At 66.6% G+C, this 57671-nt stretch carries 53 protein-coding genes and 1 pseudogene (1 of these 54 running past the window's edge); 34 read left to right on the top strand and 20 right to left on the bottom strand.

The window, feature by feature from the left end:
• The first annotated feature begins 392 nt into the window (after positions 1 to 392).
• The 7 genes from D0C15_RS15625 (at position 393) to secA (ending at position 10848) form a co-directional block, all read left to right on the top strand.
• Complete coding sequence (locus tag D0C15_RS15625; protein WP_116045851.1) at positions 393 to 1031, top strand: dTMP kinase; 639 nt, start codon at positions 393 to 395, stop codon at positions 1029 to 1031.
• Positions 1032 to 1141: 110 nt separating this feature from the next.
• Complete coding sequence (gene mtrA, locus D0C15_RS15620; RefSeq protein WP_091678828.1) at positions 1142 to 1819, top strand: MtrAB system response regulator MtrA; 678 nt, start codon at positions 1142 to 1144, stop codon at positions 1817 to 1819.
• A gap of 199 nt (positions 1820 to 2018) precedes the next feature.
• Entirely contained in the window at positions 2019 to 3788 is a 1770-nt protein-coding gene (gene mtrB, locus D0C15_RS15615) for an MtrAB system histidine kinase MtrB (protein ID WP_116045808.1), read from the top strand.
• Positions 3785 to 5542: an LpqB family beta-propeller domain-containing protein gene (locus tag D0C15_RS15610; protein WP_245975830.1), complete on the top strand. Its 1758-nt coding sequence runs from the start codon at positions 3785 to 3787 to the stop codon at positions 5540 to 5542. The genes mtrB and D0C15_RS15610 overlap by 4 nt, the downstream gene beginning before the upstream one ends.
• A 75-nt stretch (positions 5543 to 5617) precedes the next feature.
• Complete coding sequence (locus tag D0C15_RS15605; protein WP_245975829.1) at positions 5618 to 6301, top strand: ComF family protein; 684 nt, start codon at positions 5618 to 5620, stop codon at positions 6299 to 6301.
• Between the two features lie 638 nt (positions 6302 to 6939).
• A complete protein-coding gene (hpf, locus tag D0C15_RS15600; RefSeq protein ID WP_116045807.1) occupies positions 6940 to 7671 on the top strand; it encodes a ribosome hibernation-promoting factor, HPF/YfiA family in 732 nt (243 codons plus the stop codon).
• Between the two features lie 306 nt (positions 7672 to 7977).
• Positions 7978 to 10848, top strand: a complete 2871-nt coding sequence (secA, locus tag D0C15_RS15595; protein ID WP_116045804.1) for a preprotein translocase subunit SecA — start codon at positions 7978 to 7980, stop codon at positions 10846 to 10848.
• Positions 10849 to 10904: 56 nt separating this feature from the next.
• On the opposite strand, the gene D0C15_RS15590 is transcribed toward secA, so the two are convergent.
• A complete protein-coding gene (locus tag D0C15_RS15590; protein WP_162830092.1) occupies positions 10905 to 11405 on the bottom strand; it encodes an Rv3235 family protein in 501 nt (166 codons plus the stop codon).
• Positions 11406 to 11576: 171 nt separating this feature from the next.
• On the opposite strand from D0C15_RS15590, the gene D0C15_RS15585 reads away from it, so the two are divergent.
• Positions 11577 to 11972, top strand: a complete 396-nt coding sequence (locus tag D0C15_RS15585) for an HAD-IA family hydrolase (RefSeq protein WP_245975827.1) — start codon at positions 11577 to 11579, stop codon at positions 11970 to 11972.
• Between the two features lie 7 nt (positions 11973 to 11979).
• Here the strand turns inward: D0C15_RS15585 and D0C15_RS15580 are convergent, their stop codons facing one another.
• On the bottom strand, positions 11980 to 12576 hold the full coding sequence (locus D0C15_RS15580) for a class I SAM-dependent methyltransferase (protein WP_116045845.1): 597 nt from the start codon (positions 12574 to 12576) through the stop codon (positions 11980 to 11982).
• Positions 12577 to 12782: 206 nt separating this feature from the next.
• On the opposite strand from D0C15_RS15580, the gene D0C15_RS15575 reads away from it, so the two are divergent.
• Positions 12783 to 13367, top strand: a complete 585-nt coding sequence (locus tag D0C15_RS15575) for a helix-turn-helix domain-containing protein (protein WP_116045798.1) — start codon at positions 12783 to 12785, stop codon at positions 13365 to 13367.
• Here D0C15_RS15575 and D0C15_RS15570 read toward each other — a convergent pair.
• From D0C15_RS15570 to D0C15_RS15560, 4 genes and pseudogenes are all read right to left on the bottom strand, one after another.
• Positions 13352 to 13552: a DUF397 domain-containing protein gene (locus D0C15_RS15570; RefSeq protein WP_116045796.1), complete on the bottom strand. Its 201-nt coding sequence runs from the start codon at positions 13550 to 13552 to the stop codon at positions 13352 to 13354. The two genes, D0C15_RS15575 and D0C15_RS15570, sit on opposite strands and share 16 nt — an antisense overlap.
• A 12-nt stretch (positions 13553 to 13564) precedes the next feature.
• A pseudogene (locus tag D0C15_RS35730) lies at positions 13565 to 13795 on the bottom strand (Scr1 family TA system antitoxin-like transcriptional regulator); the annotation flags it as partial.
• Positions 13753 to 13953, bottom strand: coding sequence for a DUF397 domain-containing protein (locus D0C15_RS15565; protein ID WP_116045795.1), 201 nt, complete (start codon positions 13951 to 13953; stop codon positions 13753 to 13755). The gene D0C15_RS15565 and the pseudogene D0C15_RS35730, both read right to left, overlap by 43 nt.
• Positions 13954 to 13970: 17 nt before the next feature.
• Positions 13971 to 14900 (bottom strand): helix-turn-helix domain-containing protein, encoded by a 930-nt coding sequence (locus D0C15_RS15560; RefSeq protein WP_116045792.1) that lies wholly within the window; start codon positions 14898 to 14900, stop codon positions 13971 to 13973.
• 74 nt (positions 14901 to 14974) lie between these two features.
• Here D0C15_RS15560 and D0C15_RS34135 point away from each other — a divergent pair, with 74 nt between their 5' ends.
• From D0C15_RS34135 to D0C15_RS15535, 5 genes are all read left to right on the top strand, one after another.
• Positions 14975 to 15766, top strand: coding sequence for a hypothetical protein (locus D0C15_RS34135; RefSeq protein ID WP_162830091.1), 792 nt, complete (start codon positions 14975 to 14977; stop codon positions 15764 to 15766).
• A 183-nt stretch (positions 15767 to 15949) separates the two neighbouring features.
• Entirely contained in the window at positions 15950 to 16387 is a 438-nt protein-coding gene (locus D0C15_RS15550; protein ID WP_116045787.1) for a hypothetical protein, read from the top strand.
• Positions 16384 to 17010: a DUF3558 domain-containing protein gene (locus D0C15_RS15545; RefSeq protein ID WP_116045785.1), complete on the top strand. Its 627-nt coding sequence runs from the start codon at positions 16384 to 16386 to the stop codon at positions 17008 to 17010. Before D0C15_RS15550 ends, D0C15_RS15545 begins: the two co-directional genes overlap by 4 nt.
• A gap of 1 nt (position 17011) precedes the next feature.
• Positions 17012 to 18364, top strand: a complete 1353-nt coding sequence (locus D0C15_RS15540; protein ID WP_116045783.1) for a hypothetical protein — start codon at positions 17012 to 17014, stop codon at positions 18362 to 18364.
• A complete protein-coding gene (locus D0C15_RS15535; RefSeq protein ID WP_116045781.1) occupies positions 18361 to 19113 on the top strand; it encodes an ESX secretion-associated protein EspG in 753 nt (250 codons plus the stop codon). The genes D0C15_RS15540 and D0C15_RS15535 overlap by 4 nt, the downstream gene beginning before the upstream one ends.
• Here D0C15_RS15535 and D0C15_RS15530 read toward each other — a convergent pair.
• Positions 19102 to 19914 carry a TrmH family RNA methyltransferase gene (locus D0C15_RS15530; RefSeq protein WP_245975825.1) on the bottom strand — a complete coding sequence of 271 codons (813 nt, stop codon included), beginning with the start codon at positions 19912 to 19914 and terminating at the stop codon, positions 19102 to 19104. The two genes, D0C15_RS15535 and D0C15_RS15530, sit on opposite strands and share 12 nt — an antisense overlap.
• A gap of 48 nt (positions 19915 to 19962) precedes the next feature.
• On the opposite strand from D0C15_RS15530, the gene D0C15_RS15525 reads away from it, so the two are divergent.
• The 3 genes from D0C15_RS15525 to pruA all read left to right on the top strand — a co-directional run bounded on the left by D0C15_RS15525 (position 19963) and on the right by pruA (position 23596).
• Complete coding sequence (locus tag D0C15_RS15525) at positions 19963 to 21369, top strand: WS/DGAT/MGAT family O-acyltransferase (protein WP_116045775.1); 1407 nt, start codon at positions 19963 to 19965, stop codon at positions 21367 to 21369.
• On the top strand, positions 21366 to 21887 hold the full coding sequence (locus D0C15_RS15520; RefSeq protein WP_116045772.1) for a DUF6912 family protein: 522 nt from the start codon (positions 21366 to 21368) through the stop codon (positions 21885 to 21887). The genes D0C15_RS15525 and D0C15_RS15520 overlap by 4 nt, the downstream gene beginning before the upstream one ends.
• An 80-nt stretch (positions 21888 to 21967) precedes the next feature.
• Positions 21968 to 23596, top strand: a complete 1629-nt coding sequence (pruA, locus tag D0C15_RS15515; protein ID WP_116045769.1) for an L-glutamate gamma-semialdehyde dehydrogenase — start codon at positions 21968 to 21970, stop codon at positions 23594 to 23596.
• Between the two features lie 68 nt (positions 23597 to 23664).
• Here the strand turns inward: pruA and D0C15_RS15510 are convergent, their stop codons facing one another.
• The 3 genes from D0C15_RS15510 to rsgA form a co-directional block, all read right to left on the bottom strand.
• Positions 23665 to 24498, bottom strand: a complete 834-nt coding sequence (locus D0C15_RS15510; RefSeq protein ID WP_116045768.1) for an SCO4651 family lipoprotein — start codon at positions 24496 to 24498, stop codon at positions 23665 to 23667.
• A gap of 155 nt (positions 24499 to 24653) precedes the next feature.
• Positions 24654 to 25517 (bottom strand): SCO4651 family lipoprotein, encoded by an 864-nt coding sequence (locus D0C15_RS15505; RefSeq protein WP_162830090.1) that lies wholly within the window; start codon positions 25515 to 25517, stop codon positions 24654 to 24656.
• A gap of 74 nt (positions 25518 to 25591) precedes the next feature.
• Positions 25592 to 26596, bottom strand: coding sequence for a ribosome small subunit-dependent GTPase A (rsgA, locus tag D0C15_RS15500; protein WP_116045763.1), 1005 nt, complete (start codon positions 26594 to 26596; stop codon positions 25592 to 25594).
• A 173-nt stretch (positions 26597 to 26769) separates the two neighbouring features.
• Here rsgA and D0C15_RS15495 point away from each other — a divergent pair, with 173 nt between their 5' ends.
• Entirely contained in the window at positions 26770 to 27558 is a 789-nt protein-coding gene (locus D0C15_RS15495) for an SOS response-associated peptidase (protein WP_116045761.1), read from the top strand.
• Positions 27555 to 28166: an alpha/beta hydrolase family protein gene (locus tag D0C15_RS15490; RefSeq protein ID WP_116045759.1), complete on the top strand. Its 612-nt coding sequence runs from the start codon at positions 27555 to 27557 to the stop codon at positions 28164 to 28166. The genes D0C15_RS15495 and D0C15_RS15490 overlap by 4 nt, the downstream gene beginning before the upstream one ends.
• Positions 28167 to 28245: 79 nt before the next feature.
• On the opposite strand, the gene ybaK is transcribed toward D0C15_RS15490, so the two are convergent.
• Positions 28246 to 28722 (bottom strand): Cys-tRNA(Pro) deacylase, encoded by a 477-nt coding sequence (gene ybaK / locus D0C15_RS15485; protein WP_116045757.1) that lies wholly within the window; start codon positions 28720 to 28722, stop codon positions 28246 to 28248.
• A 265-nt stretch (positions 28723 to 28987) separates the two neighbouring features.
• Between ybaK and D0C15_RS15480 the strand changes: the two genes are divergently transcribed.
• Together D0C15_RS15480 and rsrA are read left to right on the top strand one after the other, a co-directional pair.
• Complete coding sequence (locus D0C15_RS15480; RefSeq protein ID WP_116045842.1) at positions 28988 to 29620, top strand: sigma-70 family RNA polymerase sigma factor; 633 nt, start codon at positions 28988 to 28990, stop codon at positions 29618 to 29620.
• Positions 29617 to 29931: a mycothiol system anti-sigma-R factor gene (gene rsrA / locus D0C15_RS15475; protein ID WP_116045754.1), complete on the top strand. Its 315-nt coding sequence runs from the start codon at positions 29617 to 29619 to the stop codon at positions 29929 to 29931. The genes D0C15_RS15480 and rsrA overlap by 4 nt, the downstream gene beginning before the upstream one ends.
• 120 nt (positions 29932 to 30051) lie before the next feature.
• Here the strand turns inward: rsrA and D0C15_RS35725 are convergent, their stop codons facing one another.
• A complete protein-coding gene (locus tag D0C15_RS35725; protein ID WP_425455399.1) occupies positions 30052 to 30126 on the bottom strand; it encodes a 50S ribosomal protein bL37 in 75 nt (24 codons plus the stop codon).
• Positions 30127 to 30300: 174 nt separating this feature from the next.
• On the opposite strand from D0C15_RS35725, the gene D0C15_RS15470 reads away from it, so the two are divergent.
• Complete coding sequence (locus tag D0C15_RS15470) at positions 30301 to 31800, top strand: sensor histidine kinase (protein ID WP_116045752.1); 1500 nt, start codon at positions 30301 to 30303, stop codon at positions 31798 to 31800.
• Positions 31801 to 32238: 438 nt separating this feature from the next.
• Here the strand turns inward: D0C15_RS15470 and D0C15_RS15465 are convergent, their stop codons facing one another.
• Positions 32239 to 32493 (bottom strand): WhiB family transcriptional regulator, encoded by a 255-nt coding sequence (locus D0C15_RS15465; RefSeq protein ID WP_116045749.1) that lies wholly within the window; start codon positions 32491 to 32493, stop codon positions 32239 to 32241.
• Between the two features lie 276 nt (positions 32494 to 32769).
• On the bottom strand, positions 32770 to 33693 hold the full coding sequence (locus D0C15_RS15460) for a diacylglycerol/lipid kinase family protein (RefSeq protein WP_116045746.1): 924 nt from the start codon (positions 33691 to 33693) through the stop codon (positions 32770 to 32772).
• A 321-nt stretch (positions 33694 to 34014) separates the two neighbouring features.
• Between D0C15_RS15460 and D0C15_RS15455 the strand changes: the two genes are divergently transcribed.
• Positions 34015 to 34497 carry a hypothetical protein gene (locus D0C15_RS15455; protein WP_116045743.1) on the top strand — a complete coding sequence of 161 codons (483 nt, stop codon included), beginning with the start codon at positions 34015 to 34017 and terminating at the stop codon, positions 34495 to 34497.
• Positions 34498 to 34511: 14 nt separating this feature from the next.
• On the opposite strand, the gene D0C15_RS15450 is transcribed toward D0C15_RS15455, so the two are convergent.
• Entirely contained in the window at positions 34512 to 34994 is a 483-nt protein-coding gene (locus D0C15_RS15450; RefSeq protein ID WP_116045740.1) for a GNAT family N-acetyltransferase, read from the bottom strand.
• Positions 34995 to 35163: 169 nt separating this feature from the next.
• Positions 35164 to 35751: an acid phosphatase gene (locus tag D0C15_RS15445; protein WP_116045738.1), complete on the bottom strand. Its 588-nt coding sequence runs from the start codon at positions 35749 to 35751 to the stop codon at positions 35164 to 35166.
• A gap of 89 nt (positions 35752 to 35840) precedes the next feature.
• Between D0C15_RS15445 and D0C15_RS15440 the strand changes: the two genes are divergently transcribed.
• Both D0C15_RS15440 and D0C15_RS15435 read left to right on the top strand, forming a co-directional pair.
• Positions 35841 to 36311, top strand: coding sequence for a hotdog fold domain-containing protein (locus D0C15_RS15440; RefSeq protein ID WP_116045735.1), 471 nt, complete (start codon positions 35841 to 35843; stop codon positions 36309 to 36311).
• A 242-nt stretch (positions 36312 to 36553) separates the two neighbouring features.
• Positions 36554 to 38176: a GMC oxidoreductase gene (locus tag D0C15_RS15435; RefSeq protein ID WP_116045733.1), complete on the top strand. Its 1623-nt coding sequence runs from the start codon at positions 36554 to 36556 to the stop codon at positions 38174 to 38176.
• Between the two features lie 120 nt (positions 38177 to 38296).
• Here D0C15_RS15435 and D0C15_RS15430 read toward each other — a convergent pair whose 3' ends face one another.
• Positions 38297 to 38899: a dTDP-4-dehydrorhamnose 3,5-epimerase family protein gene (locus D0C15_RS15430; protein WP_116045730.1), complete on the bottom strand. Its 603-nt coding sequence runs from the start codon at positions 38897 to 38899 to the stop codon at positions 38297 to 38299.
• A 362-nt stretch (positions 38900 to 39261) separates the two neighbouring features.
• Here D0C15_RS15430 and D0C15_RS15425 point away from each other — a divergent pair, with 362 nt between their 5' ends.
• Positions 39262 to 40482, top strand: coding sequence for an NAD(P)-dependent malic enzyme (locus tag D0C15_RS15425; protein WP_116045839.1), 1221 nt, complete (start codon positions 39262 to 39264; stop codon positions 40480 to 40482).
• A 59-nt stretch (positions 40483 to 40541) separates the two neighbouring features.
• Here D0C15_RS15425 and D0C15_RS15420 read toward each other — a convergent pair whose 3' ends face one another.
• Positions 40542 to 42050: a bis-aminopropyl spermidine synthase family protein gene (locus tag D0C15_RS15420; protein WP_116045728.1), complete on the bottom strand. Its 1509-nt coding sequence runs from the start codon at positions 42048 to 42050 to the stop codon at positions 40542 to 40544.
• Positions 42051 to 42156: 106 nt separating this feature from the next.
• Here D0C15_RS15420 and D0C15_RS15415 point away from each other — a divergent pair, with 106 nt between their 5' ends.
• The 5 genes from D0C15_RS15415 (at position 42157) to D0C15_RS15395 (ending at position 47763) form a co-directional block, all read left to right on the top strand.
• Positions 42157 to 43257, top strand: coding sequence for an ABC transporter ATP-binding protein (locus tag D0C15_RS15415; protein WP_116045725.1), 1101 nt, complete (start codon positions 42157 to 42159; stop codon positions 43255 to 43257).
• Between the two features lie 25 nt (positions 43258 to 43282).
• Positions 43283 to 44005: an ABC transporter permease gene (locus tag D0C15_RS15410; protein WP_116045837.1), complete on the top strand. Its 723-nt coding sequence runs from the start codon at positions 43283 to 43285 to the stop codon at positions 44003 to 44005.
• Positions 44002 to 44706, top strand: coding sequence for an ABC transporter permease (locus tag D0C15_RS15405; protein ID WP_116045723.1), 705 nt, complete (start codon positions 44002 to 44004; stop codon positions 44704 to 44706). Before D0C15_RS15410 ends, D0C15_RS15405 begins: the two co-directional genes overlap by 4 nt.
• Positions 44707 to 44729: 23 nt before the next feature.
• Entirely contained in the window at positions 44730 to 45608 is an 879-nt protein-coding gene (locus tag D0C15_RS15400; RefSeq protein ID WP_116045721.1) for an ABC transporter substrate-binding protein, read from the top strand.
• A 643-nt stretch (positions 45609 to 46251) separates the two neighbouring features.
• Positions 46252 to 47763: a S8 family peptidase gene (locus D0C15_RS15395; RefSeq protein WP_116045834.1), complete on the top strand. Its 1512-nt coding sequence runs from the start codon at positions 46252 to 46254 to the stop codon at positions 47761 to 47763.
• Positions 47764 to 48162: 399 nt separating this feature from the next.
• Here the strand turns inward: D0C15_RS15395 and D0C15_RS15390 are convergent, their stop codons facing one another.
• On the bottom strand, positions 48163 to 48459 hold the full coding sequence (locus D0C15_RS15390) for a hypothetical protein (RefSeq protein WP_116045719.1): 297 nt from the start codon (positions 48457 to 48459) through the stop codon (positions 48163 to 48165).
• 350 nt (positions 48460 to 48809) lie between these two features.
• Positions 48810 to 52517 (bottom strand): multifunctional oxoglutarate decarboxylase/oxoglutarate dehydrogenase thiamine pyrophosphate-binding subunit/dihydrolipoyllysine-residue succinyltransferase subunit, encoded by a 3708-nt coding sequence (locus tag D0C15_RS15385; protein WP_116045716.1) that lies wholly within the window; start codon positions 52515 to 52517, stop codon positions 48810 to 48812.
• Positions 52518 to 52846: 329 nt separating this feature from the next.
• Between D0C15_RS15385 and D0C15_RS15380 the strand changes: the two genes are divergently transcribed.
• The 3 genes in view from D0C15_RS15380 to D0C15_RS34130 are tightly spaced (at most 42 nt apart) and all read left to right on the top strand, a layout consistent with a single transcriptional unit that may run on beyond the window.
• Complete coding sequence (locus tag D0C15_RS15380; protein ID WP_116045714.1) at positions 52847 to 53422, top strand: YbaB/EbfC family nucleoid-associated protein; 576 nt, start codon at positions 52847 to 52849, stop codon at positions 53420 to 53422.
• Positions 53423 to 53464: 42 nt separating this feature from the next.
• A complete protein-coding gene (locus tag D0C15_RS15375) occupies positions 53465 to 53788 on the top strand; it encodes a type VII secretion target (protein ID WP_116045712.1) in 324 nt (107 codons plus the stop codon).
• Positions 53788 to 57671, top strand: the 5' portion of a protein-coding gene (locus tag D0C15_RS34130; RefSeq protein WP_162830089.1) for a DUF6531 domain-containing protein. It continues 700 nt past the right edge of the window; 3884 of the gene's 4584 nt are visible here — the first part of the coding sequence; its start codon is at positions 53788 to 53790; the stop codon falls past the right edge of the window. The genes D0C15_RS15375 and D0C15_RS34130 overlap by 1 nt, the downstream gene beginning before the upstream one ends.

Raw genomic sequence — 57671 nt, 5'->3', positions numbered from 1 at the left:
TGCGTGCTGACCGCCTTGCCTCATCGGGCCGCGCTGCTCACCGTTGTGGCAGTCAACGGTTCGACGTCAGGAGGTGCGGCGATGCTGAGTTTTCGGACTACGCGGGTCGCGGCACTTCCCCCGGCGGCGCTGACGACGCACATCTGCACGACGACAGGCGATCACGTGCCACGGTGCTCGCGACGGCGGAAACGCTGTCCGGGTCACCGCCCTGCTGGCCCGGTCGCCGGTCGTGTTGCTGGGCGGTCTGGTGGTGATCGGTGCGGTGGCCCTCTTCCTGCGGTCGGCCATCGGGTTTGAACGGTCCTGACCCGCCCCCGAACCGATGGGCCCGGTGTGTGCTGACACCGCCGGGCCCATCGGTCGGCCACTCCGGCCGTAAAGTGTCGGCCGTGGGGCGACTTGTGGTGATCGAAGGGCTTGACGGCGCGGGAAAGAACACCCTGACCGGCAGGCTGACGGCCGCGCTGCGAGATGCGGGCGCGGAAGTGTCGACGATGGCGTTTCCCCGATACGGCGAGAGTGTCCACGCCGACCTGGTCCGGGAAGCGCTGCACCGCGAGCACGGCGATCTGGCCGACTCGGTGTACGGGATGGGTCTGCTGTACGCGCTGGACCGTCGTGGTGCGGGGCCGCAGATCAGTGCCCGCCTCGCCCAGTGCGACGTACTGCTGCTCGACCGCTACGTCGCCTCCAACGCGGCATATCAGGCCGCGCGGCTGCAACAGGACATCGACGGGCCGGTGGTCGAGTGGGTCAGGCAGCTGGAGATCGACCGGTTCGGCCTGCCCGTGCCCGATCTGCACATCCTGCTCAGGGTGCCGCCCACCGTCGCCGCGTCGCGGGCCGAGCACCGGGCCCGCTCGGAGGCGGACAGGGCCCGGGACGTATTCGAGTCCGACGACGGGCTGCAACAGCGCTGCGCGAAGGTGTATGACCAGTTGGCGGCGCGGAACTGGCTCAGTCCCTGGCATGTGGTCGACGGGGTCGAAGGGGTCGACACGGCGGCTCTCGCCGCGCGTCTGCGGTAGCTCGTGATGACCCCTCCGGCGCCCGTTCGGCCATGGTCCAATCGGGCTAGTCGGGGCCGTGATCGCTGGGTCCTGTACGCCGGAGCTGTCCCAAGTGCGAATATGTGCTCATGAAGGCACGTGTGCTGGTCGTCGACGACGACCCTGCTCTGGCGGAGATGCTCACCATCGTGCTGCGTGGGGAGGGCTTCGATACGGCAGTAGTCGCGGACGGTTCTCGAGCGCTGCCCGCGCTGCGCGAACTCAAACCTGACCTCGTACTCCTCGATCTGATGCTTCCCGGAATGAACGGCATCGACGTCTGCAAGGCGATTCGTGCGGAGTCCGGGGTCCCGATCGTCATGCTCACCGCGAAGAGCGACACCGTCGACATCGTCCTCGGGTTGGAGTCCGGTGCGGACGACTACGTGGTCAAGCCGTTCAAGCCGAAGGAACTCGTCGCCCGGGTACGGGCCCGGATGCGCCGGACCGAGGCCGAGCCCGCGGAGTCGCTGGCCATCGGCGACCTCACGATCGACGTCCCTGGCCACGAGGTGACCAGGGAGGGCAAGGGCATCCCGCTGACGCCCCTCGAGTTCGACCTGCTCGTGGCGCTCGCCCGTAAGCCGAGGCAGGTCTTCACCCGTGAGGTGCTCCTGGAGCAGGTCTGGGGTTATCGCCACGCCGCAGACACCCGCCTGGTCAACGTCCACGTGCAGCGGTTGCGGTCCAAGGTGGAGAAGGATCCGGAGCACCCGGAGGTGGTGTTGACGGTGCGCGGCGTGGGGTACAAGGCCGGCCCGCCGTGACCACCGCGACCGTTCGTCCCGAGCTGCAGGAGGCGGGCCCTGCACGCGCCGTGAGGAACGAGCGGTGCCGAGAGTTACAGCCCGCCGTGACCACCGCGACCGTTCGTCCTGAGTTGCGGGGGGCGGGCCCTGCACGCGCCGTGAGGAACGAGCGGTGCCGAGAGTCGCAGCCCGCCGTGAGCGCGCGTGGCGGGAGCGGATGAGCGAGGGCCAGACCGGGTTCGGCAGGCGGGCGGTCGAGCTCGCCAGGCGGCTGGTGTCGTTCGGGCGGCGGCGCACGGTCGCCTTCGGTGAGCTGTGGCGGCACTCGCTGCAGTTCCGCGTCACGGTTTCCACCCTCGCGCTGTCCTCGGCGGTCGTCTTCGTGCTGGGGATGGTCCTGCAGAACCAGATCACCGAGCGGCTACTGGAGACGAAACGGCGTGCCGCGATCGCGCAGACCCGTGCGGTGGTGGCCACCGCCGAGGCCGAACTCGGCGACGTCGATACCGACCCCGACGCGCTGCAGCAGCGGCTGACGGCGGCGTTGAAACGGATCACCAGCAGTTCGAGTGCGGCGACCCAGGATCCAGGCACGTCGGCCGCTGGCGCTTTCGAGCCCGTGCTGGCCAGTGGAAACAGCGAGCGCGCCACCGGCGATCCGATCGCTGCCGGGCCGTACGACAGCGTTCCGCTCCGGCTGCGGCGGTTCGTCGAGTCGGGCCAGCTCACCTGGCAGATCCACACGGTGGCCGATCCGGCGAAGGGCAACGAGCGGACCACCTATCTGATCGTCGGCGCGCCGGTGCTGAACACCGTCAGCCAGATCCAGCTCTATCTGCTGTTCCCGCTGAGTAGCGAGCAGAACACCGTCACCACCGTGCAGAACACCCTGCTCGTCGGCGGGCTGGTCCTGCTGTTGTTGCTGGCAGGTATCACCAACTTGGTCACCCGCCAGGTGGTTCGGCCCGTACGCAGTGCGGCCACCGCGGCCGAACGGTTCGCCGGGGGCGATCTGGACGAACGGCTGGTCGTGTTCGGCGAGGACGACCTCGCCCGGCTCGCCGTGTCGTACAACGAGATGGCGGCCAGTATCCAGCGTCAGATCCGGCAGCTCGAGGAGTTCGGACAGCTGCAGCGACGGTTCACTTCGGACGTCTCGCACGAACTCCGGACACCGCTGACGACCGTGCGGATGGCCGCCGATGTGCTGCACGCGTCCAGGGAGCAGTTTCCGGCCGGGCTCGCCCGTTCCACCGAGCTGCTGGTGGACGAGCTGGACAGATTCGAGGCACTGCTCGGCGACCTGCTGGAGATCAGCAGGCTCGACGCGGGTGTGGAGGAACTGGCCGCGGAGTTGATCGACCTGCGGACGATCGCGCGCAGAGCGATCGAGCAGGTGCGAGTCATCGCGGGCAACGTCGGCAGCGACATCGAACTGCGGGTCCCGGACAGCGAGGTCAACGCGGAGGTCGACGCGCGGCGGTTGGAGCGGGTGCTGCGCAACCTGCTGGCCAACGCCGTCGACCACAGTGAAGGAAAGCCCGTGCGGGTCCAGGTCGCGGGCAACGACACCGCCGTGGCGGTGACCGTGCGCGACTACGGTGTGGGACTACGCCCTGGCGAGGCCGATCTGGTGTTCAACCGGTTCTGGCGGGCCGATCCTTCGCGTAACCGGCGCACCGGCGGCACGGGCCTCGGGCTCGCGATCAGCCATGAGGACGCCCGTCTGCATGGTGGCACCCTGGAGGCGTGGGGCGAACCGGATCGGGGCGCCTGCTTCCGGCTGACGCTGCCCCGCGTTCAGGGCGAGCCGATCGGGCAGAACCCGCTCGCCCTGCCGCCGGAGGAACCGATGGTGATCGACGCCGAGCCGGAACAGCCTCGCCTGATCGAGCGGGGACCGGACGAGGACGAAGCGAGCGGCACTCGCGACTCCGGCGGCGACCGGGCACTGGGTGATGGGCAGCGGCACGAGGAGGTCAGGTGAACGGCGTCGGGGTGAGACGTGGCCGCTTGCTGCTGGCATTGCTGGCCTGCCTTGCTGTTGTCGGCGGATGCGCCAACGTCCCCGAGGAGTCCACTCCGGAAGTCGTCACCGGTGAGCGTCTCGGCCAGATCTCCCCGGACATCCCGGAACCGGCGAAGGATCTCGATGTCCTGACCGTGGTCCGGGACTTCGTTCGTGCCAGTGCGCGGCCGGCCGGTGATAACGCGGCCGCCCGCGTCTACCTGGATGAGCAGGCGCGCAAGACGTGGCGGCCCGCGCAGGGCATGTCGATCATCGAGAACACGTTCGGCACGGTCTACGCGACCGGTGATGCCAGACCTGTCGATCCCAACGAGCGCGTCGTCATCGTGCGCGGTTTCCAGGTGGGCAGGCTCGGCCAGGACAGCGCGTTCATCGCCGCCAAGACGCCGTACGAGCTGCCGATCCGGGTGCGGAGGCAGGTGGATGGCCAGTGGCGCATCGTGGATCCGCCCGCCAACCTGGTGGTCACCGAGGAGGACTTCGCGGCGAACTACTTCCGCGTACCGGTGTACTTCTTTGCCCAGGATCCCAGCGCGCTGGTGCCCGATCTGCGATACGTGCCGGCCAGGCCGCAGTCCGAGCTGGCGGGCCGGGTGGTGGACCTGTTGCTCGCCGGTCCTTCGGAGGGGCTCAGCGGTGCCGTCCGTAACCCGCTCGGTGACGACGCCGTGCTGGACAACAACGTGAATCCCACGGCCGACGGAGCCCTCCTCGTGCCACTGTCCGGCCTGGAGGACAGAAGTGAGAACGAGAAACAGCTCATCGTCGCGCAGGTGGTGCGCTCCCTGCAGAACGTCACGGTGAGCCGGATCCGGATCCTGTCCGACGGTGCGGCGCTGATCGATGGACACGTCGACTGGCGGCCCAGCGAACTGCCCTCCTACGAGGCACTGGTCGCCCCCAGCGCGGATCTGCCCGGGCTCATGGTGCTGGAGGGACGGCTTCGGTCGCTGGGCGACGGCAGGCCGGTACCCGGTCCAGCCGGTGCCGGTGCTTACGACATTCAGAGTGCCGCACAGTCGATAGGCGGTACGCAGCTGGCCGTCGTGGAGGAGACCGACGACGGGGCGCGGTTGCGGGTCGGTGAGTCGGGGGCAGCGCTTCCCGTGGTCGAGCAGACCGGAAATACGCTGAGCAGGCCCACGTGGCGCCCTTCGTCCGGGCCGAACGCGGCTTCCAGCGAGGTCTGGACGGCGGTCGACGGCGAGCAGATCGTGCGGGTACTGCGTACCCCGCAGGGCGGCTGGACCCCGCAACCGGTGGACGCCACCGACATCGCCGCGATCGGGCCGATCACTGATCTGCGGCTGTCCCGTGACGGTGTCCGCGTCGCCGCTGTCGCGGGCGGAAAACTGGTGGTCGCCTCGGTGGTCCGCAGTTCGGACTCGGTGACGCTGCGAGCCCCGAGGGTGCTGCAGGAGGGCACGCTCGGCAATATCGTCGACGTGGACTGGGCGACCCAGGACACCCTGGTGGTCGCCACCTCGCTGCAGTCCGCCCCGGTGGCCAGGCTGCCGGTGGACGGATTGCGGCTGGACAAGTTCAGCGGTTCGAACCTGACACCACCGGTCACCGCCGTGACGGCCGCACCGAGCAGGTCGACCGTGGTGGCCGACTCCATGGGCCTGTGGACGGCGGGCGACGTCGGCGAGGTGTGGCGGCCGCATCCGCAGTCGCCAGGCGGGGACGCGCTGCCGTTCTACCCCGGCTGAGCGGCAGCTTCGCGACGGTGGGGCACCGTCGCCTCGATCGCCGAGACTGTCGGTGCCCAGCGGCATGCTCGAAGGGTGACCACGGGAATCAGCCTCGGCCGGGCCGGGCGTGCGGTACTGGACCTGCTCCTGCCCGTTGACTGCGCGGGATGCGGAGTACGGGGAAGCCCCTGCTGCCCGGGGTGCGCCGCTGTCTGGTGGGGCCTGGAGCCGGTCGAACGCGGGGCGACCGTGGACGGGACGCCCATGTTCGCACTGACTCGCTATCGAGGGGTGGCGCGCCGGCTGTTGCTGGCGCAGAAGGAGCGCGGGAGGCGGGATCTCGGCGCGCCGCTGGGCGCCGCGCTCGCGCGTGGGCTGACGAACCTGCCCGCCGAATACCGTCAGGGCGAGTTGCGACTGGTTCCCGCGCCGTCGCGCGCCTCGGCGGCGCGGCAGCGGGGCGGTTCACACGTGCTCGCGCTGGCCCTGCACTGCGCCGCGGTATTGCGGACACAGGCCGTGCGGGCTCGTGCGGTACCCGCACTGCGGCTGGCGCCGGGAGCACGGGACGCCGTTGGCCTCGACGCCGAACAGCGGACCGTCAACCTGCGGGGCCGGGTGCGGACGCGACCGCGCAGGCTTCCCGAGCCCGGGACGCGGGTGATCCTGCTGGACGACGTGATCACCACGGGCGCCACGGCCGCCGCATGCGTCCGCGCGTTGGGGAACGCGGGGATCAAAGTGGCGGCCGTGTTGTCCCTGACGGTCGCGGGATAAACCTTCGTCACCCAGACGGGTGGTCCTGGGTTGGGAACCCGGGCGGCCATCGCGGGCGTTGAGGGGGTATGAGGTCGTCCGAGTCGGTGCCACGAATGGCAGACCACTCGACAGGGGTGGGCGGACCCGGTGCCGTCGCTGTCACGCTGCGGCGTCCTGCCGCCAGGGTGGTGCGCCGACTGCGTGAAACGGACCAGTATCGATTGGTCCGAACGGGCGGCTCCAGATCGGATCGTAGGTCCGAGTGGATGCAGACGGTGACGACCATTGACGGGTTGACATCCCCCGCCTCGGGGGCTGTTCTTCCGGCCAGTAGCGGGCTAACGTGCTCCGCTATCAGCAATCCCGGTCAGCAGGGAGGTGAAAAGCCCATGTCCCTGACGCCGGAGGAGCGTTGAGCACGCGTTCGGCGAACGCCGCGAGACGTCGTGACCACGTTCGCAGAATTCTCTCATCGCTATCCGGGCCCCTTCTCTGCCAGGTGTCCGAGAACCGCGGATCGAGCGGTCGTGGTGAACCCGAGTTCTCAGACAGGCACTGAGCAGCAGCCCAGGTCGCCGTACCGGCGTCCGTCCCCTTTTTCACCGGCGTCACAGAACAGCGAATTCTCGCAGTCATCCCAGCGAGGGAGGTCGTGTATGGACATCGTCGTCAAGGGTCGCAACGTGGAGGTGCCCGAGCACTATCGGGCGCACGTCAGCGAAAAGCTGGCCAGGCTTGAGCGCTACGACAGGAAGGTCATCCGGTACGACGTGGAGCTGTTCCACGAACCGAACCGCAGGCAGTCCAAGAGCTGCCAGCGCGTCGAGATCACCGGCAAGGGCAAGGGCCCGGCCGTCCGTGCGGAGGCATGTGCAGGCGACTTCTACGCCGCACTCGACTCCGCGGTGAGCAAGCTCGAGAACCGGCTGCGCAAACAGCACGATCGCAGGCGAGTGCACTACGGGCGGCGTAGCCCGGAGTCGGTCGCGGAGGCCACCTCCGTTTCGACCGCGAGCGCGATGGCAGCAGGATCTTCCGGTCCCATCGCCAACGGCCGGGTCCCCGCGGCGGCTACCGCGGTTCTGGACACGCCGAGCGACATGGGAGCTGCCGGCTCGGTGCTACCAGGCGAGGACAACGGCGAGATGTCGATGGAGGACATCGACCTGCCGGAGCAGCGTTGGGACGATGGTGTGACCGACCACCAACCCGGTCGCATCGTGCGCGAGAAGCAACATTCCGCCGAACCCATGTCAGTCGACCAGGCGCTCTACGAGATGGAACTGGTCGGACACGATTTCTACCTCTTCAACGACGCCGCCGCGGGCAGGCCGAGCGTCGTCTACCGCAGGAAGGGCTTCGACTACGGCGTCATCAGGCTTGGTTGATCAAGCCGCAGAACTACTCGCATCGGCACGGCCCGCGCGCATCCGCGTGCGGGCCGTGCCGATGCCTGTGCGGGCCTGGCTCGCGAGGTCCTGGGAGCCGGCGTCCTGGCGGCCAGCCGACCGGTCCGAGTTCCCCGGAAGGCATCGTGGGTTGGGGGTGTACCGGAATGCCCACCTACGGCGCGTGCGCTCCGGTGGGGACCTTCCCTACGATGGAACCAGCACGCGTCCGTCTGCGGCGCGTCCGCCGCACGCTGCCCGGCGCCTGCTCGGGCGCGAACAGATACAGCTAGTGAGGTCGACCGGATGGTTTTGAACCGCCTGCTCCGCGCGGGCGAGGGCAAGATGGTGAAGCGGCTGCGTGGAATCGCAGACCACATCAACACCCTCGAAGACGACGTCAAGGACCTCTCGGACGCCGAGCTGCGAGCCAAGACCGATGAGTTCCGTTCCCGCCACGCCGAGGGGGAGTCGTTGGACGACCTGCTGCCGGAGGCGTTCTCCGTCGGCAGGGAAGCCGCGAAGCGGGTGCTGGGGCAACGGCCCTTCGACGTGCAGATCATGGGTGGTGCGGCGCTGCATCTAGGCCAGGTCGCCGAGATGAAGACCGGTGAGGGCAAGACCCTGACCTCGGTACTGGCCTGCTACCTGAACGCCATTTCCGGCAAGGGTGTGCACGTCGTCACCACGAACGACTATCTCGCCAAACGTGACTCGGAATGGATGGGCCGGGTTCACCGGTTCCTCGGGCTCAACGTGTCGGTGATCATGTCCGACATGCAGCCGCCCGCCCGCCGCGAGGCCTACAAGGCGGACATCACCTACGGCACCAACAACGAGTTCGGCTTCGACTACCTGCGCGACAACATGGCCTGGAGTTTGGACGACTGCGTGCAGCGCGGGCACAACTTCGCCATCGTCGACGAGGTCGACTCGATCCTCATCGACGAGGCCAGGACGCCGCTGATCATCTCCGGCCCCGCCGACCAGTCCTCGCGCTGGTACAACGAGTTCGCCCGGATGTCGCCGATGATGAAGCGCGACATCCACTACGAGGTGGACGAGCGCAAGCGTGCCGTCGGTGTCACGGAGAAGGGCGTCGAGTTCATCGAGGACCAGCTCGGCATCGAGAACTTGTACGAGGCCGCGAACACGCCGCTGGTCGGCTACCTGAACAACGCGCTGAAGGCCAAGGAGCTCTACCGGAACGACAAGGAGTACATCGTCCGCAATGGCGAGGTGCTCATCGTCGACGAGTTCACCGGCCGCATCCTGGCGGGTCGCCGGTTCAACGAGGGCATGCACCAGGCGATCGAGGCCAAGGAAGGCGTCGAGATCAAGGCCGAGAACCAGACGCTGGCCACGATCACGCTGCAGAACTTCTTCCGCCTCTACGACAAGCTCGCCGGGATGACGGGTACCGCGGAGACCGAGGCGGCCGAGTTTCATCAGACCTACAAGCTGGGCGTCGTGCCGATCCCGACGAACCGGCCCATGGTCCGTGTCGACCAGGCCGACCTGATCTACAAATCGGAACCGGCGAAGTTCGAGGCGGTCGCCGAGGACATCGCCGAGCGGCACGAGAAGGGCCAGCCGGTGCTGGTCGGCACCACCAGCGTGGAGAAGAGCGAGTACCTGTCGAAGCTGCTGCTCAAGCTGGGTGTGCCGCACGAGGTGCTGAACGCGAAGAACCACCACAGGGAAGCGCTGATCGTGGCCAAGGCCGGCCGCAAGGGCGCGGTCACGGTGGCCACGAACATGGCGGGGCGAGGCACCGACATCGTGCTCGGTGGTAACCCCGACATCATCGCCGACGAGGTGCTGCGCGAGCGCGGGCTCGACCCGGTGGAGAACTCCGAGGAGTACGAGGCCGCATGGCCGAAGGTGCTCGAGGAGGTCACGGCCGACATCAAGGCCGAGGCCGAGGAGGTCAAGGAGGCCGGCGGGCTCTACGTGCTCGGCACCGAGAGGCACGAGTCGCGCCGGATCGACAACCAGCTGCGTGGCCGGTCCGGACGTCAGGGTGACCAGGGTGAGTCCCGCTTCTACCTGTCACTCGGCGACGATCTGATGCGCCGGTTCAACGCCGCGATGGTCGAGCGGGTCATGACCACCATGCGACTGCCGGACGACGTGCCGATCGAGCACAAGATGGTCAGCAAGGCCATCAAGAGTGCTCAGACGCAGGTCGAGCAGCAGAACATGGAGATCCGCAAGAACGTCCTCAAGTACGACGAGGTGATGAACAAGCAGCGCAAGGTCATCTACGCCGAGCGCCGCAGGGTGCTCGAGGGTGAGGACCTGCGTGAGCAGGCCGAGCACATGCTGCGCGACGTGGTCACCGACTATGTCAAGGCGGCCACCGCCGAGGGCTACGCCGAGGACTGGGACCACGAGAAGCTGTGGACGGCGTTGAAGACGCTCTACCCCGTCGGCCTCGCCTGGGAAGACCTCGCTGACGACCACGACGACCTGGACTCCGACCGGCTGCTCGAGGCGCTGCTGGAAGATGCACAGCGGGCCTATGACGATCGCGAGCGCGAGATCGACGCCAAGGTCGGCGAGGGCGCGATGCGTGAGCTGGAACGGCGCGTGGTGCTCTCGGTGCTGGACCGCAAGTGGCGTGAGCACCTCTACGAGATGGACTATCTCAAGGAGGGCATCGGCCTGCGTGCCATGGCGCAGCGCGACCCGCTGGTCGAGTACCAGCGCGAGGGCTACGACATGTTCCGGGTCATGCTCGAGTCGCTCAAGGAGGAGGTTGTCGGCTTCCTGTTCAACCTGCAGGTGGAGCAGAGCGAGCAGGCGGCCGCGGCTCCGGCGGAACCCGCGACCTCCGTGCCGGGCGCCGGCGAGCAGGCAGGCGGAGCCGCGCCAGCACCTGCGAGCAATGGCAGGCACGCGAGGCCGGTACCGCAGCAGCCGGCTCCGCAGCCCGAGCCGAAGCCGGAGCCAGTGCAGGGCGAGGCCGTGCCCTCGGCGTTGCGGGGCAAGGGCCTCGGCGGCGCCACCCAGCAGGGCCTGACCTTCTCCGGCCCTTCGGAAACCGGCGGCGTCGAGTCGCGCAACGGCGACGACGACGATTCCGCGGCAGGCGGCGACGGCGCCACCCGCCGTGAGCGCAGGGCCCAGGCGCGCGCCCAGGCGAAGAAGAAAAAGAAGGGCGCCCGCCGCTGACCCGAGTTCGCAGTTCCGGAGCCCGAGTTTGCAGTTCCGGGGCTTGAGTTCGCAGATTACGGGCGTGAGTTGGCAGTTCCGCTGCCGACGAGAGTGAACGAAGTGCACAGCCAGTCGTTGTCGCCCGCCTCGAAGCGGGCGACAACGGCGAGGTTGCGTTCGCCGGCCTGGACCCGCCCACTCACCTCGAGGGCCCGGTCGGTGGGACGGCAGGTGCGCATCGAGACGAGGCGCAGGTACGTGCCGTTGCCGCCGGTTTGCGCGGTCAGCGCGATCTGGCGGTACAACTGCCGCGACACAGCCGAACGCAGCTGCTCGACCTGCCTACTGCCGCCGTAGACCTCCACGATCGCCGCCAGCACGGTGTGCACGCGGCGCGGGTCCAGGACTGGCGCGGGGTTGTCCTCGTCCTTCGGCGGTTCCGCGGACGGAACCGGAAGCGCGGGCAAACGCCTGCGGGTCTGCCGGTGCACGACTTCCATGGCTCCGCGTCGGGACACCCACGGTTCGAACGCGCGGAGTGGACGTAAACCTCCGCGCATGGACTGTGATCGCATACCGACTCCCCCTGACGTTGTTCGGCGGGCGCCGATTGGTCGCCCGTAGAACAGAGGGCAGTAGCGGCCGGATTCGGTCACAGACCACCCATGTCGGTGATCCCCGATCGAGTATTGGTACAGCCAGTGACGAGACGGCCGCGTGGTCAGCGGACGGCTAGTGTGGGTGTCGTGCTGCGCGGACTGGTGCTCGACTACGCCGGAGTACTCACGGATGCGGGAGCGTCGGAACTATTGGACGTCCTCGAGCGGGCCCGTTCTGTGGGCATCCGGACGGCATTGCTCTCCAACGCCGCGAGCGGGCGGCCCGTGCGCCGCAGCCTGTCGGCCTACTTCGATGAGCAGGTGTTCTCCGGCGAGGTCGGGGTCGCCAAGCCGGATCGTGAGGTCTTCCTGCTCACCGCCGATCTGCTGGGCGTACCGGCGGATGCCTGCGTGTTCGTGGACGACGCGGCGCGAAACGTTGCAGGGGCGGTCGCCGCGGGGATGGTGGGCGTGCACCACAGTTCCGTTTCCGAGACCCTGACCGAACTCGCGGTGCTGTTTCCGAGTCTCCGGCTGCCGTGAGCGCAGCTCACCGCGTGCGTTGCGCCCGCAGGACGATGTCGTGAAGGTGGTGCGTGCCCGCTGGCGCGGGAGCGGTTCGTGAGCGGGTTTCGTTGACCAGGACAGTCCAGCTGTCATCGAGGAGCCTGACGATGTCGTCGGGCCGGTAGTAGTCGTCCGGATCGAAGCCGCGTTCGTGATGTGGTGGCAGGTCGGTGAGGTCGTGGCTGCCGACGAGCAGGGTGCCGCCGGATGCGACTGCGTCCAGCAGGCCGCGTAGACCGGTGTGGTTCCGCTGTTGCGGGAGCGGGAAGTAATGCATGGACACCAGGTCGAACGCTGCGGCCGGTGGCGGCTCGACGGTCAGATCCGCGCGCGTCCACGCCACACTGCCTGCGACGTCAGCTGCGGCGGCGCGTTGCAACGCGACCTTGGAGATGTCGGCCGCGGTGACCCGCCAGCCACGGCTGGCCAGCCAGAGCGCGTCGGCGCCTTCCCCACAACCCACGTCGAGCGCTTGCCCTGGCGGCAGGTCGGCGACCTCCGTGACGAGCACCCCGTTGGGGTTGCCGCTGAAGACCTGATCACTACTGCGATATCTGTTGTCCCAGAACTGTTCGTTCATGCTTTCTTGCCTCCGTGGTGGCGCCGATCCTGCACGGCTCAAGCCCGCAGGCCCGCCGCCGACGATCACCTCGTCATACCGCTCGACGCGGCCGGGTTCGAACTGTTGGGTCACCGTGACCACCTCCTGCGCCCAACCTGCCCTCGGCGGCGCAGGGATGGCAAAGTTCTTTGCAGAAAGTGCAAAAACGCGGGCACAGTGGGGCCATGAGTGAAGATTTCGACGCCGTGCTCAGCGCGGTCGGACCACGGCTACGCGAGCTGCGCCGCCGCAGCGGAGCCACTCTCACCGCGCTGTCGGAGACCACGGGAATCCCGGTCAGCACGCTGTCCAGGCTGGAGTCCGGGAATCGAAAGCCCGGGCTGGAACTCCTGCTTCCCCTGGCCAAGGCGTACCGGGTGCCACTCGACGAGCTCGTCGGCGCTCCGGCCAGCGGTGACCCACGGGTCTACCCGCGGCCGACCGTCCACAACGGCATGACCGTCATCCCGCTGACTCGCAAGCCCGGCGGCCTGCAGGCGTTCAAGCAGATCCTTCCCGCCGGTCCGAACGATCTCGAACCAGATCCCCGCTCGCACGAGGGTTACCACTGGCTGTACGTCCTCAACGGCCGACTGCGCCTGGTGCTCGGCGATCAGGATCTCGTCCTCGCGCCAGGTGAGGTCGCTGAGTTCGACACGCATCTCCCGCACTGGTTCGGCAACGCCGACTCACGTCCGGTCGAGTACCTGAGCATCCTCGGCCCCCAAGGCGAACGCTTCCACGTCAGAGCCAGCTACCGGCCCACCTGACGTACGGCGGCACGGAGGCCGTCCCAAGCGGGCGGGGTGAGCACGAGTGCTCCTGCGTGGGGGTCTTTGGAGTCCCGGACGGCCGCGCCGCTGGTGAGCGAGGCGATCTCGACACACTCGTTGCCGCCGCCGTTGCTCGTGCTGCTCTTGCGCCAGTGGGCGGTGGTCAGATCGGCGGAAGGCATAGGGTGCTCCACGAAGGACAGGATGCTGAACGCGGTGCTGACGGCAGGGTATGCACCGGAGGCCGCAGAAATAACCCGAACGTTGACGTTCGGCAGGGCCGATAGTGAGATAAGACGTCCCAATTGCCGCCTCATCACACCCGAGCCGCCGATCATCAGGCGTAAAGCGGCTTCGGTGAGTATCGCGTCGTCAGAGCCAGCTACAGGCCCACTTGACGTACGGCGGCACGGAGGCCGTCCCAAGCGGACGTGGCGAGCACGAGTGCTCCTGCCCCGGGGTCTTTGGAGTCCCGTACGGCCGCGCCGTTGGTGAGCGAGGCGATCTCGACACACTGGTTGCCCTCGCCGTTGCTACGGCTGCTCTTGCGCCAGGTGACATGTGCGAGTTCGGCTGCGGGCATGGCGCGCTCCAGTCTTGTCAGTCCTCCAGGCTGCTCCCGATGGTGGAGATGAGTTCGATTGAATCCTTCGGACTCAAAGCCACTTCCTGCAAGCCTGCAAAGTTCAGCGTATACCGCTCTATGTCCTCGGCTTCCTCCAAGTAGACGCCCTTGTTTGCCATCTCGATGTAGCCGACGTCTGACTCTTGGTTGGCGAAGGAAAGGATGCTGAAGGGGGTCCCCATCGCTGGGTAGGCACCGGAACCCGAGCAGATGACACGAAGGTCGACGTTGGGCAGGGTGGACAGCGAAACAAGCCGTCCCAACTGGCGTCGCATGACCCCAGGGCCACCGACAGTCAGACGAAGTGCGGCTTCAGTCATCACGGCCGCTATCTGGATCGGATCACCGTCCTCAACTCTTGATTGACGCTTCATCCGTGCTTCGACTCTGTGCTGCACGAGCTCTTCGGAGACATGAGGCAAGGCGGATCGCGCAATCGCCGCGGTGTACTCAGCTGTTTGCAGCAGACCGTCGATGAGGTCGATCTTGAAGGAAAGCACCTTGCTGGCCTCGCTTTCCAGTTCGACGTACGAGAGAACGTCCTCGGCCAGCGCCTCCTTCTCGATCTGCTCCCACCAGCCGCGTTCCTGTGCTGCAAGCGTGGCCCGGAAGACCTTGTCGCGGACAGGTTCGGCGATGTCGTAGAGCAGAGCCAGGGTCATCACGTCGGCTGGCGTGATCGGTTGGGTCGCGTTCTCCAGTCGTGACTGTTTGGCGGTGGACCACCCGGCCTTGGCCGCGACCTCTCCGCTCTGCAGACCCGTGGGCACACGCCACTCGCGCAGGGTTCGGGCGACCCTGCGCAGACGGATGCTCGGGCGATAAGAGTCGGGCACATTGACCTCCGGAGTGGCGAAACGCTGACTTCCCGAGCTTATCGAGCTGTCTGTAAGCGTCGCAGTCACACGATAGTGGCTACTGTGTAAATTTCATGAGATAGAGATTGCGCGGGCTGTCTCTTTGCCCGACCGTGGCGGTCATGTCAGCTCCCGCCGCCGGTTGGATGCCCGGCGTCTCCCTGCACGCCGGACCTACCCCTCCGGCCCACTACGTCCTGCCCGACGCCGAGACCGTCGAGGGTGCATACGGTCGGGAGTTCATTGGGGTATGCGGGGCGCGTTGCTTCCCGCTGTACGGCAAGGACCCGACTGGCAGGCTCGCGCGACATCCCCGTTGCTCAGCCTGCATCTTGCGGACACTGCCCGAAGCCGATCCGCCATCCGGCGGCCGTGTCCGTGTCGCGGGTCTCTTCGCCGCAGCTTTGTGGCTGGCGGGTTGCGACGCGCCAGATGAGGACATATCGGACGGAATTGCTGCCGGGTTGTCGGCGCCTCCGTCCGGCGGCGCATCAGTCGCGCAGAGCGGGTACGTCAGTGCGGTACCCGAAGAGGGCTGCGCTTTCGTCTCCGAGCAGATTCTGGGCGACCTGCTGCAGGACAACATCGCCAACCAGCTCGACAGTCATGAGATCAAGAACGGCTTTGAGCAGTTGGCTTGCTACTGGAGTGGGGTGCCGAACGTGCCGGGCCACAACCGGGGAGGTCCGGTACGCGGTCTCGCGGTGGACGTTGACCTGATGCATGCGCATGCGGCCCGTTCCGAGCAGCAAGCCGTCGCGGCAGCCACCTACTTTTTCGATCAGAAGTACCTGGCGAGCGTCGGCTGGAAGCCGTTCGAGATCGCGGAACCGACTCGTCGGTGCTGCTCAGGCCGGATAACCGTCCCGACCAGAAGGAGGTCACGTACGCGGTACGCCACGAGAACGTGCTGATCGAGGTCAAGTACTTCGACGGTGGAGCGAGTCAGAAGTCCGTGGAGCGCGACGCCGGAAAGGTGGTCCGGTATGTCCTTGCGTACGTCAGGCAGTGAAGTCTGGTGGATCTGGACCATCTGAGGTGGGAGTTCGGCTACCCTCGTGTGGCGGATAACTACGCACGGGCAACGGGGAGAGTTGATGGCCGAGGCGAGCGGCTTCTGGGCGGGCGCGACCGCTACTGAGCAGGTGCAGAACGTCTTTGGTGGCGCGGTCGGCGGTATTGCTGCGGGCGCGACACTGGGACCCGCCGGCGACGCCTCGTGGGAGTTCGACCCGGACGAGATCGACAGCGTCATCAGCAAGTGGGAAGCGTTGCGGGACGACTGTTTGGATGATCGTTTGATGCTGGAGGACATCGCTTCCGCTGTGACGCCACCTTCTCAAGACGAGCCTAGTAACCAGTTCGTCGGACTCCTTGGCGACGGACTGAACTCCTTGAGGGCTTCGAACGAATCGATCCTTGCGTACATCGACGACTTCCTGGGCAAGTTGAAGGCAGCGAAGAGTCAGATCGAGTCTGCAGAGAGCGATAATGAGAGCCCCTTCAAAACCGTAGGCAAGTTGTTCGACGCATGAATTCGAATCGAACCGCACTAGTTGGCGTCATGCTCTTTGTTTCAGCTCTAGTCTTTTCTGGATGCTCAGAGACGGGAGCTGGAACACCAGTTGTACCCACTGATAAGCCGAACAGCGAAAGCGCTTCGGTTCCAGAGGTGGCGGCACCACTTGACGCGTCGAGGTACCTCGGCAATCCGTGTGACTTGGTTCCGCAAAATTCGATGGCCGACCTAGGCTATAGCGAACCTGGTGAGAAGCGAACCAAAGAAACGACCGCTACGTCGATTATGGCAGGTCCTGGTTGCGCCTGGGTTGTGCTGGACGGTATCAAGTCAGTGGCGGTTTTCGTGCACGCTGATAATCAGAGCCGCGGTGCGGGCGGGCTCGCTGCTCTGCACGAGAACTATAAGCTTGGCCGCTTCGCATATTGGGAACCGGAAACTGTTGATGGGTATCCGGCCGCATTCAGTGATGTATCCGATCAGCGAGATCGCGGCGGTTGTGGTTTGGCTGTGGGAATCGCTAACGACCTGTCTTTTTCTGTCTCTGTGCAGGGCTACACGAAGCAGCCGGACCAGGCTTGCGCCGATGCTAAACAGGTTGCTGAGCAAGTCATCTCCACTCTAAAAGGGGGATCGTGATATGAGCGGCGGAAAGACCGGCCAGGAGATTTACGACAACTTTATGGAGGGGCTCGGGACAAAGCCCCTGCAGCAGATCGCCGCCGAACTCGCCAAGTTGCGCAAGACCTACACGGTCCGCGCACAGTCGATCAGCGACATCAACACGCAGATGGAGTCTGCCTGGACCGGCGATGCCAGTGTCGCGGCGCACAGCGGCGCTGCCGCCTTGATGCCCGCCCTGGAAGACTCCGCACGAAACATGGACCGCACCACCGACTCCACGCAGAGCCAGTCGGCCGCGTGGGAAGGTGCCTCCCGGTCGGTTGAGCCGGTTCCGCCGATGCCGGAGAAGCCGAACCCGTGGACCACCGGGCTCAAGGCCGCCATCCCGGTTGCCGGGCCGTTCATGGCCGCCGACGACATCAACTCCTACCAGGACGGCGCGCAGGCTCATCAGCGCGCCTCGCAGCACAACGTCGACGTGATGAACTCCTACGCGAGTCAGACCGGCGGCAACTCCGGCTTTCCTCGCAGCTACAGCCTGCTTCAGCCGAGTGACGGCTCCATCAGCCTGAACGACGGCTCCGGGCCCGGCGGTATCTCTGGCGGCCAGTCCGTCGCACCGGACACCACGCGGGCTTCCAGCTCCTACGCGCCGAGCCCGTCTGCGGTGAGCACCGGCGGGCCGGTGTCGGCCGCGCCGCAGGTCAACAGCCCGATTTCAAGCAGCACAGTGGCACCGCCGACCAGCGGTGGTTCCTCCGGGAACGTGGCACCGCCACCCCCCGTCGGTACTTCCGGCGGTAGCACCGGCGGCGGCAACACCGGGCCAGCCGGTGGGGGTGTGTTCAACAATCCGGGTGGCAATCGGGACACGAACGGCCCCGGCACGAACCGCACCGGTCCGGGAACCTCGCGCAACACCGGCTTCACCCGATCCCCCAACGGGCCGGGCCGCGGTCTCGCGGGCGACCGCCTGCGGAGTGTGCCCGACCCGAAGAGCGCTGCCGGTCGCAGTGGCGGCAGCGGCGCCGTCGGCAGCGGAAGCGGTGCCGGTGGTCGTGCGGGCGAAGCCATCGGACGTGGCGGTGGCGCCGCAGCCGAGAACGCCCGTGGTCTGGCCGCGGGCAAGGGAACCGGCGCGGGGATGCCCAGCGGTGCCGCCGCAGCCGAGTCCGCGGCAGCCAGGGGTGGTGCCAGCGCCGCGGCGAGGGGCGCGGGCGGCATGCCGATGGGCGCCGCAGGCGGCGGACGCGGCAAAGGCTCCGAGGACGACGAGCACCAGCGCGCTTCCTACCTGCAGGAGAACGACCCGGACGCGGTCTTCATCGGCGACCTCGGTAAGACCACACCCCCGGTGATCGGCCAGTGAACGGTCGCCGCGTCGACCTCCCCGTGTCGGTGCTGGCGACGCTGGCCGCGCGTGAGCGGCTCGGCCCGCTCCACCTCGCCCTCCAGCCCGAGCCCCTGTGGCTGCCGGAGGAGGAGCAGGCCGAGTTCGACAGCGGTCTCGACGCAGCGCTCGCCGACGCCGGCGTCCTCGGCAGCAGGGGCAGGGTGGACGGCGAGTTCCTCGACCGGCTTCCGCTGCTAACCGCCGCCGAAGTGGAGTACTACGGCTGGTTCACCGACCCGGAGAGCAGCGATACCTGGAGCGTCCTCGCCGCAGCGCGCGGACTGGAGGGCCTACTCGCCGTACGGGTGGGCGATTGGGTCGCACTGGCGCCGATCAGCCGGCACCACCTCGCCGACGAACTCACCGAACAGCTCCCGAACCGCCTTCCCGGTGGCGGCAGTCCGTGGAACGTCCGCGTGATCGACCTCGAGGCCGCAGGGCAGCGCGACGTCACCGACCGCACCCTGGCAGGCGACGTACGTGAGGTCGTGAAGGTCGTGCAGCGTCCGGTACACGGCAGCGGCGAGCTCTACGCCGCACAGCGGGACGATCTGGGCCGCTACACCCGACTCGAGTCACCCTTGCACTACGTCGACACCGACTGGGGCCGCTACCTCAACTACACCAGCGGCACCGGCGACGAGGCCGAGATCCACATCGCCCCGGCGACCCCCGCCACCCTCGCGCGCACACTCGAGCATCTGCGGTCGTCGCTAGTGCGATGACTTCCCGCCGCGGCGGACCAGTTCGAAGCAGAGCACGGCGGCTGCCGCCGACACGTTGAGCGACTCCACCTCGCCGGGCATGGGAATCGAGAGCCATCCCGTGACCTGTGAACGAACCTCTTCGCTCACTCCGGCGGTCTCGCCGCCGAGAACGAAAGCCGCCCGGTTGGGCAGATCGGTGTCGAACAGCGAACCGGAGGTGGACGCGCCGAGGGCGTAAACGCCGTACCCGGCATCGGCGAGCATGCCCACGGCTTCGGCGGCACTGCCGCAGCGCAGGACCGGCGCACGGAACGCCACCCCCGCCGAAGCCTTCACCACCAGCGGATCCAGCGCGGCCACTCCTCGCCGTGGTACGACGATCCCACCGACACCCGCCGCCGTCGCGGTACGCAGGATCATGCCGACATTCGCCGGAGTCGTGATCCCGTCCAGTACGAGCACCCTGGTGGGCGGCCGACCAGCGGACAGCGCGGTGCTCAGTGGCCGCATCCGCGGCGCCACCACGTCGGCCAGTACACCCTGGTCCTGTTTGCCGTTGCCTGCCAGCACCTTCACCCGGTGCGCGCTGGCGCGCTGCACGGGCACGCCGCTCGCGTCCGCCGCTCGCTGAATCTCGGCCGCGCTCGCTCCGCGCACCGTGTCGGCGAGAATCACCTTGTCCACGTCGAGAGTGGGATCGGCGAGTGCTTCCAGCACGGGTTTGCGCCCGTACACCGTCAGGAAGCGGTCCTTCGGCGACACAATCTGCTCGCCGGTGCCGTTCCGGGAGCTGCCGTTTCCAGATCGTCGCTCAGCCACGCTCATCACCCACGGCGGCAAGTCTCGCACCTGTGTCAGGATCAGGGCATGCCCGACCGCCTGTCCGCGCTGGATGCCTCCTTCCTGTATGTGGAAGACCCGGCCACGCCGATGCACGTCGGCGGAGTGGCGATCTTCGAACGGCCGAGCCAGGGATTCGACTACGAGGACCTGCTCGCCCTGATCGGGCAACGCCTGATCTTTCTGCCGCGCTACCGGCAGCGGGTGGCGGCTGTGCCCGGCCACCTGGCCCGCCCGGTCTGGGTGGACGACGTGGATTTCGATCTGAACTACCACGTGCGCCGCTCCGCCCTGCCCGCTCCCGGCAGTGACGCCCAGCTGTTCGACCTGGTCGCCCGGCTGATGTCGCGTCCGCTGGACAAGGACCGCCCACTCTGGGAGGCCTACTTCGTCGAGGGCCTCACCGGCGATCGCATCGCACTGGTGACCAAATCGCACCAGGCCGTGGTCGACGGCGTCGGCACGATCGAACTCGGACAGCTCATCCTGGACACCACCCCGCAGGATCTCGAGCCCTGTGCGGACACCTGGGCGCCGCGCAGGCAGCCAAGCCGGAGCCAATTGCTCCTCGACGCCCTCAGCGAGACCATGCAGCGTCCGGGGGAACTTGTCGAGAATGCCAGGTCGGCGGCGCAGGACGCCGTCGCGACGGCGGAGAAGGTCGTGGGCACTGTAGGTGGTGTCGCCTCCGCCCTGCGGACCGTGGCCCGCCCCGCGCCGTCAGGGCCGCTCAACGTCCGGGTGTCGGGTGGGCGAGTGTTCGCGGTCGTGCGCACGAGCCTGGAGGACTACCGCAGGGTTCGTGCCCAGCACGGCGGCACGGTGAACGACGCGGTTCTCACCGCGATCACCGGTGGGCTGCGGCAGTGGTTGCTCTCCAGGGGCGCGAGCCTGGACGGTGACAGCACGATTCGCGCGCTCGTGCCGCTGGCCGTGCGCGACGTCGACGCAGGCGAGTACTCCTCGGCGAGTTTCATCGGCAACCAGGTCGACTCCTACCTGGTGGACCTTCCGGTGGGCGAGCCGAGCCCGGTGCTGCGGCTGCAGCACATTGGTCACGCGATGGCCGAACACCTGGACTCGGGACGATCCGTGGCCGCGCGCGCACTGCTGCGGGTCGGCGGTTTCGCGCCCGCGACCCTGCACTCGCTCGGAGCCAGGGCAGCCGGATCGTTCTCCGGCCGGATCTTCAATCTGCTGATCACCAACTCGCCAGGACCACAGCAGCCGCTGTACGCGGGGCCTGCGCGGATGACCGAGATGTTCCCGGTCATCCCCCTTGTGCGGAACCAGGCGCTGGCGATCGGTGTCACCTCTTACCACGGTAACGTCTATTTCGGACTCAACGGCGATCGCAAGGCGGTGTCCGATGTGGATCTGCTTGCGGGAATGATCGAGGAGTCGCTGGAAGAATTGCGAGGGATGCACTGGTGAGGGTCTATCTACCCGCGACGATCGGCATGCTGCGGCAGCTGGTCGCGGACGGGAAGTTCATGCCGGTGAGCGGTACGGGGTTCGCCCTGACACCCGCGCTGCGGGAGTCGTACACCAGCGGATCGACCGACGAGCTCGAGTACGCCGCGCTCCTGGACGCCGCGCGGGCGTCGTTGCGGCTGATCGGCGCCGCGCTCGGCGACGAGCCGGAGCAGGCGGAGTCCGACACCGAGCTGCCGCGAAGGGTGGTGGTCTCGGTGGACGTCGACGACGTGACGCTGCGCCCCGACCTCGATCACGCGGTGGTCCGGCTCGGGGGCCCGGTCGCGTTGGACGACGTCGCCGCGGTGCATGTCGACGCCGCCGAGGCGGAACCCGCGGTACGCGCCGCCTCCGCCGTGATCGATGCGGCTGACCTCGGCGACGCCGATGCCGAGTTCGTCCTCGGTGAGGCTGAGGACCACGAACTCGCCTGGTACGCGTCGCAGGAACTGCCGTTCTTGCTGGAGCTGATGTAACGCGTAACTGGCATCCTGGTGTCAGGATGAGGTGATACGCCGCTCACGAGGCGGAGAACCACCAGGAGGCGATACTGATCATGGATGCGGTGACCACCGTGCCGACCCCGGTCAACGAGCCGGTGCTGACGTACGCGCCGGGCAATCCGGAGCGCGAATCGCTCGAGCGCAGGCTGGGTGAACTGGAGTCCGAGAAGCACGAGCTGACCCAGACCATCGCCGGTGAGCACAGGCTCGCTGGCGGAGCGCCGTTCGACGTCGTGCAACCACACGATCACGGCCATGTGCTCGGTGTGTCCGCACAGGCGACAAAGGAGGATGTCGCGGACGCCGTCGCGGCCGCGAAGGGCGCCGCCGCGGAGTGGAGCGAGTTGCCGTTCGACGAGCGGGCAGCTGTGTTCCTGCGGGCCGCCGACCTGATCGCAGGTCCTTACCGCGACTCGCTGAACGCGGCCACGATGCTCGGGCAGTCCAAGTCCATCCAGCAGTCCGAGATCGACGCGGCCTGCGAGCTGATCGATTTCCTGCGCTTCAACGTGCACTACGCCCGGCGAATCCTGGCCGAGCAGCCCAACTCGGTGCCCGGCGTGTGGAACCGGATGGAGTACCGGCCGCTGGACGGGTTCGTCACGGCCATCACGCCGTTCAACTTCACCGCCATCGCAGGCAACCTGCCCAGTGCACCCGCCCTGATGGGCAACACCGTGGTGTGGAAGCCGACGCCCACACAACAACTGGCGGCGCACTACACGATGCGGGCGTTCGAGGAGGCAGGTCTGCCGCCGGGCGTCATCAACATGGTGACCGGCGACGGCCATGCCGTCAGCGAGGTCGCGCTCACCGATCCCGGTCTCGGTGGGCTGCACTTCACCGGCTCGGTCGGCACCTTCAAGATGTTGTGGCGCACGATCTCGGACAACCTCGACGCCTACGGCAGCTGGCCGCGGATCGTCGGGGAGACCGGTGGCAAGGACTTCGTCGTCGCGCATTCCTCGGCAAGGACGGACAAACTCGTGCCCGCATTGGTGCGTGGGGCGTTCGAGTACCAGGGCCAGAAATGCTCCGCCGCGTCCAGGGCCTACATCCCACGATCACTGTGGGAGGGCGGTGTCCGGGAGGAACTCGCCGATCTGACCAGGACGGTCAAGTTCGGCGACGTCACCGACCTCTCGCTGTTCGGCGGTGCGGTGATCGACGCGAGGGCCTTCGCCAAACACAAGGAGCTGCTGTCCAGCGTGGACGGTGACCCGGCACTGAGTGTCTTGGTGGGCGGTAACTGCGACGACACGGTGGGCTACTTCGTGGAGCCGACCGTGCTGCTGTCCGAAGACCCAGACCATGCGGTGTTCTCCACCGAGTACTTCGGTCCCATCCTCGCCGTGCACGTCTATCCGGACGACGAGTACGAGCGGATCCTCGAGTTGGTGGACAACACCGCGCCCTACGCGCTCACCGGTGCGGTGTTCGCCGACGACCGTACGGCGGTCCAGCAGGCCCACCGCGCCCTGCGCTACACGGCAGGCAACTTCTACGTCAACGACAAGCCGACCGGCTCGATCGTCGGTCAGCAACCGTTCGGTGGTTCGCGGGCTTCGGGCACCAACGACAAGGCTGGGTCCATGTTCAACCTGCTGCGGTGGACGAGTCCGAGGTCGATCAAGGAGACCTTCGACGCGCCGACCAGCATCGAGTACCCGCATATGGGCTGACCCTCGCGCTGACACAGAATTGGCGCCGCCGAACTCGGTTCGGCGGCGCCAATTCTGTTGTCCGGGAACTACTTCGGCATCGTCATCTCGCCGACCTGATCGGCAGGCGGAGCCTCGATGTTGACCGGCGTGCCCCAGTCGCTGTACTTCATCGTCATCTGTCCGCCCGCGTTCGGCTGACCGGCGGCCTCGGCGATCTTGGACATGTCCATGACGATCTGCACCGGCAGCTGGTCGCTGTTGAGCCACAGCTCCATCGGCATCGTGTCGATCTTGCCCTGCATCTGCTCGACGGCCTTGGCGTTCGCCGAGTCCGGCATCTGCTCGGCGAGCTTCTTCATGTCCAGCTCGATCGAGTAGTGGGTGGTCTGCTGACCGTCCAGCTCGACCTGCTCGCTGTTGGTGATGGTGCCAGCCTTCTCGATCTGCTCGAGAATCTTGCTCGGGTCGTTCTGCTCGGTCATGTTGTCGAACTGACCCGCCATCGCCTTGGACATCGGATCGTCGCCCTCAGGGTCGATCTTCACCCACGGCTTGCCCTCGGCCGTCATGCCGGTTCCCTCCGGCATTTTCATGTAGAGGGTTTTGCCCACAATGCGCATTTCAATGGCCTGCCCAGCCGCATCCATGGTCATCGACATCGCGGTGTCCGCACCCGCGTACATGCCCTCACCGCTACCGCTGAGCTTCTGGCCCGCCATGTCCATCTCGAAGGTGAACTTCGAGCTCTTGCTCTGCTCCGTCTGGGCAGAGGCAGCCCGGACCAGCTCCTGAGCAGAGCCGAACGGCGAGGACAGCTCGCCTCCTGAGCCGTTGCCGGAGGCATTGTCAACGCCGCCGCCACAGCCCGCTAGCGCGATGACCAGCGCGAAACCGCCGGCCGCGAGAGCTGTCTTACGCATCAGATCCCCTGCTTTCACAAAGCACTCAACTGTCATCTACATGGATAGGACGTTCGACTGCCCTTCAGGGTTTCATGTAGGGCAGGACGAGTATTTGCCGGGACTTCGCCGGCCGAGTTCCACGATCTCGAAATCCGCAGTTCCCGGAGCCGTTGTCAGTTGGGCATCGCGAACTCGCCGACCTGGTCGGCAGGCGGAGCCTCGATGGTCACGGGTGCCCCCCAGTCGGTGTACTTGACGATCATCTTGCCCGCGTCGGCCGCGGCCGGTGGGCTCTGCCCGGACAGTTGCTCGGCTGCCTTGTTGAGCGCGGCCATGTCCATGGTCATCTGCAAGGGGAGCTGGTCGCTGTTCAGCCAGAGCTCCATGGGCAGCGTCAGGTCCCCAGCCTTCTCCTTCATCTTGTCCAGCATCTCCTGCGGAATGCCCATGCCGGCCTGCTGATCCACCAGCTTCGCGAACTCGAGATCGATCGAGTAGTGCGTCGCCTGCTGGCCGTCGAGCTGTGCCTGCTCGCTCCTGGTGATCGTGCCCGCGTCCTTGACCTGGCCCAGCACCTTGGCCGGGTCGGTGTTCTTCACGAGCTCGCCGAACATCTTGCCCATCATCATGGACATCGGGTCGCTGCCGTCGACGGAGATCTTCATCCACGGCTTTCCGCCGGTGGCTTCGCCGAGTCCTTCGGCCTTCACGTACATGACACGGTCGACCATGATGAGCTCGGTGATCTCACCGCTCGCGTCCACGGTCATGGACAGCGCACTGTTCTCGCCGTCGTAGCGGCCTTCGCCGCTCGCCTTGAGCTCCTGGCCCTCGACCGGCATGTCGAGCGTGAACTTCGAGCTCCTGCTCTTCTCGGTCTGCGCCGAGGCAGCCAGCACCAGCTCCTGAGCCGAACCGAACGGTGAGGTCAACGCCTCTCCGGAACCGTTTCCGGAGGCATTGTCACTACCGCCGCCACAGCCCGCCAGCGCGATGACCAGCGCGAAACCGCCGGCCACGAAGGCTGTCCTACGCATGTAGATCCCCCTGCTTTCAAATGAAATCGTCAAATGGAAGTCCCCCGACTGCCGATCAGAATTTCATGCGAAGGTCACGACTCGATTCCAGCTCGGGAGGAAAGCAGCCGACGAAGCGACTCCAGCCTTCCCTCGCCTGCGGCACCGGACTTGACGACCTCGTCCAGCGCGCAGTCCGGGTCCTCCGGCGGGCCGAGGTGACCGCAGCCGGAGGGGCACTCCTCCGCCGCGGCCGCGAACTCCGGGAAGGACAGCACGATGTCGTCGGCGGTGACGTGCGCGAGGCCGAACGAGCGGATGCCGGGGGTGTCGACCACCCAGCCACCCTGCGGCAGCGGCAGTGCGACAGCACTGACCGAGGTGTGCCTGCCCTTGCCGACCGCGCTGACGACACCCGTGGCCAGGTGGGCGTCCGGAACCAGCCGGTTCACCAGCGTGGACTTACCCACCCCGGAATGGCCGACCAGCGCCGAGACGCGATCGCGCAGACACTCGATCAGTTCGCTGGAGTCCTCATCGTGACGGGTGACTATCGCCGGAACGTCGAGGTCGGCGTACTGGGCGAGTAGGTCCTCCGGCCCGGCGAGGTCCGCCTTGGTCAGGCAGAGCACCGGCTGGAGTCCTCCGGCGTAGCAGGCGACAAGGCAGCGGTCGATGAATCCGGTGCGCGGCGGCGGGTCGGCGAGTGCGGTGACAATGAGCAGTTGCTGTGCGTTGGCTACCACGACCCGTTCGTAGGGGTCGGTGTCGTCGGCGGTCCTGCGCAGGACGCTGGAGCGCTCGTCCACCCGTACGATCCGCGCCAGTGTGTCGGCCTTGCCGCTGACGTCGCCGACGAGGCCCACGGTGTCGCCGACGACGATCGGCGTGCGGCCGAGTTCCCTGGCTCGCATGGCGGTGACCACCCGGTCGGGTTCGTGGTCGACGGCACAGGTCCAGCGGCCGCGATCCACGCCGGTGACCATCGCACTGGAGGCGTCGGCGTGTGCCGGGCGGCGCTTGCTGCGTGGCCGTGTTCCCTTGCCCGGTCGTACCCGGACGTCGGTCTCGTCCAGCGTGCGCCAGTCCCTGCGGGCCAAACCGTCACTTCCTCCTGCGTCACCTGCGGCGACATTCGCCGTTGCGGTTGTCAATGATGATCCCCCATCGCGCTGTACGGGCCAACCGGTGCCGGTCGCGATCACTCCTCGCGCGTGCCACGATGGCGTGCACGATCACGCGTTCGAAAAGAGGACACGGAGGTGGTGGGCCGATGTGTGGCCGTTACGCCGCGACGAAGGACCCGGCTAAGCTGATCGAGGAGTTCGACGCGGTGGACGCGACCGAGGGGGCGGCCCCGCCCGCGGACTTCAACGTGGCGCCCACCAAGAACGTGTTCACCGTCGTGCAGCGACATCCGCGTGACGCCGAGGGCACGGTGCTGGAGGACGAACCCGCGGTACGCAGCCTGCGCGTGATGCGCTGGGGTCTGGTTCCGTTCTGGGCAAAGGACCCGGCAGTCGGCAATCGGATGATCAACACCAGGGCGGAGAGCGCCAAGGAGAAGCCGGCGTTCCGCAAGGCGTTGTCCCGGCGTCGCTGCCTGGTACCCGCGGACGGGTGGTTCGAGTGGCGGCAGACCGTCGACGGCGGCAAGAAGGGGCCGAAAGAGCCCTTCTTCATGACATCCGGCGATGGCTCCTCGCTGGCTTTCGCGGGTCTCTGGGAGAGCTGGCGCGACCCCAAGCAGGATGCCGACGCCGACCCGCTGATCACCTTTTCGGTGCTGACCACCGATTCGGTCGGCAGACTCGCCGACGTGCACCACCGCATGCCGCTGCTCATGCCACGGAACCGGTGGGCCGAGTGGCTCGATCCGGACCGCACCGATGCCACGGAACTGCTGACCCCGCCCGCGCCGGACGTGGTGGATTCCCTGGAACTGCGGCCGGTCTCGACCAGGGTCAACAACGTGCGTAACAACGGCCCGGAACTGGTCGAGCGAGTCGAGGCCGAGGTCACCGATCTCGACAATGCCCTGTTCAATCTGCCACGGTCATGACCACTACCAAGATCGACACCGACTTCGGCCCCGCGCGGGCGGAGCTGCACTGTGCCGAGGAGGGGGTGGCCGGGCTACTGCTCGGCCATGGCGCGGGCGGTGGGATCGAGGCTGACGACCTGGTCGCTGTGACCAGGGCCGCGCAGGCCGCGGGGGTCCATGTCGCGTTGGTCGAGCAGCCGTACCGCGTGGCGGGCAGGCGGGCACCCGCTCCCGCGAGGCAACTCGACGCCGCCTGGCTGAGCGTGGTCGAGGAGCTGTCCGTGCGCTGGTTCGACGACCTGCCGCTGGTGTTCGGTGGCCGCTCGTCCGGGGCGCGTGTCGCCTGCAGGACCGCCGCGGCCGGGCAGGCGGTCGCCGTGCTCTGCCTGGCGTTTCCCGTGCATCCGCCGGGCAAGCCGGACAAGACGCGCCAGCCCGAGTTGGATGCCGTGGATGTTCCGACATTGGTCGTACAGGGAGAGCGGGACCCGTTCGGTCTGCCGGAGTCCGGGCGTCATCACGAGATCGTCCAGGTGTCCGGTGACCACAGCCTCCGAGCCGACCTCGGCGCCGTCTCCCGAGCCTGCTCCGAATGGCTGCAGCGCGTCCTGCGCCCCCTCGCCTAACCCAACGTCGCGCTTTCTCGGGAAAGTGCGGTAGTTGTACACGCACGTATCGCGCTTTCCCGGGAAAGTGCGAGGGGGGTCAGGCTCGGATGTCGGCGACTGTGGCAGCGGCAAGGCGAATCAGTTCCGCCGGCGCCAGCTCCACCTCGAGTCCGCGCCTGCCCGCCGAGCAGAAGACACTGTCGAATCGCTCCACGGTGGCGTCGATCACCACCGGCAGCCTGCTGCGGTGCCCAAGCGGCGAGATCCCGCCCAGTACGTAGCCGGTGGCCCGCTGCGCGGCGCCTGCGTCGGCCATCCGGCCTCGCTTGCCGCCCACCGCGGCCGCGAGCGCCTTGAGGTCCAGTTGACCGGTGATCGGCACCACGCCCACCACCAATTTGCCGTCGACCTCGGCCACGAGGGTCTTGAACACGCGCTCCGCATCTAGACCGAGGATTTCCGCCGCTTCGGCACCGTAGGACTCGTGTCGCGGATCGTGTTCGTAGGAGTGCAGCTCGTGCGCGACCTTCTTCTTCACCAACAGTGCCGTCGCCGGCGTGCCCTTACCTGCCACGAGTCGAGAGCCTATCGACCTTGAGCCACTCCAGCCCATGGGGAATGCTCCAGCGGCCCGCGATGTTGTACAGAACGTGTTGACCGAGCTAGCAACCACCGTTTCGCGCACGCAGCTGCGTACCGTCGTACCCGCCGCAACGGGCCGGCGGCCGGGCCCCCGCGTATCCTCGGATGAGTCGTATTCGCACGCTACTACGGGTGCGTCACGCAGCCCGTACAGCTCAGTGCGGACTGCAACCGACGAGGATCGGGAAGGGAACGGTTTGCCGAGCACGCATGACCCGGCGGAGTCCGCATCCGTCAACGAGGACGCTGACGCGCGCGCCGAGCGTTTCGAACGCGAAGCGATGCCCCTGCTGGACCAGCTGTACTCGGCGGCCATGCGCATGACGCGCAATCCGGCCGACGCCGAGGACCTGGTCCAGGAGACCTATCTCAAGGCCTATGGCGCATTCGCCTCCTTCAAGGCGGGTACGAACCTCAAGGCCTGGATGTACCGGATCCTGACCAACACCTACATCAACGGGTATCGCAAGCGGCAGCGCCAACCGCTGCAGCAGCCGACCGAGGAGATCACCGACTGGCAGCTCGCCAAGGCGGAGAGCCACACCTCACGTGGCCTGCGCTCGGCAGAGGTCGAGGCGATGGACAATCTCCCGGACACCGACGTCAAGGCAGCGCTGCAGCAGTTGCCGGAGGACTTCCGGCTCGCGGTGTACCTGGCGGATGTGGAGGGTTTCGCCTACAAGGAGATCGCTGAGATCATGGACACCCCCATCGGCACGGTGATGTCCCGGCTGCACCGTGGTCGCGGTCAGCTTCGTGACCTGCTCGCCGATGTGGCCAGGGACCGTGGTTTCATCCGTTCGTCCAAGCAGGAGGTGGCGGGGCGATGAACAACGCCTGCGGAGGCGACGAAGTCAACTGTGACGAGGCGCTGGCCGAGATCTACCTGCTCCTGGACCAGGAGTGCACGGCGGAGCACGAGGCCGAGCTGCGTCGCCACCTCGACGACTGCCCTCCGTGTCTCGAGCAGTACGGCATCGACGAGCAGATCAAGCAGCTACTTGCCCGCAAGTGCGGGGGCGAGCACGCGCCCGACGGCCTGAAGAGCCGCTTGCGCGCCTCCATCCGCAGGACGGTCGAGGAGCGCCGAGGGGTCACGGTCGAGCACACCGAGATCAGCGTCGAGCAACGCACCGAGTGACCTGAAGGGCGTAGCGAGAACCGCGGACCCCGAGGTCTCGCCACAAGCGCCGAGTACGACGAAGGGCCCCGTGCCGTACTGGCACCGGGGCCCTTCGTCGTAGCTGCGTGCGAACCCGACTCAGGTGTTGGGCTTCTTGCCGTGGTTCGCGCCGTTCTTCTTGCGGTCGCGACGCTTCCTCGCTCGCTTCGACATATCTGTCTCCTCGTGTGTCTGCGATCGGGCCCGCGCGGGGCACCCCACGGGGCTCCGGGCTGCCTACCAGTGTGTCACGTGCTGTCGGCCGTCGATGCCCGGCCCGTGCCGACACCCACTCGTTCTGATTGGATTGCGGTGGTCGAGTGCGCTCCGGAGAAGTGAGGTAGATCCGTGTCCACTCTTACCGAGCTACTCGGTGAGCACAGCAGGCTCTCCGGAGAGGCGGCCGACCATCTGCAGATGGTGGTCGCGGAATGGCAACTGCTCGCGGACCTGTCGTTCGCGGACTTCCTCCTCTGGGTTCCGGTGGACGACGGCGGTCACCTCGGCGACTCGGGTGAGTTCGTCTGTGCCGCCCAGGCGCGCCCTACCACCGCACCGACAGCGCACCCCGAGGACGTCGTGGGTACCCGGTTCACCACGGAGGACCACCCGCAGCTCGCCAGGGCGATGCGCGAGGTCCGCATCTGCCGCGAGGAGGACCCGCACTGGTACCTCGACCTGCCGATGCGCAGGGAGGCCATTCCGGTGGCCTTCCGTGGTGAGGTGATCGCGGTGTTGAGCCGGGAGACCAACCTCGCGGCGCCGAGGGTGCCGAGCCCGTTGGAGATCGCCTATCTGGGTAGTGCCGCCGACCTGTGCCAGATGATCGCCGACGGCACGTTCCCCACGGGTGGGACAGACGCCGACGTCCATACCAGCCCTCGTGTGGGTGATGGGCTCATCCGCCTGGACACAGGGGGAGGTGTGGTGTTCGCCAGCCCCAACGGGCTCTCGGCGTATCACCGGATGGGGCACGAGTCCGATCTGGTCGGCGCCAGGCTCGCGCCGCTGACCAGGTCGTTGATCCGTGACCCGTTCGACGCCACGGAGGTCTCGCATCGAATCCTCGACGCGCTGGCGGGGAAGCCGAGCAGCCGGATCGAGGTGGACTCGCGCAGGGGAGCGGTGGTGCTGTTCCGGGCGCTGCCGCTGCGGCCCTCTGGCCAGCCTGCCGGTGCGCTCGTACTGGTCCGGGACGTCACCGAGGTGAAGCGCAGGGATCGCGCGCTGTTGTCCAAGGACGCGACGATCCGGGAGATCCACCACAGGGTGAAGAACAACTTGCAGACCGTGGCCGCGCTCCTCCGGCTGCAGTCCCGGCGAACGCCCAGCCCAGAGGCCAAACAGGCACTCGGCGAGTCCGTCCGGCGGGTCGCGTCGATCGCGATGGTGCACGAAGCGCTGTCGATGTCGGTGGACGAGCGGGTCGATCTGGACAAGCTGCTCGACAACGTGCTGCCGATGGTCGGCGAAGTCGCCACCGCCGAGTCACAGGTCCGGCTTGCCCGTACCGGCTCCTTCGGCGTCGTGGCGGCCGAGATCGCGACCCCGCTGGTGATGGTGATCGCCGAACTCGTACAGAACGCGCTCGGACACGCCTTTCCGGACAGTAGGCCCGGCACAGTGGAGATCTTGGTCGAACGGTCCGCGCGCCGGATGGACGTGTTGATCCGCGACGACGGGCGCGGCCTTCCGCCGGGGTTCTCATTGGAACGCGCGGAGGGACTCGGACTGCAGATCGCGCGAACCCTGGTGGAATCGGAACTGCGGGGGTCACTGTCGTTGCGTGGTCCGGGGACCGGTGGAACCGAAGCGGCCCTGCGGATCCCACTGAGCCGTCGCCTCTGACGCGAGCTGGTTGGGGCAAAGAAAACGGACGAGCACGCAAACGTTCGAGGGTCGGCACCAGAAGATGGTGCCGACCCTCGAACGTGTATTGCGGGAGGCTCCTGCTCGACCAGGCTCCGGGGCCCGGCTCGGCAAAAGTCCAATTTAGACCAGACTGCGCTCCATCCGCCCTCCTGCGCCGGGCCGACGTCGCAATGTCCGGATGCGTGCCGTGAGGCACGCGCTAGCGAACCCGATCCTGATCGGCTCGTCAGCCGAGATCCGGTTCGCCGGGACTAACTACTTCGATTCACACAACTTCGGCGGAAACCGGTGATTACCGAATCCGCCGTAACTCATCGTTCCCTCAGGCGGTGTTGCTCGGCCGAACTCGTTCTTCGCTTGGCGTGCAACGCCTTCGCTCGTGACGAGAGTGACCATTCCGCCGGTTTGCATTGATCAGGCGTTACTACGTGTACCGATGTGAGCACGACGACGCTTGAGTGCGCGACGCTCGTCCTCGCTCATGCCGCCCCACACGCCGGCGTCCTGGCCGCTGGCCAGAGCCCAGGCCAGGCAGTCGGAAGCTACGGTGCAACGGTGGCACACGGATTTCGCCTCGGAGACCTGAAGAACAGCAGGACCGCTCGTTCCTACGGGGAAGAACAGTTCGGGGTCCTCGTCGCGGCAGGCTGCGCGGTGGCGCCAGTCCATTTCTGTGAACTCCTTATGAGGGCGCGGTACTCCACGCCACAGTCGTCTTGGCGGTCGTTTTTGGGTGCTTGTGAATGCTTTCACGAAGCACCGAGTTGGACAAGGGTTTTCCGAAGATCGGTGAGTGAGCTCACCCGGCCGAGCGACCGGCCTGACCTGCGGTTTCTGCCCGAAACGGCTCTTCTGGGGGAAGAGACGATGCGGTGAGTGGAGCATCTCCGTCGATGAGCGGCAATCAAAGTTTGCCGCTAGCGATCACCTGGATACTCCTGGCCGTCAGACAGCGACGGTCAGCGCGTTGGGCACGCTGATGAACTCCACGCTCGTCCGACGGCCGACCAGATCCCCGTCCACCTGAAAGTTTACCGGCTCTTCAGCATCAATGCGGACTATTTCCAGGTCGTCGTGACGTAGAAGACGTCGCCCGCGGTGCTTGCTGTTCGTCCGCAGCGCCTGACGCAGGTGCCGCAGCACACTCGGCAGACCGAGACTGCGCAGTGCGAACAGGCCCAATCCGGTGTCGAACGAACACTCGGTGTTGAGATGTACGGGTCGCGATCCCAGATAGCTCCATGGATCGGTGTTCGAGATGAAAGCCGTGCGCACCTCGTCAGGTTCCGCACCGGGAACCCGGACGGTGAGCCCTGGCCTGCCAAGCGGCGGCCTTAGGTAACTCGCCAGCGCGGTGCGCATGTACAGCGACGGGCCCGTGCGTTTGCCTCGCCTCCGGTCGACACCTGCCACGACGTCGGCATCCCAGCCGAGGCCGGCGTTGAAGGTGAACCAGCGGTCGTCGGCAAGGCCGAGACCGACCCGGCGGACGCGGCGTTCCTCGATCGCGTGCAGCAGGCGATGGGTGGCTTCGACCGGATCGCGCGGCAGGCCCAGCGCGCGGGCGAAGACGTTCGCCGAGCCGCCGGGAACAACTCCGAGCATGGGCACCGAATCGCCCCCCGGCCTGCCCGCGGTATCGGCGAGCAGTCCGTTGACGACCTCGTTCACCGTGCCGTCGCCGCCGTGTGCCACCACGAGGTCGATGTCGTCCCTGGCAGCCGTACGCGCCACCGCGAGGGCATGCCCGCGATAGTCAGTCTCCACGACGTCGAGTTTGACCTCGCTCGCCAATGCGTGCGCCAGGACATCGCGGCCACCGGGGGTGGTCGCGGTTGCCTGTGGATTGACGACGAGAACTGCACGCATTACCCGAGAGTAAGTGACATTGCCACCCGATTGGGCTGCTCTCGGGCATCGCGTGATGCGAAGCTCGTCACGCTCGCGACGACATACCTGGAGTCCTTCTGCCGGGCCTCCTCCGTTCGTCAGTGAAATCGACTGACTTTCGGCTGCCGTGACAAGTGCACCCGGGCGACCGCCCGCTCATCGACGACACCCTGATCTTCGCGCTCTCAGCGGGTCCGGGAAAACGGCCGACCGGGTGGCATACCATCGGAGGTGTTCACGCACGGTCACCCGGATAGGGCGATTCGTGCTCCGACCAGCAGTTCGGAAGGCCCGGTACCCGTGTCGCTCGCCGACAAGTTCTCCCCGGCCCCGCGCGAGGTCCGCCTTGCCGGTGGGCTGACCGCATTGCCGGGTTTGGTCATGTTCGCGCTGGCCGTGGCATTGCTGGTGAACTCCCTCACCAGGGCCGAGGGTGGGACCGAGAACATCTACGCCGAGGTCGTGTACTACGCCCTGATGGGTGCGGGCACGGTCGCCTGCGCCGTGGGCCTGGTCCTGGGCAAGACGTGGGCCCGTTCCCCCGGCGTCGTCGTCGGCCTGCTGCTCGCCGCGATCGGGTGGTATGCCGCGGGCCCGTCCGGGCAGCCTGCCATCGGCATCCCGCTGATCGCCGTCGGTGTCCTGATCGTCGTACTGCTGTTCCGCGTGCCGTCCAGGGCGTGGGCGCTGGGCCTGACGGAGGGCGAGAGCGAGGAGGACGCGGCCTGGCGCGACAGCGCGGAGGGCCGGGCGGCTCGCCGGGAACGCGAGGAGAACGGGTAGTCCCCCGCTGGGTTTCAGGCGGTCGCGGCCTTCTCCAGCGCCTCGTCGCTGAGCCGGTACACGGTCCACTCGTCCAACGGCTGTGCGCCCATCGACCGATAGAACTCGATCGCCGGACTGTTCCAGTTCAGGACCGACCACTCAAGCCGTCCGTATCCCTGCCGCACGCATTCGGCGGCCAGTTCGGTGAGCAGCGCCTTGCCCAGTCCCGAGCCGCGCATGCTCTGCCGGACGTACAGGTCCTCGAGGTAGATGCCGTGCACTCCGCGCCAGGTGGAGAAGTTGAGGAACCACAGGGCGCACCCGACCACCTCGCCCTCGATCTCAGCGACGTGGCCGAACAGGGCGGGCGTGGGGCCGAACAGGGCACGGTGCAGTTGCGCGGCATCGAGGTGGCATTCCTGGGGTGCCTTCTCGTACTCCGCGAGTTCGTGTACCAAGCCCACGACCGCGTCGATATCGGATTCACGGACGCGGCGGATGCGGTTGTCGGTCACGGTGGGCCTTTCAGCGTCAGTTCGGACGAGCCGGCGTCCACGATCAGGTAGCTAGACGCCTTTGGTGCTGCACGGCGTTGGTGTTCTCGGACACAACGCCGGGGGCCTCCGGTCGGCGCGGGGCCGGGTCAGACAGTTGCACAGGTCGGTGTCGTTCGCCAACAAGCTTTCAGCCAGGCAGCACGTTCAGTTGCCGGATCTGGGGCACGCCCCGTTCGTGGCCCAGAACGGTGACGCCGGCGGGGTCGAGTCTGAAGTGGACACCGGAGCCCGCGTCGAGTCCGAGCCACCTGGCCACGACGACGCGGCCGAAGTGCCCGTGACCGACAAGAAGCACATCGATGTCTCGTAATGCCTCATGGACGCGGTCGAGCACAGAGTCGGCTCGGGCCGACACCTGCGCCGCGCTCTCGCCGCCCGGACTGGGATGCGACCACACGGTCCAGCCAGGGACCGTGTGGCGGATCTCCTCTGTGGTGATGCCCTCGTAGTCGCCGTAGTCCCATTCCGCGAGGTCCTCGGTAATTTCCGCGACCTCGAGCCCGGCCAGCTCTGCCGTGCGCAGTGCCCGTTGCCGTGGGCTGGCGAACACGGTGACGGGGGTGGTGTCGCCGCGCAGCGACCGCAAGGCCTCGCCCGCCGCTACGGCCTGTTTCTCGCCCTCCTCGGTGAGCGGGATATCGGTGTAGCCGGTGTGCCTGCCGCTCGCCGACCACTCCGTCTTTCCGTGCCGGATCAAGTACAGCCGATGTTCCACAGGTGCGAATATAGTCGCCGTCGAACTAAGCTACCGATCAGTAACCTGCGGCTGGGTGATGGCCGCCAACCGGCGAACGGAGAGACACGATGCCCCAGAACCCCACTTTCGCGATGTGGCGGAAACTGGTGGAACGGCCTGGTGGGAAGCAGTTGTTCTCGGCAGCGATGTGCCTGCGGGTGCCCTACTTCCGGACGGTGCTGCCCGCCGTGCGCGAGCTCGAACCCGGCCGGTGTGTGGTGAGCGCACCGAAGTGGTGGGGCGTGCACAACCACATCGGCACGTTCCACGCGATCGCTGCATGCAATCTCGCGGAGATCGCCATGGGGATGCTGGCCGAGGCGACCGTGCCCGCCACTCACCGCTGGCTGCCGAAGGGGATGACCGTCGAGTACGTCGCGAAGGCGGAGACCGGGCTGACGGCGGTGGCCGAACTCGCCGAGCTTCCCGAGTTCGGCGCAGCGGGCGCCGAACTCGACGTTCCGATCACGATCTCCGACCGCAACGGCAAGCCGGTGGTCACCGGCACCATCACGATCTGGGTCACTCCGCGAAAGTAGGCGCGTACGAGCGCACGGCCACATACGTCGCCTGCCGCAGGGTGTCTCGCCGGACGGTGCGGTCAGGTCGAGTCAGCGGTTGAGTAGCCGTCCGAGCACATCCAGGAACGCCCGGAGGGGAGCGCCGGGTCTTCGCCGAGCTGGGCCGAACGGGTGGAATAAACGGCGTTAACAGAGGTGGCGTGAACGGCGTTTACCCAATTGCTTGCCATGGTCTCCCACCTCACGAGACGGTGCACAGCATGCCCCCTTCCGCACTGTCTCGTCGTCGCTTCCTCGGCCTCGCCGCACTGAACTCGGCGGCGGCCGTGGGATTGACGTCCATCTCCACCGCTCCCGCCGCCGCCTCCTCGGCGACGACCTACTCGCCCGCCATCGTGATCGGCACCGGCTACGGGGCAGCCGTGACCGCACTACGCCTCGGCGAGGCGGGCATCCCCACCCTCATGCTCGAGATGGGGCAGCTGTGGAACTCGCCTGGAGCGGACGGCAACATCTTCTGTTCGATGCTCACGCCGGACGAGCGCTCGATGTGGTTCAAGAGTCGAACCGAGGCGCCGCTCGCCTCGTTCCTCTGGCTGGATGTGGCCAACCGTGACATCCGCCCTTATGCGGGAGTGCTGGACCGGGTGCACCACGGCGATATGTCGGTGTTCCTCGGCCGGGGTGTCGGTGGTGGATCGCTCGTCAACGGCGCGATGGCCGTGACCCCACGCAGGGACTACTTCGCCGAGATCCTGCCCGAGGTCGACGCGGACGAGATGTACGACACCTACTTCCCCAGGGCGAATGCCGAACTGGGGGTGAACGAGGTGGACCGCGACTGGTTCGAGACCTGTCGCGCGTACGCCTACGCGCGGGTGTCCCGCAAGCACGCGGAAAAGGCGGGCTTGACCACCACGTTCGTGCCGAGTGTTTACGAGTTCGACTACCTGGAGCGGGAAGAGGCGCAGCTCGTGCCGAGGTCGGCGCTCGCATCCGAGGTGATCTACGGCAACAACCACGGGAAACTCTCGCTCGACCGGACCTATCTCGCCGCTGCGCTCGGCACGGGCAACGTGACCATTCAGACGCTGCACGAGGTGCGCGACATCGTCCGGCAGCAGGACGGCACATACACCCTGTCGGTCCGTGAACTCGACCCGGATGGGGGAGTCGTCGCCGTCCGGCAGATCAGCACCCGGCACCTCTTCCTCGGTGCGGGCAGCGTCGGCTCCACCGAGTTGTTGTTGCGGGCCAGGGAGACCGGCAGGCTGCCGGATCTCGACGAGCAGGTCGGTCAGGGGTGGGGCACCAACGGCAACGTGATGCTCGGCAGGGCCAACCACATCTGGGACACCACCGGCACCCTGCAATCCGGTATGCCCGCGCTGGGAATCGACAACTGGGACGACCCGGTGCATCCGGTGTTCGCCGAGATCGCTCCGGTGCCGGCTGGACTGGAAACCTGGGTGAGCCTATATCTGGCGATCACCAAGAACCCCGAGCGCGGTCACTTCACCTACGACGCCACGACGGACTCCGCGAGGCTGCACTGGGCCGAGTCGCAGGGGCAACCGTCCATCGACGCGGCGAAGGCGCTGTTCGACAGGATCAACAGCGCGAACTCGACCATCTACCGCACCGACCTCTTCGGGGACACCCGAGCATTCGAGAACCGGTTCACCTACCACCCGCTCGGTGGCGCCGTGCTCGGCCAGGCCACGGACCTGTTCGGCAGGGTGAAGGGTTACCCCAACCTCTACGTCACCGACGGCGCACTGATCCCAGGCAGTACGGGCGTCAACCCGTTCGTCACGATCACCGCGCTGGCCGAGCGGAACATCGAGCGGGTGCTGGCCGAGGACTTCGCCGGAAGCAGGTAGGGCAGGCCCTGGCCAGGTCGTCCCGCCCCCTCGCACTTTCCCGGGAAAGTGCGAGGGGGCGGGACTCCCGTCGCAGGTCACGCGCGTGGTGTCCCGCGCTTTCCCGGGAAAGTGCGAGGTTCAGTTGGCGCGCAGCGCCTCGTAGTGGGCGAGGCAGTCCGCGTACCGCGGGAGCAGTCCCGCCGTCTCGGCCTCGGCCAGTGTGGGGGCCGAGACGTCCTTCTCCGAGAGCACGGGTTCGAGGTCGGTGGGCCACGGCAGGCCGAGGTCGGGATCGAGCGGAGCGATGCCGTGCTCGCCTGCCGGGTTGTAGCCGGTCGAGCACAGGTAGGTCATGACCGTGTCGTCCTCGAGCGCGATGAAGCCGTGGCCGAGCCCCTCCGCGAGATACACCGCCCTGCAGTCGGCGCCGTCCAGTCGCACCGCGTCCCAGCGGCCGAAGGTGGGCGAGCCCACCCGTACGTCGACCACGACGTCCAGCAGGGCACCGTGGGCGCACGAGACGTACTTCGCCTGCCCTGGCGGGGTGTCGGCAAAATGAACTCCCCGGATGGTTCCACGCACCGACCTGCTGTGGTTGACCTGCGCGAGATGGAGCTGGTGCCCGACCTTCTTGACGAAAGCGGGCTCCTGGAACGGCGCGACGAACAAGCCACGGTGGTCCGGAAACGTCTTGGGGGTGAACTCGAATGCGTCCCGTACGGCCAACTCTCGCGCGTCCATGCCCGACACCCTATCCAGGGCCAACCAAACCGGACGGACGTCTTGCGAATGGCTGTGTGACCTGCACTTATTCGATCAATTGTGTGACCTCAGCCGCACCGAGGGATCGCAACCGGTACCCGGCCTGTCACACTGATGTGACCGCCGCGTTCGCGGTCATGCCGCACCACGGCCAATCGACGGACGCCTCGCCGGTGACCTGCGCTACCGCGCCTGGATCGCCGTGCTGGAGGAGCTCATGTCACCGGGGACGATAATGCGGAGTCATCCGCAGTCGGCCCCAACCCCGCAACTTCGGGAGAACTGAAGTGTCCAACGTTCACGTCGCGAGGCCGGCGATCGATCTGATGACAGGAAACGCAATGAACGACCAGGTCAGCAAGGACACCGCCGCGCAGGCGTCGCCGCCGGTCTCGGGCGACACCTCACCGGTGACCGACGACGAGATCTTTCGCGGTCACGAGGGCGGCAAGCTCTCGGTGGCGGCGACGCGGCCGATCTCGCAGCCCCGTGACCTGTCCATTGCCTACACGCCGGGTGTGGCCAAGGTGAGCAGGGCGATCGCCGAGGACGCCTCCCTCGCCGAGCGCTACACCTGGGCGGACCGGCTGGTGGTCGTCGTCAGCGACGGCACCGCTGTGCTCGGCCTCGGCGACATCGGTGCCAGCGCGTCGCTGCCGGTCATGGAGGGCAAGTCGGTGCTTTTCAAGACCTTCGCCGGGCTCGACTCCATTCCCCTCGTGCTCGACACCACAGACGTGGACGAGATCGTCGAGACGCTGGTGCGGCTACGTCCCTCCTTTGGCGCGGTCAACCTCGAGGACATCTCCGCGCCTCGGTGCTTCGAGCTGGAGGCGAAGGTCAAGGAGGCCCTGGACTGCCCGGTCATGCACGATGACCAGCACGGCACGGCCATCGTGGCGCTCGCCGCACTGCGTGGTGCCAACCTCGTGCTGGACCGGGCGATGCCCGGCCAGCGTGTGGTGATCTCCGGAGCGGGCGCCGCGGGAGTCGCATGCGCCAGGATCCTGCAGGCCGCGGGGATCGGCGACGTGGTCGTGCTCGACTCGAAGGGGATCATCCACCCCGGCAGGGACAACCTGAACCCGATCAAGGAAGAGCTGGCCGCGACGACCAACTCGGAGGGTCTGCGCGGCGGGCTCGCGGAGGCGCTGAAGGGCGCCGACGTGTTCCTCGGGCTGTCCGGATCGACGATCGACGAATCCCTGCTGGCCACGATGGCCAAGGACTCGATCGTGTTCGCGCTGTCCAACCCGGATCCCGAGGTGCACCCCGCGGTCGCGGCGCGCTACGCCGCCGTCGTGGCCACCGGACGCAGCGACTTCCCGAACCAGATCAACAACGTCCTCGCGTTCCCCGGTGTGTTCCGTGGTGCGCTGGATGCGGGTGCGCGGGCGATCACCGAGAACATGAAGCTCGCCGCGGCGGATGCCATCGTGGCCGTCGCCTCCGACGACCTGGCCGCCGACCGCATCGTGCCGAGCCCGCTGGACCCGCGGGTCGCGCCCGAGGTCGCCGCCGCCGTGGCGAAGGCGGCCGCCCAGGACGGCGTCACGGCCTGACCCTGGCATTTCCGGCGCGGCCACTTCGGGCTTTCCTGCCCGAAGTGGCCGCGCCGGTCTCAGCTGAGTGCCTCGGCGAGTTCGGCGATGCGGTGGCGGGCGACGTCGATCAGGCGGAGGTCGAGCAGGCCGGGAGCGATGGCCGCCATACGTTCGCGGGCCTCGTTCTTGGTCGTCGTACTCCCGGAAGCGGCGATCAGCGCCTCGCGCCCGGTGTTGCCCAGCTTGCCGTGTGCCCTCGTCCAGATCGCGTGCCGGACGGCCTCCGCCCCCTGTGGTGGCGCGACGGCCACCGCGACCACCACCGCATGCGAGTTGTCCGGTGTGCTGCGCAACAGCCGGAGCCGGTACTTCGGGCCGAGCAGATCGGACAGCCGGCGCTGGGCATCGGCGTTGGCCAGGTCCGGGTGAGCGTTGGGCAGCAACACCGCGACCCGCTCGGCGTTCACCGCGAGCAGGGCTCGTAGCAACCACGGTCCGGGATCCGCGGTGAGGTCCATCGCGATGGCGGTGCCTGCCGGCGCGGACACCGGTTTCGCCCAGTCCGGCTTCCGGCGTTCGACGCGATCCATACCCTCACCGGCGATGTCGGACAGCGCCGAAAGTAGTTCGGGTGCGGTGCCCGCCGACTCCACCGACTGTGGGCCGTGGGTGTAGATCCCGGGCTGTCCCTTGCCGCCGCGTGGTCTGCGTGGTTGCCCGCTGGGCTGACAGACGTAGAGGTCCGCCGCACTGCCGATGGCCTGCGCTCCGTGGTAGCGGTGGAAGCCCGGCACGATGCTCTCGAACACCAGCCCCAGCCCGGCGAGTTCGCGCTGGACCTGCGCGCCGAGTGCGGGATGGCGGGGGCTGTAGCCGTAGGCGAGTAACAGCCGGCCTTTCGGCGGATCGGCGAGGCATTCGACACCGCGGGCGGCGAACAGTGCCATTCCCGCTGGGGTGTACGGCGGATCGCTGAACACCAGATCGGCACGGCCGGTGACCGCGGGGGGAAGCCCGACCCGCAGATCGGCGTGCACCGTCGCGACGCTTCGATCGCTGTGCCGGTCGAGGTACTCCAGCACCCGATCGTCCACATCCACCACGGTGATCTCCGCCTCGGGCCGGATCAGCCGAACGGCGAGCGAGGTGAGATCGTGATCACCCAGCAGCACGAGTCTGTTGTGTCCCAGGTCGTACTGTTCGTCCAGCCACATCGCCCTGCGCAGCACGGTCTCCGCCGTAGCCTGCACATGGTCCAAAGCGGGCAGTGGCGGGGGTACGTCCTGGATGTACTCCGCCACTGTCGCGAGGAGATCGGCGGCCAGGCCGGTTTCGCCGGCCGGTCCCGTGTCGAGGTGTGCGTACGCCGGGGCGACATCGGTGCGCAGCCGGAAGGCGTCGCCGTCGCGTTCGAGGTCGTCGCCTAGTGCGTCCAGCAGTTCCTGCAGGCTGCGCCGTGGCGCGGCCGAGTCACGGACCAGCCGGTCGAAGTCCTGCCAACCGGACCGGAGCCTGGTGATCGCCACTCTCAACGGCCGGGTGTGCACGCCGTGCTCGGCGAGGATCTTGTCCAGTGGAGTCACCATTGGACACAGCTTAGAGCCTGTCCACGACGTGAGCTGCGATGCCGTGGCCGGTGACGTGGGATAGCGTTCTGCCGACCGGCCGAGGCCGTGAAGAGGGAGGCAACCGGTGGGAATCGAGTTCCAGGGCGCGACCAAGAGGTATCCCGGCGGGACGGTGGCGGTGGACAGCCTCGACCTGACCGTGGAGGACGGAACGATCACCGTGTTCGTCGGGCCTTCGGGGTGCGGCAAGACAACCTCCCTGCGGATGATCAACCGCATGGTCGAGCCGACAGAGGGCGCGGTTTTGGTCGACGGCAAGGACATCCGCGACTCCGATCCCGCACTGTTGCGCAGGGGAATCGGCTACGTCATCCAGCACGCCGGCCTGTTTCCACACAGGACGGTACTCAGCAACGTGGCCACCGTGCCGTTGCTGGCGGGCTGGGACAAAGCCAGGGCTCGCAGGCGCGCTGCCGAACTGCTGGAGATCGTCGGGCTGCCCGCCGAACTGGGCAAGCGCTACCCCGCGCAGCTGTCCGGGGGCCAGCAGCAACGGGTCGGTGTCGCGCGGGCCCTTGCCGCGGACTCCCCGGTGCTGTTGATGGACGAACCGTTCTCCGCAGTGGATCCGGTGGTGCGTGAAGGTCTGCAGGACGAGTTGCTGCGACTGCAGTCCCAATTGGGCAAGACGATCGTGTTCGTCACCCACGACATCGACGAGGCTATCCGGCTCGGTGACAAGGTCGCGGTGCTGCGGGTCGGCGGAAAGCTCGCGCAGTACGGCACTCCCGCCGACGTACTCCGGCACCCGGTGGACGACTTCGTCGCGTCCTTCGTCGGCCGCGACCGCGGTTACCGGGGGCTCTCCTTCCTCTCGGCGAAGGGAGTGCGCGTCGAGGAGGTCCCGACGGTCGAACTGGGTCGCGAGGTCGCCGGGCAGGTGGGCGAATGGCTGCTGGCCGTGAACAGCGCGGGCGAGCCGCGCGGCTGGTTGCCCCCGGAGTCTTTTGTGGACGGTGTATTGAGCGAAGCGGAGTTGGCCGCGGGAGGCTCGCTCTACCTGGAGGGAACTCCGATCCGGGGCGCGCTGGACGCGGCACTGTCCTCGCCGGCCAGTCTGGGCGTGGTGGTGGACGCCGAAGGCAGGGCCATCGGAGCGGTCACCGCGCGACAGGTCCTCGACGTCATCGAGAACCATCCGGAGGGCGTGACCGGCCGTGAGTGACAGGAGTCAGAGCCCTGGCGACTCGATCGCGGAACCGAGTTCCCAGACAGGCACTGAGTTCTTCGCCGAACTGGGCCGTTATCTCGGTAGCGCGAACACTCGCCTGCAGTTGCTCGGAAACCTGCTGGAGCACATTTACCTGGCACTCGTGCCGCTGGTGCTCGGCATCGTGCTCGCCGTGGTCGCGGGCTGGGCCGGGAAACGGTGGCCAAGGACGCGCCCCGCCCTGCTGGTCGCTTCGAACCTGCTCTACACGATCCCCTCGCTCGCGTTGTTCGTGGTGATTCCGGGCATCATCGGCTCGAAGATCCTGGACAGCATCAATGTGGTGCTGGCATTGACCCTCTACACCGCGGCGTTGCTCGTGCGGCCCGTGCTCGACGCGCTCGATGCGGTGCCGCCACACGTGATCTCGGCGGCTACCGCCCTGGGGTATCGGCCCGCCCGCCGCTTCCTCGGAGTGGAGTTGCCACTGGCGGTGCCGGTACTGACCGCAGGCGTACGGGTCGCTTCGGTCAGCAACATCAGCCTGGTCAGCGTCGGTGCGCTGATCGGTACCGGGGGGCTTGGCGTGCTGTTCACCGACGGCTTCCAGCGGGAGTACTTCTCGCCGATCGTCGTCGGCATCGTACTGACCCTTGCCCTGGCGCTGGTGGTCGATCTGCTGCTCGTGCTGCTGCGCAACGTCCTCACCCCGTGGCGGAGCGCGGGTAACGCGAGTGCTCCGGTGGAGGTGAAGACCGCATGATCGCGGAGACCATCTCCTGGTTCGGTGATCCGGCCAATTGGCAGGGCGTGGACGGCGTTCCGGCCAGGCTGCTGGAACACGCCGCGTATGTCCTGTCCGCGCTGGCGATCGCCGCCGCGGTCGCGGTTCCGCTCGGCCTCTACGTCGGGCACACCGGTCGCGGCGCCGTGACGCTGGTGGGTGGCGGGAACTCGGTTCGCGCACTGCCGACGCTCGGGCTCGTCACCTTCCTGTTCCTGCTGTTCTCCGACAGCGAGACGGCGACGATGATCGGCCTCGTGGTGCTCGGTATCCCGTCGATTCTCGCGGGCACCTACGCCGGGCTGCAGGCCACCGATCACGAGGTGGTCGACGCGGCCGAGGGAATGGGCATGACCGGCTGGCAGCGGTTGTGGAAGGTGGAAGTGCCCATCGCGCTTCCACTCATGCTCGGAGGTGTCCGCAACGCGGCGCTGCAACTGGTCGCCACGGCCGCGGTCGCGGCGTACGTCGGCCTCGGCGGCTTCGGTCGCTACGTGCTCGACGGGCTGGCCGTCTTCGACTACGGCGAGGTGGTGGCCGGTGCGCTGCTGACCGCGTTGCTGGCCGTGGTGTTCGACCTCGCGATCGGTGGGGTGCAACGCGCCCTGGTACCGAAGGGTGTCCGGCTGGCCGCGGACGCGGGAGCCGGAATGCAGGTCTCAGGGGAGGAGGTCGCCTGATGCGCAGTTCTTTCCGCGCCAGGATGGCAGCGGTGGTGGCCGGGGCGGCCCTGCTCCTGTCGGCATGTGGGAACCCGCTGCAGGGCGGAGCCGAGGGCGGGGCGGAAGGCGAGATCGTCATCGGCTCCTCGGACGTGGGTGAGAGCCTGCTGCTGGCGCAGATCTACGCGGGAGCGTTGCGGAACGCGGGTTCGGAGAACGTCACGGTGCGTCCACCCGTGGGCGGTCGTGAGGTCGTGGTGCAGGCGTTGCGGGACCGATCGTTGTCGCTCGTGCCGGACTACAGCGGAAATCTGCTGCGCTACTTCGACCCGGACTCGGAGGCGACAACGCCGGAGGAGGTCTACGCCGAACTGCGACAGACCCTCCCGGACGGCTTCCGGGTGCTGGAGCAGGCGCCCGCGCAGGACACGGACGTTCTCGTCATCAGGCAGGAGCTGGCGGACACGGGTATCAGCACGATCTCGGATCTCGCTCCGCACTGCGACGATCTGGTGTTCGGTGGGCCTGGCCAGTGGGCCGATCGATGGAAGGTCAAGATCAAGGAACTGTACGGCTGCGAGTTCCGCGAAATCCGGGTCACCGACACCGGGGGACCGGTGACGGTTGAGGCACTGCGTTCGGGAGAGGTTCAGGTGGCCGACCTGTTCAGCACCTCGGCCACCATCGAGAGCAACGGGTTCGTCCCCTTGGTGGACGATAAGAACATGTTTCCTGCGCAGAACATAGTGCCGCTGGTGGCACGAGGGACATTGTCCGAGCGTGAGGAGCGGGCGCTGAATGATCTCTCCGCGGTGCTGACCACCGAGAAGCTGACCGAACTGAACGTGGAGTTCAGCACGGAGAAGCGTAATCCGCTGGACATCGCCGAGGAGTTTCTGCGCGAGAACGGCCTCACGTAAACGATGTGAGATTATTTCCGACAGTTACAACATGTTAACAATCGTTGGCATTCGGGTCGCTAAACCGATTCTGAATGCCTACTAAAGTCGGTTGTTTCGAACCAACTTTAGTAGCAGGCCGTTCGAGTGGTTTCAGCGCCAGAAATGTGCTTGATGCTACCGAAGTACTGGCGCAAATGGCGGCAGTGTGCAGTTTACTGCATTCAGCCGGTTACCGCGAAGCCTTGCCGGGGCGGTCTGCTTCATCCAAAAGGACGTGGCCAATGCCTTGCTGTGTAAGGAAAAAGCGACGCGGGGTCGCTGTAGCAGCCGATGTGCGGCAGGGCTAGGGCCGGTCGAGGTGTAAACCATTTCCCACGCAATTCGCGGTGTAGGGAGTGGCCGCTCAGGTTGTTGACGAAGTTCGCACGTATACATCTAGCAGGGTCGAATAACAAGATCTTCCTTCGGGGGAATTTCAGACCTACTCTCACCTCTGCGTTCGACAGAACGCGTTCAACCCCTAGAAACCCTGCGGCCACAGATCGGTTCGCGGGGTCAACCCCTGCCTAGGAGGAATGAACCCGTGCGGGAAACTGTTAACAACAAACGGAGACAGCTCGGCGGCCTCGGTGTCGCTACGGCTGTTGCCGCGCTCGCCGTGATGAGTGGCAATGGAGCTGCCCAGGCCCAGGAAGGCGCGATTCTGGGCGCCGACAAGGCCGGTGCGATCGAGGGTAGCTACATCGTCGTGCTGAAGGACGAATTCACCACTCAGTCGGTGGACGCCGCCGCGAACGGTGTCGCCAATCGACACGGCGGCAAGATCGAGCGGACCTACAACAGTGCGCTTCGTGGTTACGCGGCTTCGATGAGCGCGAAGGAGGCGAAGCGGACGGCGGCCGACCCCAAGGTGGCCTACGTCGAGCAGAACCAGGTCGTGAGCCTCACCGCGGACCAGTTGAACCCACCATCGTGGGGGCTGGACCGGGTGGATCAGCGCGACCTTCCGCTGGACAGCAAGTACAGCTATGCGACGACAGCCTCGAACGTCGATGCCTACATCATCGACACGGGGATTCTGACCACCCACAACGATTTCGGTGGTCGCGCCAAGCACGGTTACGACTTCGTGGACAACGATGCCAATGCCACCGACTGCAACGGTCACGGCACGCACGTGGCCGGCACGGTCGGCGGTACCGAGCACGGTGTAGCCAAGGGTGTGACCCTCTACGGCGTCCGGGTGCTCGACTGCCAGGGCTCCGGCAGCTACGCCGGCGTGATCGACGGTATCGACTGGGTGACCAGCAATGCGTCCGGTCCTTCCGTGGCCAACATGAGCCTTGGTGGTGGCGCCTCGACCGCGGTCGACGACGCTGTCCGTCGTTCGATCAACTCCGGCGTGACCTACGCGCTGGCCGCGGGCAACGACAACGGCGCCGACGCGTGCAACACCTCGCCTGCCAGGACCGAGGAGGCGATCACGGTCGGCTCCACGACCAGGACCGACGCCCGGTCCAGCTTCTCCAACATCGGTACGTGCCTGGACATCTTCGCGCCGGGTTCGGACATCACCTCGGCCTGGATCGGCGGGAACAGCGCGACCAGGACGATCAGCGGCACCTCGATGGCCACGCCGCACGTGGCTGGCGGTGCGGCGCTGTACCTGGCGGCCAACACCTCTGCCACGCCGCAGCAGGTGCGGGACCACCTGGTGAACAACGGCACCAAGGACAAGGTGACCAACGCTGGTTCGGGTTCGCCGAACGTGCTGCTCTACACCGGTGAAGGCGACAGCACTCCGCCCGACCCCGAGCCGGGCGACTGCGCGGCGACGACCAACGGCTCGAACGTCTCCATTCCGGACGGCGGCTCGGCGGTGACGAGCTCGGTGAGCATCTCCGGCTGCAACCGGTACGCGTCGTCCTCGATGAAGGTCGAGGTGCACATCAAGCACACCTACCGGGGCGACCTGGTGATCGACCTGGTGGCGCCGGACGGTGCGACCGCGCGGCTGAAGAACAGCAACGCGTACGACTCGGCGGACAACGTCGACACGACGTACACGGTGGACGCCAGCTCCAAGCAGGCCGATGGCACCTGGAAGCTGCGGGTGCAGGACGTGTACACGTACGACACCGGCTACATCGACTCCTGGACCATCACGCCATAGTGGGGTCGAGTCGCTGACACGGTGATCAATTGAGGCGCCCCGGGCGGACCTTTCGGTCGGCCCGGGGCGTCCTCGTCACTTGTCTCCTCGCCGATGACCGCTCATCGCCGCAGACTGTGGCGTGCGACCGGCACGCCCGCGAACACCAGCCCCGCGGCGGTGCTCATCCAGCCGATTGCCCGTAACGCTCGCTCCCGCATGACGCCGCCTCCTCGCATTACGTGATGGCTCGACTCCTCCGAGTGTGCATCGGTGAGCTCGAAAAGTCCCGAAGGTCTACGCGGCTGGACTAGCCAGGTGTACCGGGCGCCGGTATTGCGAATGGACGAAGCTTCACTCGCAAGTGGCACCGAAAAGGGCCCCGGAGTCGAACTCCGGGGCCCCAGGTGACGTTGTGGATCAGCCGAGCAGTCCGCCCAGCAGTCCGTCATTGTCGTAGTGGTCGTCGTTGTCGCCGTTGTCGCCGTTGTCGCTCTCGAAGTTGCCCGAGAGGAGGGCGTCCAGGCTGAGGCCGAGGCCCAGCGAGCCGTTGAACTCACCGTCGTCGTGGCTGTTGACCGAGGACGTAACCGCGGCGTCCGAGGTGGCGCCGGTGTCGATGGCGCTGCCCGTGTCGGCGGAGGCGATGCCGACGGCACCGAGGCTCAGCGGAAGGGCGAGGGCGGAGGCGACTATGGTGCGACGGATGGTGCGCATGAGATACTTCCTTTCTCTGTGATCACACAGGGATCAGGGCCTGGTCTTCCCGCTTGCCCAGCTGGTCGAAGGCCGGGCCCTGTTTCTCCTGTCGAAGCCGGTGTATTTCTTCCGGCCTCTCCATCCATTAGTACCTCTCTTTTGAATTTGGTAAACCAGACTGTCATCATGTCGACAGATATGGGCGCTGGACCAATCTGCCCACGTCAGGGCTCCGAATGGATTACCGAGAGGTAACTCGGAAATCGCGCAAGTACGCACTTTCCCGGGAAAGTGTGAGCCAGGACAAAAACGAGACCCCCACCGTTGTGGTGGGGGTCTCATTCGGAGTTGATCAGTTGGTCAGCTAATCAGCTGAAAGCCTTCTCGATAATCGCCTTCTGCTCTACCTCGTGCACCTTCGGTGAACCGGCCGAGGGTGCCGCCATGGGCCTGCGGGCGGCCACCTGCAAGCTGTTGAAAGCCTCCGGCAGCTTCCGCGGCAGGTTGAGTCCGAAGAACGGCCATGCGCCCTGGTTCTCCGGCTCCTCCTGCACCCACATGGTCTCCTTGGAGTTCGGGTAGCGCTCCAGCGCCGCGATCAGCTTCTTCTTCGGCAGCGGGTAGTACTGCTCCACCCGCACCAGCGCCACGTCGTCGATCTCCCGCTTGGTCCGGTCGGCGAGCAGCTCCCAGTACATCTTTCCGGAGGTCAGCAGCACCTTGCGCACCTTGGCCGGGTCGACGTCGTTGTCGTCGATTACCGAGAGGAACTTCGACTGGTCCGTGAAGTCCTCCACCGACGACTTCACGGCCTTGTCCCGCAGCAGACGCTTGGGCGTGAACACCACGAGCGGGCGGTTCACCCCGTCGAGCGCGTGCCTGCGCAGCAGGTGGAAGTAGTTCGCCGGGGTGGAGGGCACCGACACCGTCATCGAACCCTCTGCGCACAGCTGCAGGAACCGCTCGATCCGGCCCGACGTGTGGTCCGGCCCCTGGCCCTCGTGCCCGTGCGGCAACAGGAGCACGACGTCGGAAAGCTGTCCCCACTTCGCCTCACCGGACGAGATGTACTCGTCGATGACGGTCTGCGCGCCGTTGACGAAGTCGCCGAACTGCGCCTCCCACATGACGAGCGCCTCGGAGTTGGCCACGGAGTAGCCGTACTCGAAGCCCACGGCCGCGTACTCCGACAGCGCCGAGTCGTAGATCATCACCCGGCCCTGCTGCTCCGCCAGGTGTTGCAGCGGTGAGTACTCCTGGCCGGTCTTGCGGTCGATCAGCACCGAGTGGCGCTGCGTGAACGTGCCGCGCCGGGAGTCCTGTCCGGAAAGCCGGACCAGCCTGCCGTCGATCGCCAGCGAACCGAAAGCCAGCAGCTCGCCGAACGCCCAGTCGATGCCGCCCTCGCGGGACATCTTGTGCCGCCGCTCCATGACCGGCTTGACCCTCGGGTGCGCGGTGAAGCCCTCCGGCACGTTGACGAACGCATCGCCGATGCGCTCCACCACCTCGCGGGAGATCGCGGTCGGCACCTTCGAAGGAACCTGCTGCTCCTCCTCGACGGAAGGACTTGCCTTGACCGGGTGCTTCTCCAGCTCGCGGACCTCGTTGAACACGTGCTCGAGCTGACTGGAGAAGTCCCGGAGCGCGGCCTCGGCCTCCTCGACCGAGATGTCCCCCCGGCCGATCAGCGACTCGGTGTAGGTCTTTCGCACGCTGCGCTTGGTGTCGATGATGTCGTACATCGCAGGCTGCGTCATCGAGGGATCATCACCCTCGTTGTGACCGCGGCGCCGGTAGCAGATCATGTCGATCACGAAGTCTTTGTTGAACGCCTGGCGGTACTCCACGGCCAGTTGCGCCACCCAGTAGGCGGCTTCCGGGTCGTCCCCGTTCACGTGGAACACCGGCGCGCCGATCATCTTCGCCACGTCGGTCGCGTACTGCGTCGAGCGGGCGTTCTCCGGGGCGGTGGTGAAGCCGACCTGGTTGTTGATGATCACGTGCACCGTGCCGCCGGTGCGGTAGCCGCGCAGCAGTGCGAGGTTCAGCGTCTCCGCCACCACGCCCTGACCGGCGAACGCCGCGTCCCCGTGCAGCAGCACGGGGAGCACGGTGTAGCCGAGGCCCGCGCTGCCGCCCTTGTCCAGCAGGTCCTGCTTGGCCCTGACGATGCCCTCGAGTACCGGGTCCACCGTCTCCAGGTGCGACGGGTTCGCGGTCAGCGACACCTTTGTCTCGCCGTCGCCGAACATCCGGAAGTACTTGCCCTCTGCCCCGAGGTGGTACTTCACGTCGCCGGAACCGTGCGCCTGGCCCGGGTCGAGGTTGCCCTCGAACTCCTGGAAGATCTGCGAGATCGGCTTGCCGACGATGTTGGCCAGCACGTTCAACCTGCCGCGGTGCGGCATGCCGATGACGACCTCGTCGAGCTCGTGCTCGGCGGCCTTGTCCAGCACCGTGTCCAGCAGCGGGATCACGGTCTCCCCGCCCTCGAGCGAGAACCGCTTCTGGCCGACGTACTTGGTCTGCAGGAACGTCTCGAAAGCCTCCGAGGCGTTGAGCTTGGACAGCACGTACTTCTGCACCGAGGTCTCGGGCTTCTCGTGCGGGATCTCCACCCGGTCCTGGATCCAGCGACGCTCGTCCGGGTCGAGGATGTGGGTGTACTCGATGCCCACGGTGCGGCAGTAGGAGTTGCGCAGCACGCCGAGGATGTCGCGCAGCTTCATCCGCTCCTGACCGGCGAAGCCGCCGACCGCGAACTCGCGGTCGAGGTCCCACAGCGTCAGGCCGTGCGAGAGGACGTCGAGGTCCTCGTGCCTGCGCTGCCGGTAGTTCAGCGGGTCGGTGTCGGCCATCAGGTGCCCGCGCATGCGGTAGGCGTCGATCAGCTCGATCACCCGCGCGGTCTTGTCGACCGCGCCCTCGGGGATGTCCTCGACCCAGCGCACCGGCTCGTAGGGCAGGCGCAGCGAGGTGAAGACGTCGTCGTAGAAGCCGTCCTCGCCGAGCAGCAACTGGTGGATCCGTTTGAGGAACTCGCCGGACTCGGCGCCCTGGATGATCCGGTGGTCGTACGTCGAGGTGAGCGTCATGATCTTGCTGACGCCCATCTCGGTGAGGGCCTTCTCGCTGGTGCCCTGGAAGTGCGCCGGGTACTCCATGGCGCCGACGCCGATGATCGCGCCCTGGTTGACCTGCAGGCGAGGCACCGAGTGGTTGGTGCCGATGCCGCCGGGGTTGGTCAGCGAGATGGTGGTTCCGGCGAAATCGTCGGCGGTGAGCTTGTTGTTGCGCGCCTTCTTGACGATCTCCTCGTAGGCCTGCCAGAACTGCAGGAACGTCATCTTCTCGGTGTTCTTGATCGAGGCGACGACGAGGGTGCGGGCACCCTCCTTGCCCTTCATGTCGATCGCCAGACCGAGGTTGACGTGCTCCGGGGTGACTGAATGCGGCTTGCCGTCGATCAGTTCGTAGTGCCGGTTCATGTTCGGGAACTCCTGCAGCGCCCGAACCATGGCGTACCCGATGAGGTGGGTGAAGGAGATCTTCCCGCCACGGGTGCGCTTGAGGTGGTTGTTGATCACGATTCGGTTGTCGGCCATGAGCTTGGCCGGAACGGCACGCACACTGGTGGCGGTCGGAACCGTCAGGGATGCGTCCATGTTCTTCGCGATGGCCGCGGCGGCACCGCGCAGGGTCTTGCGCTCCGGCTCGGCGGGCTTGGCCGTATCGGCCTTGCCGTCCTGAGTGGCCTTCGCGGCCGGCTTGGGCGCAGGTGTGGCCGCCTTCGGCTCTGGCTTGGGTGCCGCGGCCTTCGTGGCGGGCTTGTCTTTCGCCGGTGCCGCGGGAGGGGTGCTCGACTTCGCGGGGGCCTGCCCGTTGCGTGCTGGGCTGTCGGACTTGTCCCCACCACCCGGGGACGACGGCGCGGCCTGCGTCGGCTTGAAGTCGGCGAAGAAGTCATGCCATGCGGCATCTACGGAGGAGGGGTCGGCGAGGAACTGGTCGTACATCTCCTCGACGAGCCATTCGTTGGGGCCGAACTGTGACGCAGGGCTGCTGCTGGACACGGCAGGGACTCGCCTCTATCCATACTCGATCTGGTTGTCTGTGTTCTTGCTGCCAGTGCGCGATCGGACGCATCCTTGAGACCAACACCACGTTTCGGCGGCTGTGTCCGGTTACGCGCCTACCAGGCTAACCCCCTTGCGTAGCGACATGTGAGCGAACTCCGTCAACCTCACTGACGAATCGTTTGCGATTTGTCACTGAATCGGTCCAGTTCGTGACGGGGGGTTGCGCTGCGTCACCGGCGTGGATCTGTCGCGGGCCGCGGGGAACCGGCAGCATGTTCTGGTCGTCTCCTTCTCGCGGAGACAGGGCGAGAGGGGATTTCACGGTGGCCGATCTGACGGACGTCGAGCGCATGGTCAACGACTGGGAGCGCAATGCTGCTGAGAAGGCGCAGCGTTACCAGCAGATGCAGCAGCAGGTCGAACAGATCTCGATCACCGAGTCGGTGGCCTCGGGGGCCGTGGCCGTCACGGTCGGCCACAACGGGATGCCGACGGACGTGCGGATGACCGATGGGGTGAAGAACATGAGCCCCGACGAGATCGCCGCCAATGTGCTGCGTGCCATGCAGAAGGCGCAGTCGAAGTATCCCGAGCGGTTGCAGGAGATCACGACGGCCACCGTCGGGGAGGACGACACGACCCGGCATATCGTCGCGACGGCTGTCGAGCAGTTCCCCGATGCCCCCGAGGAGGACGAGCCACAGGTCAGGGAGGCGCCCGGGCGACAGTTGCGGGTCGAGACCGAGCCCGACGAGGAGCCGCCTGCGCCCCCGCGCCGTCCCGGGCCGCCGGCCGCTCCCAAGCCGCCGTCCGCTCCGCCCGCGAGCCGCAGGCGAGGGCCGTCGGATGACGACGACGGCGAGGACTTCGGCGACCAGTCGTTCCTGCGACGGGATTGATCAGCCAACCGGTTTCGGTGTTTCTGGGGAGAGGTTTTCGCGATGGGTAGCGGTGGGCAGGGTTTCGAGGTACTGCACGAGGAGTTGGAAACCCACGCAGGCAAGGTCGACGGCTTCGCGGATCGGATGGACACGGCGGTCTCCGCCGCGCAGCAGGTGGCGATGGACAACAGTGCGTACGGCGTGATCTGCCAGCCGTTCGCGATGCTCCTCGAGCCGTTCGAACAGATGGGCGTGCGGGCGCTGCAAACCGCAGCCGAGTCGGTCAGCGCGACGGCGGGCAAGGTCCGGGATGCCTCCGCTACGTACAGCGCGCATGAGGACGACACCGCAGCGGTGATCAAGAAGACGGGCGGGGCGCTCTGATGCCGGAGGGGAACCCGCTTGTCGCGCAGGCTCAGTCGACCACAACCGGATACACGGGCATCGGGATCGCGGAGTCCGCCGTCGATCTCGCGTCGGGCATCTCGGACGGCTCCTGGGTGGCGGTCGGTCTCGGCGCCGTCGGTGTGGGCCTCGAGGTCCTGTCGATGGTCGTGGACCCGATCGGGACGCTCGCGTCGTACGGAGTGTCCTGGCTGATCGAGCACGTGCAACCGTTGAAGGAGGCGCTGGACTGGCTGGCGGGCGACCCGCCGGTGATCCAGTCGTTCTCCGAGACCTGGGCGAACGTCGCGGCCGAAGTCTCCGCGGTGGCGGGCGACCTCGGCAACGAGGTCAACACCGGGACAGCCGGCTGGTCGGGCGAGGCCGCGGACGCCTACCGGCAGGCCTCGGCCGAGCAGGCCGACGCGATCGCCGGTGCGGCGACGTTGTCGGAGGGCATCTCGGTCGGCGTGATGATCATGGGCGAGGTCGTCGCCGCGGTGCGCGAGATCGTCCGCGACCTCGTCGGCGAACTGGTCGGCAAGCTCATCACCTGGGCGCTCGAAGCCGCCGGCACACTCGGCTTCGCGACGCCGCTCATCGCGGTGCAGGCCACGGCGGCGATCTCCAAGGCGATCAACAAGATCGCGGACCTGATCCGGAATCTGGTCAAGACGATCAGCAACGTCTCGCCGTTGATCCGCAGGGTGATCGACAAGCTGGACGAGATCATCCAGGCGCTGGCGAAGCTGGCCCGCAAGTTCTCCCCTGGCGGGGGTACCACTCCGTCGTCCACGCCGAACACACCAGGCATCGACGCCCCGACGGTGAAGTCGCCGGACACCACCACGCCTTCGTCGGCGACGACCACACCGAGCGGGACCACGACCCCGGACGCACCGAGCACCACCCCGAAGTCGCCGGACACGACGAGTCCGTCGAGCACCAGCCCGGACGGGCCGGGGACGACGCCGAACGGCGGAAAGCCCGACGGTACGTCTCCGAACGGCAACAAGCCGGATGGCTCCAATCGGCCTAGCGACCCCAACGACACCAAGACGCCGGAGACCTCGCGCACCACGTGCAACGATCCGGTTGACGTGACAACCGGCGAAGTCGTACTCGGGCAGACCGACGTGGAACTTGCCGGCGTTCTCCCGCTGATCCTCAAGCGCACACACGTCTCGTCATACCGAGCAGGTCGCTCCTTCGGTCCTTCATGGGCCTCCACGTTGGATCAGCGGCTGGAGTTCGACGACCAAGGCGTTGTCTACGTGGCTGAGGACGGCATGCTTCTGGTGTATCCCCGCCCGCATACCAATCGGGAGGTGCTGCCGGAGGTCGGTCCCCGGTGGCCGCTGTACCGGACCGAAACCGGGTACGCGGTCCACCAGTGCCAGACCGGCAGGACATTGCACTTCGAGGACGCGTCCGCCAGCACAATGCCGATGACGGCCGTTACCGACCGCAGTGGCAATCGAATCGATTTCGGCAGGGACGACGACCAAGTAGTCACGGAAGTGCGGCATTCTGGCGGCTATCACATAGTGGTCGGCAGTAACGACCAGAAGATCACCGAGTTGTGGCTTCGTGGTTCCGATGGGGCGGATATCAGCCTGATTCGGTTCGGCTACACCGATACTGGCCTTCTTGCGGAGGTAGTCAATTCGTCGAACCGGGCGTTGAAGTTCGACTACGACCACAGCGGGCGAATCGCGCAGTGGACCGACCGTAACGGCGAGTGGTATCGCTACTTCTACGGCAGCGATGGCCGGTGCGTCGCCAATCAGGGGTCCGGTGGTTTCCTGAACGGTACTTTTGCCTATGACGCGGACAGCCGCATCACACGTTTCACCGATGCGCTCGGCAACACCACTGTCTACGAGTTCGACAGCCGGAACAATGTGGTAGCCGAAACCAACCCGCTTGGCCATACGACCGGCTTCGCCTGGGATGCGGATGATCGACTACTCAGCCGCACGGACGCGTTGGGTCATATCACTCGTTACGAGTACGACGACCAGGGGAACCTGGTGGTGCTGACGCGCCCGGACGGGAGCCAGGCACGCGCCGAGTTCAACGAATTGGGCCGGCCGATCGTCACCATTGACCCCGATGGTGCTGTATGGAAAAGAAGCTACGACAGCGCGGGTCGAGTGACGACGATCATTGACCCGGCGGGCTCCAGGACGCTGTGTACATACAATCAAGTGGGCCAACTGGTTTCCGTGACGGACCCGTTGGGACGGGTTCATCGCACGGAAACAAATGCCGCTGGTTTGCCGATCGCTGAAATCGACGTGCACGGGAATGTCACCCGATATCGAAGAGATCAGTTCGGCAGAATCTCGCAGGTGATCGACTCGACAGGTGCGACAGTGCACCTGAACTGGACGGTCGAAGGTAAAATCCTGTCCAGGACGGCGCCGGACGGCGCGGTGGAAAAATGGCGATATGACGGCGAGGGGAACGCGGTAGAACATTGTGATCCGCTCGGTCGTATCACTACGGTTCGAACAACGCATTTCGATCTTCCTGCCGAGGAGTTGCACCCGGACGGCAGTAGGCTAAAATTCGAGTACGACAGCCTTTTGCGTCTCACCTCCGTGACAAACTCGCAGGGCCTTGCCTGGCGGTACTCGTACAACTCTGCCGGAAACCTCGTTTCGGAAACAGACTTCAACGGTCGAAGGCTCGAGTACGAGCATGACCCGAGTGGTGCGCTGGTCGGGCGTGTCAACGGCGCCGGACAGGAGGTGCGTTTCGTACGTGACGAACTTGGCAACATCGTCAAGCGTAGTCACGGTGATGTGGTCGAACTGTTCGAGTTCGATCCAGCGGGCCGACTGGTCGCCGCAAAGAATGCGAACGGTGAGTTGGTGCTCACCAGGGACAGGCTGGGCCGTGTGCTCTCCGAAGGAGTTGACGGAAAGAACGTCACGTCGGAGTACGACCTGATAGGTCGTCGTACGCGCCGTCGTACGCCGAGTGGCTCGGAGACGAGTTGGCGGTATCAAACAGGGGGAAGGCCTGTCGAACTCGCCACCGCAGGGCGAGTGATGACATTCGGCTATAACTCCGTGGGTCACGAAACCGAACGACTGCTCGATACGGGTACGATAATCGCGCAAGCCTGGGATATCAATCACCGGCTGTCAACACAAACGGTGTCCACGGTAGCTCGCCGACAGCCGGGGCCAATAGAGGGAACGCACGCACAACTGATCCAGAAGCGCGACTACCGCTATCTGGCTGATGGTCATCTGGCCGGAGTCGACGATCAGCTCGGTGGTTCGATCTCCTACGAAATGGACTCTGTCGCCCGGATTACCGCTGCTCATGGTTCGGGGTGGACCGAGAGCTACGCCTATGACACCGCGGGCAATGTCACCGCGGCGAGCTGGCCAGGTGGTCGGCAGGAGGCACAAGGAACTCGAGACTACTCCGGCTCGCTCATCACTCGGGCGGGCAATGTCCGATATCGTTATGATGCACAAGGTCGAGTCGTGCATCGGCAAAAAAAGCGGCTGTCAGCCAAGCCGGACAACTGGCACTACAGCTGGGATGCTGACGACCGGTTGGTCGCACTCGTTACTCCTGACGGAACTCGCTGGAGGTATCTTTACGATCCACTCGGGAGACGGATCGCCAAGCTTCGTACTGAAGGCGTCACTGGCGCTGTCGTGGAGCGGGTGGATTTCTCCTGGGACGGTATGGTTCTTGCGGAACAGAGGCATTCCTCGGGGCACGCGACCACCTGGAACTGGGAACCTGGAAGCTTCCGGCCAGTCTGTCAGGTCGAACGAGCGCGTTCCGGTGACACTGGTCAGGACTGGGTCGATCGAGAGTTCTTTTCGATAGTTACCGACATAATCGGCACCCC

The sequence above is a fragment of the Amycolatopsis palatopharyngis genome (assembly GCF_003385185.1).
GTDB classification, from domain to species: Bacteria; Actinomycetota; Actinomycetes; order Mycobacteriales; family Pseudonocardiaceae; genus Amycolatopsis; species Amycolatopsis palatopharyngis.
Note: the sequence above shows the minus strand (reverse complement) of the source record. Positions and strands in the feature narration are given on the sequence as shown.

Coding starts and splice junctions, on each gene's coding strand:
- mtrA (WP_091678828.1), top strand. CDS start 1,142: ATGAAGGCACGTGTGCTGGTCGTCGACGACGACCCTGCTCTGGCGGAG.
- mtrB (WP_116045808.1), top strand. CDS start 2,019: ATGAGCGAGGGCCAGACCGGGTTCGGCAGGCGGGCGGTCGAGCTCGCC.
- hpf (WP_116045807.1), top strand. CDS start 6,940: ATGGACATCGTCGTCAAGGGTCGCAACGTGGAGGTGCCCGAGCACTAT.
- secA (WP_116045804.1), top strand. CDS start 7,978: ATGGTTTTGAACCGCCTGCTCCGCGCGGGCGAGGGCAAGATGGTGAAG.
- D0C15_RS15590 (WP_162830092.1), bottom strand. CDS start 11,405: ATGCGATCACAGTCCATGCGCGGAGGTTTACGTCCACTCCGCGCGTTC.
- D0C15_RS15580 (WP_116045845.1), bottom strand. CDS start 12,576: ATGAACGAACAGTTCTGGGACAACAGATATCGCAGTAGTGATCAGGTC.
- D0C15_RS15575 (WP_116045798.1), top strand. CDS start 12,783: ATGAGTGAAGATTTCGACGCCGTGCTCAGCGCGGTCGGACCACGGCTA.
- D0C15_RS15570 (WP_116045796.1), bottom strand. CDS start 13,552: ATGCCTTCCGCCGATCTGACCACCGCCCACTGGCGCAAGAGCAGCACG.
- D0C15_RS15565 (WP_116045795.1), bottom strand. CDS start 13,953: ATGCCCGCAGCCGAACTCGCACATGTCACCTGGCGCAAGAGCAGCCGT.
- D0C15_RS34135 (WP_162830091.1), top strand. CDS start 14,975: ATGTCAGCTCCCGCCGCCGGTTGGATGCCCGGCGTCTCCCTGCACGCC.
- D0C15_RS15550 (WP_116045787.1), top strand. CDS start 15,950: ATGGCCGAGGCGAGCGGCTTCTGGGCGGGCGCGACCGCTACTGAGCAG.
- D0C15_RS15545 (WP_116045785.1), top strand. CDS start 16,384: ATGAATTCGAATCGAACCGCACTAGTTGGCGTCATGCTCTTTGTTTCA.
- D0C15_RS15540 (WP_116045783.1), top strand. CDS start 17,012: ATGAGCGGCGGAAAGACCGGCCAGGAGATTTACGACAACTTTATGGAG.
- D0C15_RS15525 (WP_116045775.1), top strand. CDS start 19,963: ATGCCCGACCGCCTGTCCGCGCTGGATGCCTCCTTCCTGTATGTGGAA.
- pruA (WP_116045769.1), top strand. CDS start 21,968: ATGGATGCGGTGACCACCGTGCCGACCCCGGTCAACGAGCCGGTGCTG.
- D0C15_RS15510 (WP_116045768.1), bottom strand. CDS start 24,498: ATGCGTAAGACAGCTCTCGCGGCCGGCGGTTTCGCGCTGGTCATCGCG.
- D0C15_RS15505 (WP_162830090.1), bottom strand. CDS start 25,517: ATGCGTAGGACAGCCTTCGTGGCCGGCGGTTTCGCGCTGGTCATCGCG.
- D0C15_RS15495 (WP_116045761.1), top strand. CDS start 26,770: ATGTGTGGCCGTTACGCCGCGACGAAGGACCCGGCTAAGCTGATCGAG.
- D0C15_RS15490 (WP_116045759.1), top strand. CDS start 27,555: ATGACCACTACCAAGATCGACACCGACTTCGGCCCCGCGCGGGCGGAG.
- rsrA (WP_116045754.1), top strand. CDS start 29,617: ATGAACAACGCCTGCGGAGGCGACGAAGTCAACTGTGACGAGGCGCTG.
- D0C15_RS15465 (WP_116045749.1), bottom strand. CDS start 32,493: ATGGACTGGCGCCACCGCGCAGCCTGCCGCGACGAGGACCCCGAACTG.
- D0C15_RS15460 (WP_116045746.1), bottom strand. CDS start 33,693: ATGCGTGCAGTTCTCGTCGTCAATCCACAGGCAACCGCGACCACCCCC.
- D0C15_RS15440 (WP_116045735.1), top strand. CDS start 35,841: ATGCCCCAGAACCCCACTTTCGCGATGTGGCGGAAACTGGTGGAACGG.
- D0C15_RS15435 (WP_116045733.1), top strand. CDS start 36,554: ATGCCCCCTTCCGCACTGTCTCGTCGTCGCTTCCTCGGCCTCGCCGCA.
- D0C15_RS15430 (WP_116045730.1), bottom strand. CDS start 38,899: ATGGACGCGCGAGAGTTGGCCGTACGGGACGCATTCGAGTTCACCCCC.
- D0C15_RS15425 (WP_116045839.1), top strand. CDS start 39,262: ATGAACGACCAGGTCAGCAAGGACACCGCCGCGCAGGCGTCGCCGCCG.
- D0C15_RS15420 (WP_116045728.1), bottom strand. CDS start 42,050: ATGGTGACTCCACTGGACAAGATCCTCGCCGAGCACGGCGTGCACACC.
- D0C15_RS15405 (WP_116045723.1), top strand. CDS start 44,002: ATGATCGCGGAGACCATCTCCTGGTTCGGTGATCCGGCCAATTGGCAG.
- D0C15_RS15400 (WP_116045721.1), top strand. CDS start 44,730: ATGGCAGCGGTGGTGGCCGGGGCGGCCCTGCTCCTGTCGGCATGTGGG.
- D0C15_RS15395 (WP_116045834.1), top strand. CDS start 46,252: ATGAGTGGCAATGGAGCTGCCCAGGCCCAGGAAGGCGCGATTCTGGGC.
- D0C15_RS15390 (WP_116045719.1), bottom strand. CDS start 48,459: ATGCGCACCATCCGTCGCACCATAGTCGCCTCCGCCCTCGCCCTTCCG.
- D0C15_RS15375 (WP_116045712.1), top strand. CDS start 53,465: ATGGGTAGCGGTGGGCAGGGTTTCGAGGTACTGCACGAGGAGTTGGAA.